Raw genomic sequence first — 57,671 nt, 5'->3', positions numbered from 1 at the left:
ACTGAGACTGTCATCGACAAGCACAATACCCTTCGGTGAAATGCCTTTAATGGCGCAAAGCGTTTCTATTTTCCACTCTGTTTGTGAAAGGGGAACTGAATTCGGTCTGAGAATTACCGGTCTTTCAGGAAAACCCAAACGCTGAGTAAGATCTCGTTGGGTCGCAGCCAGGGTGCGTTCCGTACCGGGCTTTGCAGTGACAAATCCCAGCAGTTCTCCCCCGTTCAGGAGTGTCTTAACAGTCTTAGGATGATACAGATTTGCTTTCTCGTTGACGAATTGTCGTTCACGCACCCGTTTCATAATCTCTTCCCATTCATCGGCCGACATGCCGAACACGCGTGCATACTCTGCTGTGCCGCCTGCTGCTTTAATTTCTTCAAGAGTCGGCAAAGTTCCCTGAAAACCTGCAAGTTTCGCTCCCCGTGAGACAAACATTACATGTCGTCCGACGGTATCAACGACCGTTTCATCAATATCTGAAACGATACCGAATCCGGCATCCATTTTCTGGAAATGCTGTTGCATCTCATAAAGTGCCTGTGCGTTTTGTCTTTCAATTGTATCAATTTGTGTTTCTATCATAAGTTAATCTGCAAAATAATCAGGTGTTGAGTGTTTTGCCTGAACGTGATCGTGTGCATGATGATTGCCGTTTTGTGTATTGGTCGGTTTTCGGATTACCTCCAACCCTGCCTTTTCCAAAGCGGTAAGTTTTTTGCGACTGTCAGTAAGGAGTGTTACGCGTGAAAATCCCAGTGTCATAAGCATCTGTCCGACGCTCTCGTATGTCCGGATATCGTAATTAGGTCCAAGTAGTTCTGTTGCTGCTTTTATCGTATCCATCGGCGGCTTTCCGGCATTGTAGCCGACATCAATCCCTCGTTTACCGCCTTCAGTAGCCATTTTTGCTGCCATGCCGTATCCCCTTCCATCCTGCGAAGGGATGTGAATAATCAGTCCGTCAGTATTCTGTGCTTCAATAAGTGCATCGTGCAGTTGGGCTCGGCAATCACATCCTCCGTCATGATAGCACTGTCCGATATCACATCCTGAGTCAACACGGATCGTCATCGGACCTTTTCTGCTGATATCTTCAAGCGGTGTAGCGGATATTACTTCGTAGTATTTCCAGGGATCTCCCCCGTTTACATGCACCGGATAAACAAAAACGTCTCCGAAAGATGCATTTACCTGTCGTACTTTCCCCATAGTGAGATCACCCGTCGACATAGCAGGTACGAAAACCTCCTGCTCTAAATGATAAATATCACAATTGTCGGCAACCAATCGGGATCCGAATATTCCCGCTGCTTTTTGAGCCCGTTCTAACAATAAATGAGGTTCAGCAAGTGTTGCTGGTGTAGAAATCACGGGATATGCAATATTTCCGGCAATACTCGGTCTTATGATAGTACGCGGTCTCCCGTCTCCGGCTTCTGTAAGCACTCTATTCAATTCCGCGACCTGAGGAGAGTCAACATCACCTAACTTAAGTTTAATATCACTTGCCACGTTCAGTTCGAAATCTGACCCCTGCATCTCACCAATGCTTCCGTTTATTTGAATTGCATGAAAACTTGTGTGGCTATCATTGTCAGAAACAATAATAGGAGTCAACCATGCATCTTCAATGCCATGGTGACGAAGATCAAGAGGACCTCCGCGAAAAACAGTCACACCCTTCTCCTGATAGGCAATCATTCCTTCAAGAGCCTGTTGATAGTTTGCTGAAACTTCAACGGGTTGATGACCATGTTCTGCGTGATGCATATTAATTCTATTTGAAATATGCTAATATAGTATTATTCATACTATTTACTATAAATTAGGAAATATTATACCATTTTTTGAAAAAATAAGCAATATTTATATAAATTTTCTCCATTTTACCTAAATTTTCATATAATATAAGAAAAATATGCACAACAAGCTAATTCTCGGAATTGCCGGAGGAACGGGTTCCGGAAAGACCACAATCGCCGAAAAAATCTACGAACATTTCAAAACTCGAGCGGTATATATTCCCCATGACCGGTACTACAAAGATCAGTCAGCTAAATCAATGGAAGAGCGTGTCAAAACAAACTATGATCATCCTGATGCACTGGAAACCGAACTCTTTATATCTCATCTTCAGGATCTACAAAAAGGAAATACTATTGAAGTGCCTGAGTACGATTTTACCCAACATACCAGAAAAACAGATATAACAACACCTGTCTCTCCTGCTCCGCTTATTCTTATTGAGGGTATTCTTATTTTTGATAATCCCCTCCTCCGTGACCTTATAAACCTGAAAATTTACGTAGACGTACCGGCGGATATCCGGATTTTGCGTCGCGCCAAGAGGGATATTGAAGAACGCGGGCGTACGCTTGATTCCGTCTATGCTCAATATATCGCAACTGCCCGTCCGATGCACGAAAAATTCGTGGAGCCAACCAAGGAATTTGCGGATATCATCATCCCGCGTGGCGGAAAAAACGAAAAAGCAGTATCAACCCTGATCCACACGCTTGAAAAGCGATTATCAGTTTAGAGCTGTCATTTCGAGCGAAGTCGAGAAATCCCTTTTGATCATGAGGGATCCCTCCACTAACGGTCGGGATGACAATGTTATTTATTCAAAACCTACTATGTCACAACAGGCACCACAATGGAACTTTCAGCACCTTCTCATCGAAGAAATTAAGAAAAACGGCGGCTGGGTAAACTCTCATGCTCATATCGATCGGGCTTTTACCATCACCCCTGAAAGTCTTGATATTTATCGAAAACATACGCTTGAAGAAAAATGGGATCTGGTTGATGTGGTCAAAAACGCATCAGAAGAAGAATATTACCGACGAATTTCGATGGCTCTTGAACTGATGATCAGTCAGGGAGTGACAGCTGTCGGATCATTTATTGATATTGATCCCGTCGCGGAAGACCGTGCGGCAAAAGCGGCAGTCCGCGCAAAAGAACAGTACAAAGACCAGATTTCAGTCGTTCTTATCAATCAGGTTTTAAAAGGAGTGATCGAACCGGAGGCAAGAAAATGGTTTGACCGCGCTATGGAATACGTTGATATCGTGGGCGGATTGCCCAAACGGGACGAACGTGATCACGGAAAAGGCTCTGAACATATGGATATCCTTCTTGAAACGGCAAAAAAGCACGGCAAAATGGTTCATGTACATGTCGATCAGTTCAACACTCAGTCGGACAAAGAAACCGAACTGTTAGCTGAAAAAACGATCGAACACGGAATGCAGGGAAAGGTTGTTGCCGTGCACTCTATATCCCTTGCTGCCCATCCGAAGGAGTATCGTAAAAACGTATATGCAAAGTTGAGAGAAGCACAGGTCATGATGATCGGCTGTCCTACAGCCTGGATTGATGCTCCGCGTCATGAAGATCTTCAGCCTTTTCACAACGCACTCACCCCTGTTGACGAGTTGGTAAAACACGGTATCACCGTCGCGATCGGATCTGACAATATCGCCGACTACATGCTCCCCTTCACGGACGGCGATATGTGGAGTGAACTCAAACTTATGGCAATCGGAAACCGTTTCATGGATCTTGATGAATTGGTGAAAATTGCCACAGTAAACGGAAGAAAAGTATTGGGATTGGAATAACCGGAATATACACAGAAAGAGATTATCTTCAGGTTTGATTTATACATATTGTATGTGTATAATATCCACTCATTATTCTTTTCTCTTTTTCTATGGCTGAACATCTACGACCGAATGAACAGGTAAGAGCAGAAGGTCAAGGCCTTACGGAAACATTAATTGAATTCAGTTATGTGTATGCACAAATTCTTGATGATCCGGCAGGAGGTATATATCTGCCCGCACATGCACAGGAAATCATTCGGACTGCCGATCAGGCAACCGAAATATTTTCCCGTCCGGACAGCTTATTTACACTTCGTGATCGAAAGGTGGCACAAAAAGATGAGCGATTTGCACAAAAAAATCTAGAAATGGTTGAAATGGGTATGGATCCCGGTGTGTACTGTGAATTCAAAGCACCGTCAGGAGAACGGATCGAAATGAATGCCTACGGAGGTTATCGCGCAATCTCATCACGAGATATTACCGATGTATCGCAGCGGTTCGGAGATGTCGGACCGGTCAGACGCACGCATGATGCTCTCGCAAAGCCTACAAATCTCGGTCTTGGTATTCGAACTGATGATAGTAATATGCTTCAGTTGTGGATGGAACTATCACCGTATGGGAGAGATGTCATGACTCTTACAGCATGTACTAGCAGTCGGAACGGATCTGTTATTCTTCAGTTACCTGAGCACATCATGATCGCCGATCGTAATCTGATGCAATATGTATTCAAGCAGCACGGAGATCTGAGAGCCCGTATCGGAAGACTCATTGATATGAAAAATGTCCTGAAGTAGTCTGAATACTTGATCAAACCAAAAAATACCCAAGATTCATACAAATAGTAGCATAGTTGTTTTTTGAATACTGAATCAATACTTCATCGGATTTACTAAACTTATAATCTCTTTCCTTTTTCTTCTCTTTTTATATATTGCAAAGGCTTTGATCGGGATTAACTAGAAATTCCAATTCGACAAATTCCGGTTTGTCGACTGCATTTTCCGGAAGTGTTGAAACCTGCAGAATGTCAGCCAAGGGCGGAATAAGTCCAGGATTTTCTATCTCACCGCCTTCACCGGTTACTCCCCACATATTGTCATCATATGAATACGGCTTTGCCGCTGTTTGTTTCACCGGAATATTGTGTTTTTGCGTATTCCAGCTCTTCGTCACGTCCCATCCCCCATTCACGGACAGGAGCAATGATTTTCACATCGGGATTCAGTGCTAATGCAACTCCTTCAATACGTACCTGATCATTCCCCTTTCCGGTACATCCGTGAGCTATCGTGTCAGCTCCTTCTGCCGCTGCGATTTTTACTGCCCATTTTGCAAGAAGAGGACGTCCGATCGGTGTTGAGAGATGGTAATCTCCCTGATAGGAGGCATTTGCCTTGATGCCTTTTGCGATATATTCATTGGCAAATTCATCTTTTGCATCAATAACCAAGGCTTTCACTGCACCCAGTTTCAGGGCTTTTTCCTGATTTCCTCAAGATCATCTGCCTGTTGACCGATATCAATAGTAAGAGCCACAACTTCGGCATTATATTCTTCCTGAATCCATTTGAGCATCACTGATGTGTCAAGTCCGCCTGAATACAGAAGAACAACTTTCTTGACTTCTCCCTTACGGCCCTCATACGACGAGACTTTTACATAGTCTTGTTTTTTTGCATAAATAAAAATTAAATTATAAATGAGGTAAAATGTGCAAATTTATAAGAAAAAGCGTTGTTTCAGTTAAAAATATACACTTATGTCATAAAAAAATCAATGTATTCCAAAAATAATTATCGACTATGAGAAAAATCCGCACACTTTTTACACTGTATAATATGACCATATGACAGAACTTGAAAATACTCCCCTTCAGCCTTCACGAACAGAAACTGAATCCGTTCAGGACTTACCGCCTTTTGTGATCCCTGATACTATTCAACACTCCATAGAATCCGGAGTGAACAACTCTCTTCGATTTTTTGTAAATCCACAAACATTAGAGCCAATATCTCCGCAGCCGCAATCATTCCTACTGCTTGAAAGATCAGGTCCGATAGCATTTCAGACACTTAATTCAGCACTCCAAAGACTTCATGTTCCGACGGGAACAGAATTTAGAACCGTTATTGACCGCAGATTTCATAATCGATTTCATACAGATCACCCTAAAGCTGCATTAGACATTTTTGATATAAAAGGAAATCCCCAATTCCCCCATCACGAGCATATTACTCAATATGCAGTATGGTTAAAACATGATAAGCAGGCTCTTGAAACAGTAGATTTTCTGGCTGAACGATTAAAAAACAGTTCGGGCAATCTGGCCGTCGTGGATGATACTCTCCAGCTAGGCACGACACTCGGTGTGACTACACCCCTATTACTGAAATCAGCACTGGAACAAATCGGAAGACCAGATATCACGTTACGAACGAATGCAGGTAAACATATGCAATCAGTTCTTGATTCGCTTTCCCCAACTACAGAGAGAATACCATCTGAACCGATGACAGTTACATTACTATCCCTTGTGAAAGATCCGAATTGGATTAGCGATATTGCGGTGGCCAGCTTTAAAGATGATGTCCCAACATTACATTTTGGAGCTCCTGCCGTTTCTGATATTGTTTTAGGAGAATATATTGCAGAATTGATGAAAGGTTCTGTAAAAAAGAGCGGTGTAAACGCTCAACCACTCACCGAATGGAGTGACTTAATACAGCTTGGTGAGCGAATTGCCAAGGAAAAGGAAACTTCCGGCTCAGGCTCTGAAAATCCGGCGGTCTTTCTTGAAAAAAAATACGGAAGAGAAAATTGTATGCGTATTGCTGCTTTGCTTTCTGAACGTATGAGAGACATCGGTTCACGAATGCAGCTTGGATATCAAAGAAAAAAGTGATCACTCTTCCGAACCACTTTTTATACCTGCTATAGGCTGAAGGAACTGCTGATCAACATGTTTCATAAGCCCGCTTCCTTCCATAAGATCTAATGACCTGTCAATAGAATGATAAGCGGTATCTATCTCCGTTACCGGCCAGCGGAGACCGCTCGGGGTCATAATATGCAATTGCTTCGGATCAATTCTGCCGTCCTGTTCTTTTTCGTGGTATTGTTCCCGTATTTCATCTATAGTTCTTCGGATTGCCGATCTGCTGACAGCCCGTCCTGTGCCGTGTGATGTTCCTCCGATTTCTTCCGCTTTTTTCCCTGTGTTATATACGACCATTATCCCGTTTAATGAACTGGGTAAAACCTGACGTTCCCCTTCCTTTTTGACTGCTACAACACCTTTATATACACGGGCAATTCCGGTTTTTTCATTCATTTCAACCGTATTGTGAACCGTATCAAATGATTCTCCCTCTCCGTACACTTTCCCGATTACATGCATAATTCTGTTTCTGGTATCTCTTCCTGATTCAATCGTGCGTTTATACTCTGCATCATACTGTTCCGGATGATCAACCAGTGCTGAAAGTTTCTTTTGTGCATCACCATAGGAACCCGTATGTACCAGTACCTGCATATTTCCCGTGTCAATATCTTTTGCAAAGTTAATGAAATGATTTCCTCTGAAGCATTGAAGAAGCCCTTCACGTCCTAAGCGTTCATAAAGTTCATCGAGAGCTTTCTGATTTTTCACAAATTCCTCTTCTTTAAGCGGTAATGTACTCATCTGCATACCACATCCGATATCGGCACCCCGGATAAACTTTCTCCATTCGGGAACTTTTGCCATATCAAAATCAGCCATCACGCCCGTCGGGACAATAAGTCCGGTTTCCGTTGGAGAGATATCAGGAAAAAGAACCATACGTTCTGCAGGAATAGGCTGTATCCATTTTCTGATTCCCAACGCTTCAACCTGCCAGCTGTTATACCCGCTGAGATTGATTACTGTCCTCCCCTGCCAATCCTGCTCGTTTTGGAAAAGAAGTGTTTCTGCGACTCGTGATGATTCTGTTGATTCTGTCATAAATGAATGTGTTTCTAAACCTTATTATTATAGTATATTTCCATCTTCATGAAGATGGCCAGATACCATAGCAAAAGTTCTCTAAGAGGGCCGGCGGTTGCCGGCCCTCTCAGGCTAGTTACTCAGACTTACGTTACCACGGAGTGTACAGGACCGCGACCTGGATCGTCAGTCCGTACTTGACCTTCGTCCCCTCCCACTTGGCCAGGCCCTCTCCAATGGTCAGGGATTCACTCTCGGGCTTTTTGTGGTGCCCGATTGTCCGGGTCATCCGCCATGCAGCTCCCCATTCAACTGCATTGCGGTTGTAGTAGTACTGCGATTGACCAAGTCTGGAGAGGCCTTGCCCCGGTCCGACCTGGACGGGAACTTTGAAAGCGATGTAATTGACGAAGGACGACGAGATATACACACCGCCGACCGTCGCCATCATGGTGTCCTGGTCGACACCCGCCCAAAGTTCGATCGAGCCGTTGCTTTGGCCGTCACCCTTGGTGCGAATCTCCGAAGCACTCACGGCAGACATGATCCCGGGCGACTCGTAATGCCGGATACCGAAGTACCAGTTGGCCTCCGGTCCGGACAGAGCAAAGCCGGGATCAACAGTGCGCTGGAGCACTGAGTCGTATGCCAGTTGCCACGATGCGAACTCCGTGCGGTTCTCGCCGCTACTTGCGTAGTAGGCAAAGTACCGCATACCGTCGGAAAAGACGGCTTCCATCACTGCCGTGGCGCCCGCGGGATTCACCTCCACCACGCTCATCTCACGGACGAACCGGAGCTGAGCGGGATCATAGGAATCCACCCTGGGGTACCACGTCGCGACGGTGAAGCCGTTATCGCCGACGATGGGGTTGGCAGACCGGGCACCGACGATGTGGGTGTCGACATTACTCGTCTCGTAGTACTGTTGAGCCGTGTATTCGACAACACCGCCGAAGCCGCTGACGTAGGTATCAGGCTGATAGAACGCCTGATATACACCGTAGACGGCGTATCCGCCGGCTGCCGCCAGGAGAACGATGGCCACCGGATCATCAACGATCCCGACGATTGTGACGTCGTCCGCGAACATTCCCAGCGACACAACTGCGAGGCTTCCTGCCATCACTTTGGCATCGCTGTACCAGATGACCTGCGCGTCGTCGTTCCCCTGAATGGGGTATGTGACGCCGACTGGGTTCATCGGTATCGGAGTCGGTGTCGCGGTGGGCGTGGCCGCCACTTCTGCCGCTGCTGCTGCATTCCATCCGCTTTGCACTGCGGCCAGATAATTCTTCTTGCCGTAGAGTGCGAGCGCTTGCCCGAACGGAAGCAGTTCTACCTGGCCGTTCCTGATGACCAATCCCCATTTAGGCATCTTTTCCCGGTAAGGTTCACTGGGTGTTGCCGTGGGAATGGGTGTCGCGGTATTCGTAGGCGGAACGCGCGTGGGGGTAAAGGTCGGCCATGGCGTGCTGGTCGGCGGGATCGGGGTACTTGTGGGCGGGATAGGGGTGAACGTCGGAACAGGCGTCGATGTCGGCGGGATGCGCGTTGACGTTGCTGTGGGCGGGACGGTCGTTGGCGTTGCCGTAGGCGGATTCGCCTGATAGCAACGAATAACAGAAATCCAACCAACCCAGATGGTGTCGTTCGAACCCCCTTGGGCCAACAATCGGCCCGTCTGAGGGTACGACAAAGAACCACTCCGCTGCCACTGCAAAGTCTGCCACGTACCGTTCGGATAAGCTTCCGCGATCGTTTGTTGCCCTGCAGGCAGTTGAATGCGGATCATGCGATCGGCACCACTACCGGCAGAGGCCACACGGGCTTCCACCCACATCCGAGACGTCGTCCCGCCGCCGGCTTCCGTGGTCTCCGCGACCTGAATCAAACCGAGAGGGGGGTCCAGGGGCGAACCTGCAACGCCGTTGTTGTAGTAGGCGTTGCTCTGTGCGTGCCAGGTGAAGTTCTGGTTGACCGCACCACCGCCCGTCGGAGAGACACCGGTATAGTAGCAATTCTCGCTACCGGTTTCAGCGGCATTCACCACTTGCTGGCCGACGATCGGAATCTCACCCATACCCTGCGGAACGGGATTGATTTCCTGAATCGTATCCTGTGCGCTAACCTGATTGAAGCCAGCCGGCGGCAGAAACCCCATTGCAATTGCAACGATGAGAGTGATGGAAAGGATCCGCCATCCCACATCAAACTTCTGTCTTGACTTGTTCATGACATACCCCCTCCTTGAGGGTATTGTTCTTAGTTCTTGACGATAGACAGTTCTTTCAGAGACGAATCATAGGGTTCGCCTATCCCCGGGAATTTCATTACCCAAATTCCCAAACGGTCCGGATACCTCTTCCCTACCGGAGGGGTACTGCTATTCAGTTATTATTCTGTTGTTTGTTCCTTTCTCAAGAGCTGTGTGAATGATCAGTCACGATGACAGTTCATTTTGCAGTCTCCTCTTGAAAAGCTGCAAGCAGGAAACAGATTGTTCCCTATTTGCAGCCTTCCAAAAGATATGAGAAAAAACACATGGATGCTGAACCAAGGTTCAGTAAACATGATTTTGTAAGTCTGAGTTGTTAAGGTGCGAGTATCCATTGTGTTTGCAAGCTTTTGCATTCACGGATATTCACTCTTTCTGAAAAAGGAAAACATAAACAGCTTTTGCTTATGCATTCATTTACAGGAACGCTTTATAATTTGATTTTTTCTAAAAAAAACCCTCCATTTTCTGAGGATCTTACCAAATCAAGACACCTCCCGCTCACGCAAGCACATCCGGGAGACGGAAAACGTATTTGTTTTCACATATATACATATCTAATGCGTAAGTATACCCCAAAACTATCCTATAGTCAATCTGTTGTGAGATTTGCATACATGATCGTGACATCCTACAATTCGGCTTCAGCTTAGGCTGAGACCTGAGAGATCTGAGAGTGTTTCCGTGCTATACACGTTCGTCTGTGAGCTACGACTTTGTTGCCTTAAGTAGACTGAATTTATGAAGTATAATATAATTCCAAACGAGTGAAAATATGCCGGAGTGGTGGAATGGCACCCACCGAAATATGGCGCGATGTTGGAATGGCAGACAAGTCAGTCTCAAAAACTGATGAGGGCAACCTCGTGAGGGTTCGACTCCCTCTCGCGCCACATATTTTAGGCGGGTCAAAAACCTGTAGGCCTCGGCCTGTGTGGGTTCGACTCCCACCTCCGGCACCACTTTTACCTTCAAATGATACATATCTGATTCGCATCAATTTACTTGTTCTTCATAAACCTCTGATATACTGAAATTACATGGAATTTGTCATACTATTTGCGGTAATAGCAGGCATTGTGTTCTTTGTTTTTTCCTCTGCATACTCCTCCATCCCCTTTTTACCTACTCACAGTCGCGATTTGACAACTGTCATTAAAAAACTCAACCTGAAGAAGGATCAGGTTATCATTGATCTCGGCGCAGGAAGCGGAACGGTCATTTTTGCCGCCGCGACCGAAGCGCATAAAAAGGGACTTAACACAGAGTTTATTGCTATAGATATCAACTTTCTTTTGGTAATTTTTATGTGGATGAGGTCCTGGTTTCATCCTCACCGCAATCATATTACTGTATTGCAAGGCGATCTTTTCAAAATGGATTATGAGCGGATGATTGAGCCGTATCAAAATATTTTGTTCTATATGTATGTCTCTCCCTGGGTCACTGATACTCTTGCAGAACTAATTCAGGAGACCAAGAAGCCAGTTTCTCTCCTCTCCTATCGGTATCCCGTAAAAAAAATGAAGCCTATTGAAACAGCAGGCGGCGAACACAAACTATACTCCTACGAAATCAATTATTAAACAGCCTGGATTTTTTACCGTATGGTGATTACAATGACATATGCTTCATTCTATTGCTCAATTTGACCAGCAAATTACTTCCTTTATTTCTTCCCTTTTCCCTCACAATGCTTTTTTTGATTTCTTTTTTTCTTTTCTGTCACTTCAGGGATTGACAATTGTCATCTGGATCCTTCTGTTCGCTTTTTTTACCTACAGAGAACGATTCGACAATACTCATAAAGAATTTATTATTGCATTTCTCGTGAGTTTTCTGACAACCGGCTTTTTGGTCAATATTGTCATTAAAAACATTGTCATGAGGGACCGTCCGTGGGTTGCGAACCAAATTCCTGATGCGCTTTGTCCCGAAGATTTCAGTTTTCCGTCCGGTCACGCTTCGGGTGCTTTTGCGGGAGCAATAATATTTGCACACTTTGATCCTAAGCGGAGATGGCTTTATTATGGGATTGCAAGCCTTATCTCTCTCTCCCGTGTCTACCTGCACTGTCATTATTTCATCGATATCACCATTGGGGCACTGATAGGCTTTATTATTGGCTGGGCAACACTAAGACTACTTTCTCATAGAAAGATAATATAGGATGTTGTAATAATGTGTACGTGCATCAGTATCAAGTTTGACACCGGGTTTGGATTACGGTATTCTGAGTGTATGGATACTGATCAACCCACTCAACCTGCCTCTGAAGTTCCCTCAACAACAACACAATCAATGCCCCCGACACCACCGCAGAATCCTCCGGTTACAGAACCGCCTTACAGCGCTCCTCTCCAATCAACACCCGCACACCCTGGTGGAGCAAAAAGACCGACGGTAATTATTGCCGTAGCGGTCATACTTGTGATTCTTGCAACCGTGGGAGGGATTATCTGGATGAGCATGGCAGCAAAAAGAGAACTGCAGCAACAGGTACAGGCACAGGTGAAAGAAATGACTGCTTTGGAAAAATCATATAAATCAGTACGTACTATCCTCGATGAAAAAACTCCGAGTCCCGAGGCTGAGACCACCAATCTCCTGAAAACCAACCCGACCCGAATAAGCGATGTCAATGCCAACGTTTTGGGTGCTGAAGAGGATCTGAATATCGCACTGAACCGAAGGCTGGGAGATCAATACAAACAAAGCCGTACTTCCCTCAGGAATATAACATCCATCAATACAAAAATTGCTACTGTGTATCAGGGAAATCCCCTCGTCAAACCGTTTCTGCCGGACGCAACTTCTCTTATTTCCGATACTAAAGACTTTGCGGAAGAATCAGACGCTCTGCTTTCGTACCTGAATCAAATCAATAACCTGGAAGTCTCTTCTAAAACTCTCGGATATCAAATCGGCCTGGCACTTCAGGAATCAATTCTCAGAAATGCAGATCCAGATTCGGTTGCCAATTTCAAAAGCAAAGTCAACGAGCTTGATGACATTTATGAAGATTACAAAGCCATAGACACTTCAGGATTGCCTGAAGACTTACGGGTAAGTCATGACGAGACCCTTGCTACATTCAGCGAAGACGTATCGATTTTTTCTGAACTGGTTACCGCTCTTGAAAGACGGGATGCTGCTATGCTTCAGCAGGCAATACAATCTCTTATTATTCAAAGTGAAAGTGAATCGGCTGCAGCCGAAATTGAAGTCAGAAGTTTCTGGAATGAACATGAGACCATCACAAAAGCTACAACAATACGTGAACAATGGCAGCAGTTTGGTGAAGATAAGCTCGGAATTGCCTTTTGACAAATTCTGAATGTGAAGATTTGTCCCGGGTCTCAAGTAGCTACCTCAAAGGTTCTGATCTCTGCAATAATCGGTCTGACCGTGTCTTCTGTAATACTCTGGGGGGTAAAACTCAATTTCTCAAACAGTTGAGCCTGAATCCGGTGAAGATATTCCGACATCTCTACAAAAAAATCATGTCGGCTTATTCCCGGCTTATTGAGCTTGAACCGCTTATTTCCATCACGAAGACGCGATTCAAGAGTGGTCACACCCTGGGGTTCTACACGCATATCTGAATAGGCCGCGATTTTCCAGCCGTAATCTGAGCTTTCGGCATTTCGTTTTGCATTGGAAAATCCTATTGCATCAATGAGATCCAGTATCCGTTCCCTTTCAGGCATATCTCCCAGCACTTCTTTTGCAATTTCAATAGTTGCAATATGTTCATCTGTCCCGTATTTGTCTATAAAGTCATCCTTCACCTGCTGCCAATACTCCACTCCCTCCGGCTCGAAAAACTCCGGAAAAAGTTCCATATTGAACTTGATGATGTTCCCCATGTCATGCAGCAAACAGGCCATGACAATCTCCTTTTTCTGTTTGTTGACCGCTTTTATATTGTCCGAAAGGTACGAGGCAATGGCGGCGACACGATACTGATGGAGCTGCAATGCCGGCGTGATGCGATATCGTTGATACACTTCCTGGATTGTCATACTGTCCATTGTATCACGCCTGATATGATATGCCTTTGCATAACATCAATAATCAGTTATACTAAATATGTTTATCAATTTCCCCGACGTATGTACATACTCTATTTATCTTCAAATCAATCTAAAGAAGTAAATGATTTTATAACTTCTACTTTGAAAAAAATGAAACATACCGTATCAAACGGTATGTTCACACCTGATTCCAAGGACAAATCCTCAAAACTGGCAAAAATTACCCGTGAGATCAAAAAATCAGACGCTTTAGTAGTGGAGGCAAGTTCCACGAATTTTGACCTGGGACGGCTGATGACTCTTGCCATTTTCCAGCATAAACCGCTTCTTATCCTGCAGGAAAAAGGGAAAGAACAGGACGTAGATCTGGGAGCCAACAGACTGGTTAACAATAAAACGTATACACTCAAAAAAATCACCGATCTTGAGAAAAAACTGGAGGATTTCATGAAGGCAGTTAAAAAGCAGCGTTTGACGTACCGTTTCAATCTTATGCTGAGTCGTGATATCAACTCCTATCTTATGGATCAGGCACAGGAAAAAGGAATCAGTAAGGCAGATTACATCCGAAGCTTGATCATCCAGGACATGAATGAGTAATCAGAGCTCCATACTCTTTTCGACTGAATAGAAGCGTACACGATCACCGCGGAACATCAGATCAATCTCCCCTGTTGAACCGTTTCGATGCTTTGCGACGCTTACTTTTACCATTCTCTGACTTGAGTCAAGTAAATCATCCCCCTCATCTTCGGCATAAATAAACATGACAACGTCAGCATCCTGTTCGATTGCTCCGGATTCGCGAAGATCAGCAAGCATCGGCTTTTTATCACCTCTCTGCTCTACCGCACGCGACAGCTGAGACAGCGACAGTACCGGTATCTGGAGTTCACGGGCAAGATTTTTCAGACCCTGTGAAATATAAGACACTTCCTGGACGCGGGATTCAAATTTTTTTCCGCCGTTTGCAAGCTGCAGGTAGTCGACTACCAGAAGATCCAAACCTTTCTCGGCTTTTAGCTTTCGGGCTTTTGTACGCATCTCCAATATAGATAAACCCGGAGTATCGTCAATAAAGATTTGTGCTTCGGAAAGCTCCCCCATTGCATTCACCAGTTTTTTGGTATCATCTTCCGTAAGTTTTCCCGTTTTCAGCCGCCATGCATCAATATCTGCCTGCCCAACCAACAGACGATCCACCAGTTCTTCTTTACTCATTTCCAGTGAGAAAAATCCTACCGGCTTTTTTTCTTTCAACGCGGCATGCAGGGCAATATTAAGAGCAAATGTCGTTTTTCCCACACCGGGTCGGGCAGCCAGGATGACCAGATTTGATTTATGCAAACCCGCAAGTTTATTGTCCAATGCAGTAAATCCCGTCGGAATTCCGCTGTTGGTTTTACCGGTTTTCATGAATTCCTCCAGCTTGGCAAAACTCTCACTTAAAATCTCTTTCATGGGGATAAAGTCACGGTGCTGGTACTCCTGTGCAAGTGAAAAAATTGAGGCTTCAACGTTGTCAATAAGCTCCTGAATGTCCCCTTTATTTTCAAATGCATTTTCTACAGATCGGGAGGCTACTTCAATCAGTTTCCGTTTTGTATACATTGCTTTAACAATATGAGCATATTGTTCAACATATGCGGATGTTGGTACTGAATTTAAAAGCTCTGTCAGGTATTTTGCACCTCCAGCATCTTTCAGTGTGCCGTTTGTCGTAAGCCTGTTTTTGAGTGTGACAACATCAATCGGCTGCTGCTTTTCAAACAGATCAAGCATTCCCTGATATATCAGTTGGTGTTCACGGCTGTAAAAATGCTCCGGCCTCAAATATTCTGCGATGAGAGATACGGCTGAGGAGTCAATAAGCACTGCACCCAGTGCCGATTTCTCCGCTTCGCTGTCTGAAGGCGGTGTTTTATAAAAGCTGGATTGATTGGCCATTGATATTCGAGAGATTAAATTATGCCGAAAAAAATTAACAATAATATTCTGTCATTCCGAGCAACGTCGAGGAATCCCTTTTACTTCCATTCTTGTCCCAGATCAACCCAAGCCGGATTTTGTTTACTTATAAGGAACTCCTTTTTTGATCTTCGCCATTTTTTGAGCTGTTTCTCCCGCTCTATGGCATCTGTCACTTCCTGATATTGCTCATAATACACCAATTTGTGACATGAATATTTCTGTGAAAACCCTTCTATTATGTTATGTTTGTGTTCATATACCCGGCGTTCAAGATCATTTGTCATACCAATATACAGGGTTCCGGACCCACTCGCCATGATGTAGACGTAATAATTCTTCATATTGAAGGGATCCCTCCACTAACGGTCGGGATGACTAAAATAACCGATTAAATACTCAACACAACTACCTGAGTACTTTCGGGGTTTAATTGGTCTTTTTTTACGGTTATTTTATCTATCGGTTGCACATCTTCCGCTCCGATTGCTTTGAGAAACGTGGCAAGATCCTGAAGATTTGCGAATGTCTCCTGATTCAATCCCGGATGATTGTAGTGCATCGGGATCACCATGGAAGGCTCAATCTGGTTTATGACTTTGACTGCATCTTCGGCATTTATCGTGAAAAATCCACCGACGGGAACCATAAGTATATCAACGGCCCCTATCTGCTCGGTAATTTCATCATTTAGAAGATGACCGAGATCTCCACAATGAAGAAGTGAAATCTCATTATCTTCGAATTTGTACATCACGTTTGCACCGCGTTCGGTGCCTTCTTTTGCGTCATGAAAGGTACTGAAACCGGTGATACGCACCTCATTTTTTTCATATTCTCCCGGCCAGGTGAGTACCAAAGGTTCCCCTTTTATGCCTTCAATATAATTGTGGTCTCTGTGATCATGCGAAACAGTCACGATATCTGCCTCAGTTTTGGGGAATTTCATACCGGTGCTTTCCGCGCTATAAGGATCAGTCACGATTTTTGCCTGTTTGGTTTTTATGAAGAAAGATGAGTGTCCAAGATATTTGATGTCCATAGTAGTAAAGAGGATATCAAAAAGCCGTGTTTTATTCAACTGTATTCTCAAAAAAAAGACGGTCCTTGATGGACCGTCTGGCTTTGAGTAAGGGGTTATTTCTTGCTTCCGCCGCCCAGCGCCTTGACAGGAATACGTTTCCGTTTGGCTTCCTCTGCTACTTTGGCGCTCACTCGAATAACACCGTCTTCTACGTGTGCTTCCATAGTTTGCGGATCGATAGTGCGTGGAAGGGTGGTTGAGTAATCAAACGATGAAACTCGATCCTGTCGGTATACCACAGTTTTCTTTTCTTTCTCTTCCTGAGATTCTTCATATCTGGCATGTATATGAAGTACCCCGTTTTCATACTCGACATCAACATTCTCTGCTGGGACACCAGGAACAGCAGCTTTTACGACCACTGTATCATCTTCCTCATATATATCAAGCCCTTCTGTCATAGCTGGTTGCGGCCAATCTTCATCCCACTCTGAAAAGACCGGTCGAAACATCATACGGGCAAGCGGTGAAGATAGTTTCAGATTTGCCATATGTTTTTCACCTCCTTTTATTAGAAACTGTTAACGAATGAATAGCGAGTTTACTGTTTCTAACATCCGCCGAAGCGAATATTTCGTTTTTGAGGCTGAAGAACTCAAAACGTATATAGCGAAGGCGGAAGTCCCGCTATTTCGAACTTATATTAGCAGTTTAGCAGATAGTCTGCCAGCTTGTCAAGAAGAATTTGGTAAGAATCAATATGTTTGTCGTGTTTCTATTCAGGCCGGCACATCCTATCGATGAATTGTTCTCGTTGTCTCTCTGGAAGGCTTTGAATCATTTTTTCAATTACCTGCACGATTGTCTTATCATAGATATAATCAATCGTTGAGTCCGTGGTTTTATCAATAGTCTGATCCGCGGCTTTTGTAGCTTCATCCTGCACTTCGTTTTTTACTGTATTGAGAGCAGTAAAAACACCTTCGTTCTCTACTTCCTTGGTGAGTGCCCTAATTTTTTCATTTCCCACGATCTGATCTTTCATACCAAGCACTGCTTCAAGAGTTTTTGAGCCTGTTTCTTCAGTCGGTTCCGGTGCTTTTCGTGAATAAATATGCAGAAATAAAGCACCGAGAGAGACCATCCCAATGAGGAAAAATACTTTCAGATATAGGCTGAAAGGTGTTTTTTCCTTTTCAAGAAGTTTCTCCAGATCTTCGTCTGTGTAGTCCATACCTTAACTATATCAAATCAGCGTGCCGGTATGGTAAAATTGTGACTTAAGTCAGTACAATGCCCGAATGGTTCAGTGGTAGAACGCCCCGCCAGCTGGCGGGGAGGTCATAGATTGCCGACGTGGCTCAGTGGTAGAGCATCTTCTTGGTAAGAAGAAGGTCGTGGGTTCGATTCCCATCGTCGGCTCCTGGAGATTCCCCCTTCGGGCTCAGCGTATCTTCTCCATCACATGAAAAGCTACAATAGCCGCCGAAACGATGACATTCAATGATTTATTGATTCCCCACATGGGAATTTCAACAGTATGATCACATGCTGCCAATGTCTCTGCCGTCACTCCGAATGTTTCATTCCCGACTATAAGCGCAACAGGTGCCGCATATTTCACCTCTGTATATACTTTTGAGTTATCGGACTGCTCCACTGCGAGTATTTGAACACCTTTTTTGTCATCCCGAGCAACGTCGAGGGATCCCTCCGCTCTGGTCGGGATGACTGGATACTTAGCTCTTAGTTCTTCAATAGCTTCAATCGCCGATTCCTTATACTCCCAAGGAACAATTTTATACGTCCCAACTGAAGCTTTCTCAATCTTATGATGCGGTGGAGTTTCCATTTCTCCGCACAAATAAAGCTTTGTTACAGCCAATCCGTCGGCAAGCCGAAATAAACCGCCGATATTGTACGTATCGTATACATTTTCGACAATAAGATAGATAGGGTTCCTTTTCAGGTCAATCCGAAACGCGTCTGCTTCCGTCTCAGGAATATCACGAAGCTGTTTTGAATTCAGTTTTACCATACTTCCTATTATATCAATACCTTTTTCTTACACCCTTATCACATTCTTGCTACACAGGTTTATTATCATAAAATTATGATGTAAGTTATTTATTGTTCTTAATTTATTTTTAATATATTGGTATAATAAGCTAAAACAGTAACATTATCCTATAGTTGACAAATTAAACATCCTATAATATAATATCACCATTGATAATTATTTTTATGTTACGGGTCGTATAAAGGCTTTCAGCCATTGGCTGACTGACGATCCGAACAGACATTTTATCACTATGAAATATATTTATATCGCAATCGCATTTTTGCTTATCACTGCTCCTGCTGTATCTGCAGGCAACGGTCAGTATGGTCAATACGGCCAATACGGCGGCGGTGCTCCTGAGCGCAGTATCATGGTTGATAAAATGGTCGCAACAGGTCAGAAAACCAAAGGCGGTCAACAGACATTTGTCGACAACCTTTTACCTTCTGATCCCCGATTTGCACCGAATACTCAGGTTACGTTTCAGATTAAGGTGAAAAATACTTCAGATGTAACGCTTAAAAATGTGACCGTTCGGGACATTCTGCCTACATTTGTAGATGCAGTCGAAGGTCCCGGAGAGTATGATGCCAATTCAAAAACAATTTCGTGGACTTATTCTGAACTGAAAAGCGGAGAGGAAAAAATTGAGCGTGTTATCGCTCAGATAAAACCTCAAAATCAGCTTCCTGCTGACAAAGGTCTTATGTGTATGACCAATAAGGCTGTCGTAACTGCTGATAACGCAACTGACGAAGATACGTCACAGTTCTGTGTAGAAAAACAGGTTGTCACGTCTGAAGGAACTGCGCCGACAGCAACACCTGAAGCCGGAGCTCCCCTTCTGATAATCGGAGCCCTCAACCTTCTGGGACTTGCCGGAGGTATCGCTCTGAGAAAAAGAGTATAAAAAAGACTAATACTCCTGTTTTTGAACATTAGTTACGTATAGTCGTATCTCCTTTGCTCTTTCCTCTGATACAATAACCCTGTATGAAAGAATATACTCAACCTATTGCAATAGGTGATTTACTCAGAAATCGCCGAACAGAAAAGCCTTAACGTTCAAAAGAGCGTTTACAAGTCGATTTTCTTGGAAATAACCCTGTCATCATTGAGGCTACAGAGGCATTGAAGCGCAATCCTGCAGCTACTCTCCAACGCATGCAACAGCTAGCAGAAACGCTCATCCGCTATCCCCATCTACCGCTGAAAACTACTATTAACCTGGGCGGAGACGAGGCAACCCATCTTGATTTTGAAGATATCCATGCTCATTTCATGGACAAGGTTCTTTTAGCCGGCAAGTATCACCCAGATGACCTTCAAGAACTCATTGCCGAAGCAGATTCTTTTGCCATACGGTATTTCCAGGAATCCGGAATATCTCCCCTTTCTATTCGTCGTGCAACAGAACTGAGTCTTCCCATGACACGCTCAGTCTATGAAGATGATCGATTGATTACTCCAATCCTCAATCAGGTAACGGCACAAAAGCTTTTCGGGATGATTGAAGAACACCCGGTATCAGCTCCATCTCCCTATGAGTATGATGCGTGATCTCAATATTGTCAGGAATCCTGACAGTTCACAATATATCCTTTTTTAACTGTCATTTGGCTCTCATTTCCTCTTTTATGAATAACAACAAGGATGTGGGATATACAGGCAGATACATGCTTCCCTTAGATAGCTCTCTCATGCACCGTATGTGAATAAGTTACGAAAGATATGGCACTCATAGGGAACTAACATCTATGAGTAAATGGGGAGGAGATCAGCTTCGAGTAATTAGGAGTTATGACTGGCAGTACAATAGAGATCTTATGAAAAAGATACGATCTCTATCAGACTACAATCAGTCAGATGTAGCACAAATCAGAAACGATGTTCTGACATTTGCAGAGAAGTACGGGATACAAGCTGCAGTTGATGCATATGGGATATCACGAAGGACATTGTTTCGATGGAGGAAGAGACGGCGAGATTCAGAAGGGCAGTTGGATAGCCTGATACCAGAGACAACCAAGCCAAAGACACCCCGACGTATGGAGACTCACCCGAAGGTCATATCCTTTATCAAAGAGATTCGAGAACAATACTTTTGTTTGGGAAAGGAGAAGATCAAGCCCTTACTTGATGAGTATTGCCTACAGGAAGGAATTTCAACTATATCTGAGTCAACCATTGGAAAAGTGATCAAAAGACACAACCTGCAGCGCAAGACCTACCGGATCTATCACAATCCAGCAAGTGGCTTTGCAAAACGGAAAGTAAAGTACCGACAGAAGGTCAAGCGGTCTCCCAAGGTGGAAGATACCGGATACATTGAGATTGATACCATCACGAAGTTTGTACACGGAATCAAGCTGTATGTCTTCAATGCAGTGGACATCAAACTCAAATTCCAGTTCTCCTACGGATACTCAAAACTCAACAGCCGAAACGGTGCTGATTTTATGAGAAGACTGGAACTAGTATACCCAATACAAGATGGTATAAAAACCATACAAACAGATAACGGCCTCGAGTATCTGGGAAACTTCCATGACTATCTGGAAGAAAACAATATCCCACACCTCTTTATCTACCCCAGATGTCCCAAGATCAATGCCTTTATTGAGCGAGCAAACAGAACACTCCAGGAAGAATTTATGAACCCCTACATCTATACCAAGTGGACCGGTATCGGATCATTCAATCGTCACCTTATTGAATACCTCGTCTGGTACAATACAAAGCGAGTTCACAAAAGCCTGAACAATATTTCACCTATGGATTACCTATTATCTATTTTACCTAAAGAGTGCCATATGTATGGAACTCATACAATATATTGATATTTAGAGCCTCATGTGGTATAATACCTTCAATTATAAGTCCTTATATAAGTATGATTGATATACTACGTCCTCCTCAACGTCTGATGAATCGCAATGTAGCGATGAGAATTGCGGGTCTTGCACTTCTGGCTGTTGTAAGTAGTGCCTGTGCCAAGCCGAATCTAAACGATCTCATTAAGACCGGCGATGAGGCTGGAAAACCAACAGATACAACTTCAGGTGAAGATCTGCTCAATCCTGATGCAAAATGCTTGTTCTTGCAAGCCACATTCCCTCAGACAACCGAAGGAGTTCAAGCTCTTGGAGCAGTTCTCGCTGGTGTACCCAGCACAAGAATTCGGCCGCAAATAACGTCATGTGATCATAAATCGGCGTATGCCGGCTTTGTCGTCACAGGCCCCAATGAAGGTGATGCTGGAACATTTACGCTTCACGTTCCTGAAGGAGGAGCGGTAGATTCCTATGCTGAGTCCTGCGGTGCAGAATATTCCTCTGGTGACCCTGTTCTTGTCAATGACATGCCCAAGGACTGTGATGACACCTATCGAGCAACCGAAGGATCGGTAACTGCACTAAGTGCTACCTACTGGCAGATTGATGATAAACAATGGCCACAACAGCTTGATACAAGTTGTATAGCACCTGAAGATATGGCGCAGGTTCTTGGAGCAGAAAATCAAGGATGGGCCGACCAACAATATGGTGGTTTACGAGTAAAAACCACGCAACAGACACGCCTTCCAGAAGGTTGGGAAGCTCTTGGTGAAGAAGGAGCATCAATTCGAGGAGATGCACCGGATCGAGATATGGAAGCAGGTACCGTGTGGTCAATCTATCCGCCGTTTACAGATGACTGTCGTTCTAAACTTGGTTTTGAATAATAACTGATAATTTAGTAAGACACACAAAGAGGCGCTGTACTCTTGTACAGCGCCTCTCTTCACAATTTCTGTTATAGGTTCTTCTTTCTTTTGAATCCCAGGCTGTACTGCACTTATTCGTCACCTGCTTTATTTTATAGGATACTATTCTCCCCCTGAATAAGTTACGAAAGATATGGCACTCATAGGGAACTAACATCTATGAGTAAATGGGGAGGAGATCAGCTTCGAGTAATTAGGAGTTATGACTGGCAGTACAATAGAGATCTTATGAAAAAGATACGATCTCTATCAGACTACAATCAGTCAGATGTAGCACAAATCAGAAACGATGTTCTGACATTTGCAGAGAAGTACGGGATACAAGCTGCAGTTGATGCATATGGGATATCACGAAGGACATTGTTTCGATGGAGGAAGAGACGGCGAGATTCAGAAGGGCAGTTGGATAGCCTGATACCAGAGACAACCAAGCCAAAGACACCCCGACGTATGGAGACTCACCCGAAGGTCATATCCTTTATCAAAGAGATTCGAGAACAATACTTTTGTTTGGGAAAGGAGAAGATCAAGCCCTTACTTGATGAGTATTGCCTACAGGAAGGAATTTCAACTATATCTGAGTCAACCATTGGAAAAGTGATCAAAAGACACAACCTGCAGCGCAAGACCTACCGGATCTATCACAATCCAGCAAGTGGCTTTGCAAAACGGAAAGTAAAGTACCGACAGAAGGTCAAGCGGTCTCCCAAGGTGGAAGATACCGGATACATTGAGATTGATACCATCACGAAGTTTGTACACGGAATCAAGCTGTATGTCTTCAATGCAGTGGACATCAAACTCAAATTCCAGTTCTCCTACGGATACTCAAAACTCAACAGCCGAAACGGTGCTGATTTTATGAGAAGACTGGAACTAGTATACCCAATACAAGATGGTATAAAAACCATACAAACAGATAACGGCCTCGAGTATCTGGGAAACTTCCATGACTATCTGGAAGAAAACAATATCCCACACCTCTTTATCTACCCCAGATGTCCCAAGATCAATGCCTTTATTGAGCGAGCAAACAGAACACTCCAGGAAGAATTTATGAACCCCTACATCTATACCAAGTGGACCGGTATCGGATCATTCAATCGTCACCTTATTGAATACCTCGTCTGGTACAATACAAAGCGAGTTCACAAAAGCCTGAACAATATTTCACCTATGGATTACCTATTATCTATTTTACCTAAAGAGTGCCATATGTATGGAACTCATACAACCCCTTGACAAACACACATTTATAATTTATACTATAGGATACGTTTTAGACGATATTTCTTTGGGTTTTTCCCTTTGTAAAAGTCGATAAAAACGGCACATTTACAATAAGACATACCGGGAAGTATTCCCCGTTTCTCAACCATTTGCTGCCAATTATGGGATTGATATATTTGATCCCAGGATTGGCAGTATCTGTCTTTGGGAAGCAGGAATCTCCCGAAGACATTTCATATAAGAATCTATCGTTCTTGACCATATAGCAAAGAGAGGAAATCTATCATGAACAAGCTACATCTGGCAGTTGTTTCACTCGTTCTGGCGGCCATCGTGGCCAGCGTTCTCGCTTTCGCGCCCGTTCAGGCGCAAAGCACCGTGACTTGTCTGGACACCGACAGCCTCGTTCAGGACTTGGGGACTTACAGTTCCCGGGTCAAGTTCGACCTGTTCGATGACCAACACACCGACCCCGCCGGCTGGCGCGTGATTTACGACGGCAACAACCCGATTTCTTGGGTAGTGCCGCAGGATTACGTCGTTCAATACGGCGACCCTATGCAGTCTCTGACCGGTAATGGGGAAACTGAAGTAATGTTTTTTGCGGCTAGTATCTGGATGCCATGGCAATGCCGCACAGGCGGCGCCACGAGCACCCCGATGCCCAGCCCGAGCGCTACCCCGTCCCCCACCGCTGAACCGAGCGAGACCCCGATTCCGCAGCCCGGGCAATATGCCCCGGTCAAGGATTGGGCTGAGTACCTCGGCTGGAACTACCATGGCCTGGTCGACCCTCCCATGGGTTACCAGGTGGAAGTTTTAGAACCTAGTACTTTGCCCAACGGCTACAAGGCCGTCGGCGACGGGATCGTGATCGAGCGCACGGACAGCAATCGTACCATGCCTCCGGGCTGGTACACCGTTTACGGATTCATGAACGAGTTCTTGCCTCTGGTCGTGCGGTAGTAGACGGTTCCTCTAGCGCAGTTTATCGCGCTAGAGGAACCTCACTATCAAAAAATGTCTAAAGGACCCGGTATGTCTTTATTCACTTTAAAACGTTTACTCCAGACGATTTCTCACAAATCGTTTAGAATAAGCGCTTCACAAAGTGCTTTAATTATTATTATTTTTTCAAATATATGGAAAAAATACTAGGATCAATCGGATTGATTGCTATTTCAGTAGCAATCGTTGTCATCGCTTTCCTTTCATTGGGAAGAGTCGATCAGTGGCTGAAAAACATGGCTATTGCAGACTGTGCAGAACTCGGAACCTTTACCACAGTCAATCAAGGTGCATCCGGTGACGGCCAAACCTTCACCACGACCAGTACTGAACCGATACGAACTGTCTATAAGACATGTATCGAAGACAAGGGGTACTCAACCGATATGAAGTAATGTAAGAAACAGCACTTCAGAGTAAGAAAAAGGTTGAATATTTGACTGTTATAAAGTATACTATAGGATATGATTAAACTCAGCATTGTCATTCCCGTTTACAACGAGGAAGAACGACTGGAAAAGACTTTTACAGCCTTGAAACAAGGCGTCGTATCTGATGTATTTCAGATCAGTGAAGTCATTTTCGTCGATGACGGAAGCCGTGACAATACGAAAAAATTGATCAATACCTGGATTAAGCAGAATACATCAAAAAAGACTGCTTATAGGCTGATCTCTTATGGTGAAAATCGCGGTAAAGGATATGCCGTAAAGGCCGGAATGCTTGATGCACAAGGTGATTATATCCTTTTTATGGATGCTGATATGTCTACACCGCTCCCTGAGCTTTTGAAAATGCAGCCCGTGATGCTGGAAAAGAAAGATGTCATCATCGGAACACGCAAAAACGGTCACTCAACAGTGATCAAACATCAGCCGTTGTATCGTGAGCTCTTGGGTAAAGCATTTACGTTGCTTTCCAATATTATCACCAATACATGGGTGACTGACTTTACCTGCGGATTTAAGGTTTTCTCACACAAAGCAGCTCAACAGGTTTTCAGTCGTGCCCGAATCGAACGGTGGGGATACGATGCTGAAATCCTCTTTATTGCTAAAAACCTCGGTATGAGTATGAAAGAGGTTCCGGTGGTTTGGGCAAATGATGATCGGTCAAAAGTAAACCTGATGAAAGCATTGCCGCAGACTCTTGGAGAGCTGTATACAATCCGCGCAAATGCCATAAAAGGTCTGTATAACTTTAAAAAAGGATCACTTCTCTCGAATTTTAAACCGGCATTACAATGGTTGTCGACTTTCATCTAAAGTGGATTTACCTCTGCAAATTGGGCATACTAAAGGTATGAAAGACACAATTCTCGTAGTTACGAGCTACCCTGAAAAAGGGACCATTCATGGCGAGGGAACGGTCGGAATTGCTTCTTATACGAAAAACACCCTTCTTCATGTTCTAAAGACAAATCCTCTGCATTCTTTCAGTATTATGGCTGAGGTTCTTTCTGAAAAAGAAATATATGAAGAAGACGGCATGAATATCCAAAGAATATGGAAACGCAATAGCCTGACCAGTCTTTTTAGACTTTTTCAGGAAATGATGAAACCATATCAGCAAATTATTATCCCTTTTGAGGTATATATGTTCGGAAATGCCTTTTTTGCTGGTATATTTCTATCATTTTTAGCATTTATGAAACTGCTGGGAAAAAAGATCACGATCATCGTACATCAAGTACCGGAGGGTATTGATGATGTCGAAACTCATACGTTGAGAGCCCGTTTATTTCCGTTTCTTAAGCACGTTCTTTATAATCTCATCACATTTTCAGCAAGAACAGTTGTAATCTTTGAAGAAACGTTTAAAAAACGACTAGGAAATAAAAAAAATATTGTCGTTATCCCACATGCTGTTGAGCCTGTCAACCAACTTCCTCAAATAGAAGCAAAGAAGAAACTGGATATTCCTGACAAAACGCCATTAGTCCTCTACTTCGGATTTCTTTCACCTTATAAAGGCGTTGACCAACTTATTGAAGCATGGGAGCAAACATCCCCTTATATACTCATATTAGCAGGCGGAGGTAATCCAAACCATATGACCAATCCTGAATACCAAAAGTACATTCAAGGTTTGCATTCGGAAGCAGAAAAGAAAGATATTCAAATCACAGGATTCGTCTTGGAAGAAGACCTAAATGTGTATTTTTCCGCCGCAGATATCATTATCCTTCCTTATCGTACCTTTTTCTCATCATCAGGTCCGCTGTCTCTGGCTTTTGCGTACGAAAAACCCGTGCTGCTCTCCCCTGCTTTATCAGAGTATTTTTCATCTGAAGATTTTGCTCAAACACTTAAAGAAAATGCTCTTCAAAAAAATGAACTTATATCCAAAATTGAGAAAGAACCGTTAGCAAAGCATCTTGAGCAGGTTTTGAGAAATTACAACCGGTATCAGACCTTTTCTCGGGAATTAAAACAAAAACGCTCGTGGAATACGATCGGCAAAAAATATGCCGATCTTCTGACAGAACAAGCATAAATCGTTAGAATATATCAATATGAATAGATTACAAACGCTTATGAAGAAGATACAGTCAAACATATTTTTATTCATTCTCCTTGGTGTACTGGGATTTTTGTTTTTTCGCAATTACACCCCGGAGACCTGGCTTACCGGCTGGGACAATCTCCATCCTGAGTTTAACTTTGGTTTAAATATTAAACGAGCATTCTACAGTGTCTGGCAGGAATATCAGGGTTTGGGGCTTTTAGCCGGCATGGCACATGCGGCAGATTTATTCCGGGAAATCTTTTTATGGCTCATTTCTTTGGCCATTCCGCAAAGTTTCAACCGATACTTTTTCCATTTTCTCATGATTGCTTCAGGAGCAATCGGTACATATTTTTTTTTGAGAGATATCGTTTTTGAGAAAAAAACAGAGTTGAGATACCGTGCGGGATCATTTCTGGGAGCTCTTTTTTATGTATTCAATCTCGGATCAATTCAGTATTTCTATGTACCGTTTGAACCTTACAGTATGCTCTGGGGTATGCTTCCCTGGACATTGTATACCTTGTTTAACTACCTGAAAAAGAACTCAAAGAAGCACCTCCTCTGGTTTGCTTTGGTAAATATTCTGGCAACCGGACAAGCGTATGTCCAGACAATTTTTTTGATATATGCCATGGTTGTGGGACTTATTCTCACAGTATACCTTGTATCCAGACGGAGCAAAAAAGCTTTTATAACCTCACTTCTTGCCGTCGGCATTATTTTTATCACAAACGCTTTTTGGATTCTTCCCCAGGCATATTTTGTCACGCAGGATATAAACGTCACCCAGAATGCGATGCAAAACCGTATGGCAACTGAGAAGTTTTATCAGATGAATAAAGGCCGCGGAAACATTGAGGACTATATGGTGCTCAAGGAATTTTATTATGATTTTCTCGATACTGAACAGGGACAGACCGTATATATGATGCATGTGTGGCGGGACCATATTGAAAATCCCTTTATCCTTTCAATCGGATACCTGTTTTTTGCAATTATCATCATAGGGCTTTTACAGAAGTCACCGATGCAAAAATACACTCTTGCGCTCTTTTTGTTCAGTACGTTTATTTTCTTGTCCAATACTCCCGGTATTGAGCAACTCAACAGTGTACTGAGAAACCTCCCCCTGGTAAACCAGATCTTCCGAAATCCGTTTACTAAAGTGATCGTGCCGACTTCATTTGTTTTTGCTATTGCCTTTAGTATGGGTGCCGTTTTTCTTATGCAGTTTCTGAAAAAAATACGATTCAATGAAGTGGTATCAATGCTTATGCTGACAGTTCTCATCGGAATATTTGCCTATCCGTCATTTCAAGGAGAGTACATTTCCCCCCGTATGAAAGTATCAATACCGCAAGGATATTTTGATCTTTTTACTTATCTGGGTGAACAAAATAAAAACCGACGCATCATGAACTTGCCGCAGGGAAGTTACTGGGGATGGTATGAGTATGACTGGGGTCTGCGCGGATCGGGCTTTTTGTGGTATGGGATCGAACAGCCAATCATGGACCGTGCTTTTGACGTCTGGAGTGACGAGCTTGAGGGATATTATTGGCAGCTTTCTGATGCTCTACGCAAAGAAGACATGGATGAATTCAATACTATTATTGACAAGTACCGTATTTCTTATGTCCTGTATGATGAAAGCCTTGTCCAGTCTGATCCGTTTAATCCGACAAAACTGGCGTACAAGCAAAAAGATCTTCTTACCGGAAATGACAAACTTACATTGGTAAAACAATTCGGAACCGTTTACCTGTACGAGACGGTAATTCCCGGTCAGTCTGAAAACTTTGTGTCGACATCAACTGATATCCCGAATATTCTGTATCCTGAGCACTACTCTACCCAAGATCTGGCTTATCAGAAAAACGGAATATACCAAACAAATAATTCAAAACCTTATCAGGCCGTCTACCCTTTCGGTTCCTTATTTACCAATAGATTTGCCGATGACTCACCGTTTGTGATTGAAGAAAACCCCTCTTCATACCTGATCACAACCGAAATTAAACCGGGCAGATACAATCTGTACAGTCCGATGTTTACAGGCAGCAATCAATTACTTCCGGTCAAAGTGTACGCCAAACGAACGATAGATACCGTCACTGTATCGATTCAGACTGATCTGCCGACTATCTGGCTTGAGCGCGAAAAGATAGATACAAAGCTATTTCAAAAACAGTACGAATTTGCGATACCCGAAGGACAAGAGATTATTGCTAGTATCAATGATAAAGAGACATTTGAGATTGCGAATGATCCGACAGAAATGGTATTTATCGGTGATGCACTGCTCCATAGTGATAATCTGGAAAATACACTCAGGATTTATTCCGTCTCACAGGGAACAACGCTTCCGCTTGCTGTCAAAAATTTTGCTCCTTCGCATATTTGCGGTCCGATTCGTGGCGATATTGTAAATACAGCAGATATTGTTAATGATTCAATAACACTCTCCGCTCAAAATACATCCATCTGTCAGGTGTATTCCCAATCACTCAAATATGACACTCCCGCGCTCGTGAATATCCGGTTTGAGTATAAATCAGAGACCGATGAGTTTCCTACATTCTGCTTCTACAGTGAAGATACTAAGGCATGCAAAAATCATAAAGATAATATGAAGTACGGGTTTTCTGATTCTGAGTATCAGACCTACAGCGATTTCTTTGAATTTTATCCAAATGATGCCGATACAATATATCCTCAACTTGTCCTGGAAGCCCTCCGGGATGAAGATCGCGATCAGGTAAAGAAAATATCATATAAAAATATACGGATTATTTCATATCCGCTTCTGCAGGAAACATCAGTATCTTTTGCTCAGGAACTGACTGAAACGGCACAAAAATCTCTTATCAGAGTGAAAACACCGATCCGCATGACTGTAGAGATAAATAAAAGCTCAGGATATTATGCCTATGAAGATCTCCTTGACCGGAATCTCTATAAAAAAACACCGTTTAATTATGATTCGTTTTTGGACGGACCATATGATCTTGAAGCTGATGAAACAAACTCCGGTACCAGCATCACATTGACATCGCGTCGGGCTTCATCTTATCTGCTACTTCAGGGACCAGATTTACCCCTTCAGTACGGATATGTTGTGTCTGTTGAAAACGAAACCGAAACAGGTCAGCCGCTTACTCTGAATATTTTTTCAAATAAGGGCATCAGGAACTATACCTATACTCATTTCACGAATACAGCTCTGAGTGAGAAAGCTTTTTATATATTGCCGCCAGCTTATCCGTTTGATACCGGTATCAGCGTGTTGATGGGCACAACATCCTATACTGATGATCCCAGTACCAATACCGTTTCTGACTTTGACATCTACCCGATCCCGTATCGATACCTCAGCGGGATTTACCTTACGAATGCCGATTCTCCTGTCACACAAGGAGAAATAATGACTGCTGATAAGGTTGAGAAAACACATTATTATCGATACAAAGTGTCTGTGCCCGAAAAAGTTCAGCATATACAGCTTTTTCAGTCGTATCATCCTGGCTGGATTGCTTACAAGACGTGTCCCGAACAGGGAATTCTCTGTCGTTTACAAAACACAATGCCGGTACTTTTCGGAGAGAAACTCCAGCATACAAAAATTAACGGATGGGCAAACGGCTGGGATGTCGGTTCAGACAATAATTCAGTAGTAACAATCATTTTCTGGCCGCAGTATTTGGAATACATCGGATTTGCAGTATTGTTTGCCGTATTTCCGATTATGATCTTGGTCTGGCAACGCAGATTGAAAAAGTCAGTGTCGAATGAAGTATAAATTTCAGTGTATAATAGATCCATGCCTACCCTCTCACACCTTCAGATACGAAATCCTAAAGAAGATGAAACCGGTCCTGAGGCTGCGACACAAATATTCTCATCTCTACTTTCCGGACAGAATAGTTTGTTTCGCAGACTTTTTACGGAGGTAGACAACTACTCTTTTGAAATCTTTCTCACCGGTCAATCAATTTATTATTATGTAACGGTTCCGACTACCAGAGAATCGTTGGTGCAGAGCCTCATTCAGGCATCGTATCCGTCATCTGCCATCAATCGTACCAGTGATCCGATGGATATTGTTTTAAAAAATCCTTATGCTGCCGCAGGTAATATCACACAACAACTGTCATATACGCTTCCGATCAAAACATATGCAGAATTTTCAGAGATTGATCCCCTGGCGTCGATCATCGGACTTTTGTCAAAACAGGGTCCGTGGTATCGGCTGGCAATTCAGATACTCGTCACGACATCATCTTTCTCCTGGCAGGGTGATACTCTTGCCTCCCGTGTCAAGGAAGTCAAAGATCCCGTAACTGGGGAAATCAAAGAACAAAAATCCGATGAAAATGCCTCATATATGACGAAAAAGGTTTCGTATCAGGGAGGTCGTGCGGCAATACGCATACTTGCAACATCAAAGGAACAGTCACAGGATCCTAAAATTTTACTTCAGAATGTAGCCGGCACATACGGGAGTTTTGCACTTGGTGAAGGCAATAAACTGGGGTTGAAGATTCAAAAATTCGGAAAAGAAAAATTCATTCAACGGATGAAAGAACGGCGGTTTACCTGGCTTGAACACCGAAAACAGATTTTCAATGCTCAGGAGCTGGCAACTCTCTGGCATCCTCCGGGAGCATCTCTCAAAGGCATCAAAAATATTGCCTGGGGGAAAACTCTTGCCGGAGAACCTCCGGAAAATTTACCGACAACTGATAATATTGCTGAGGAAGAAAAAAAAGACATAAACTTTTTCGGTAAAGCCGAATACAAAAATAAGGACTCCATTTTCGGAATAAAGACAGTCGACCGCCGCAAACACGTATACATTATCGGGAAAACCGGTGCCGGTAAATCAACATTGATCGCCAATATGGCAATTGATGACATAAGACGCGACCGCGGAATCGGTATCATTGATCCGCACGGAGATTTATCAGAAACCATCCTTGAGTATATTCCGAAACGCCGTATCAATGATGTTGTGTATCTTGAACCGTTTGATACCGAACGCCCGTTTTCGTTGAATGTCCTTGAAGTCAAAAATAAAACCCATCGTGATCTTGTGGCATCAGGTATCGTTTCGATTTTCTATAAAATTTACGGAGACTCCTGGGCCCCCGATTGGAATATATTTTGAGAAACACTATTTTGACTCTTTTGGAGATACCGAATTCAACCTTGGCAGATGCATTGCCGCTTCTGGCCGATCCGAAATTCAGAAACAAAAATTTGAAATATGTGCAGGATCCGGTACTTCATGAATTCTGGACACGAGAGTTTGATAAGATGACTGATAAACTCCGGGTCGAAGCGATTTCCCCGATTCAGAACAAGATCGGACAGTTTGTGTCCTCGAAAATGATCCGCAATATCATCGGTCATCCGAAATCTACCATCGATCTTGAAGAGATCATGAACTCAGGAAAAATCCTGATCCTCAACCTCTCTCAAGGAAAACTCGGTGAGGACAATGCCGCGCTTCTCGGAGCAATGATCATCACCCAGCTGCAGCTTGCCGCTATGAATCGTTCATTTCAGAAGGAAGCCGAACGCCGTGATTTTTTCATGTATGTAGATGAGTTCCAGAATTTTGCGACATCATCATTTATCAAAATCTTGTCCGAAGCCCGAAAGTACCGGCTTGCTCTGACCTTGGCCAATCAGTATATTGAGCAGATTGATGAGAAAGTGATGACAGCCATATTCGGAAACGTAGGAACGCTTATTTCATTCGTAGTCGGTGCCAGAGATGCGGAGTTTTTGACAAAAGAATTCTCAGGAATTTATACCGGAAATGATTTGGTCGGTCTTGGAAAATACCAAACCGTTTTGAAGATGTCTATTGATGAGATGACCTCTGCCCCGTTCCCTGCAAAGACATTGCCGCCGCCTGCATTGAAGAATTCAAATACGGAAAAGATAATTCGATTGTCAAAAGAACGATACGGAAGGAAGCTTGTCGCCGCTTCCCTCAACGAAAGCAAATCAGATGCTCCGGAGAAAAAGGAAAAAAACGAAGAGACAAAAAATAAAGAGTAATGTTTACTTTCGGAACATACCTCTCAGTTTTGCAGCAAGAACGGATACAACCGCCATACCGGCCATTCCCATCAGACTCCCTTTATTTTCTTCAATAATTCGTGAAACTGCTTCTTCCATCTTTTTGGGTGCATTTTTGATCATCATATATACACCGATGAAGACAGAAATGGCAACAATCAGAAATATGATCCACAAGGACATACTGATGACGGCAAGAAGGTAAAACCAGCTTTGAAGATCCATAAGAACGATGTTCTAATTAGTAATAATTATTTCTTTGGCGTTTTCTTAGTTGCATCTTTTGCCACTTTCTTGGCATCTTTCTCCGATTCAGAAGAGACATATTCCCAGCGGTCCATGAGATATTCCTGGAGCTGAACCAGCCGTTCCTTGGTTGCTTCTTTCTCCTCTTTCAATCTATCCATAACATCACGAACCACATCGGCATATTTCTCCTGATCGATTTCATTTGCGGATTTTTTGACCTTATCGAGCTGCTTATTCATCTCGTCCTGAGCTCTCATATAAAGTCTTTTCCCTTCTGCGGATGCAGACCCGAATATTTCTTTTGCAATTTCCTCAGGCGATTTTCCTTCATACCGTTCCTTCCATTCAGCAAGTTTCTTTTTCGCCATTTCGCGGTTTTCTTTCCCGGTTTTCGGCGAAAGGAAGAAGGCAGCTGCGCCTCCTAATAATGCACCAAGTAATAGTCCTGCACCGAATTTTGATTTTCCCATAGTTATATAAATAAATAGTAATAATTAGTTTCCTATCTTAACTATAGCATATTTCTTACGTGAGCGTGTTAGAGAACCGTAAGTAATGCGATAACTCTTTAATATGCATTGTTACAATGGTATAATAACTCATATGGCTAAGAAAACACTGAAAATTTATTTTACTGCATCAATAGCTGCCAAAGACCAGTATATTGACAACTATCGAAAAATTGTCGAATATATTGAGAAAAAAGGTCATAGTATTATTGCCGATCATATTCTTCATGTATCGGAAAGTGAAGTCAACCATGCATCCCGTGAAGATCGATTGAAGTTCCATAATCAGCTTGAAAAATGGATTCATTCAAGTGATGCACTGATTGCTGATACCTCATTCCCGAGTATCAGTGTCGGATATGAAATTTCTCTGGCGCTTCGTGTCGGCAAACCAGTCCTTGTACTTTACAGCGAAGGAGAACCTCCCAGCTTACTCGCCCATCATTCCGACGAGAAACTGCTCTGCGAGAAATATACTCTGCAGACACTTCCCGGAATTTTAGAGGATTTTATCCACTATATTGATTCAAAAGCCGATCTGCGTTTCACGTTTTTTATCACACCCAAGATCGCCTCATATCTTGATACGATAGCAAAGAAAGAAAAACTCCCTAAATCAGTCTATCTTCGCAAGCTTATCGAAGAAGATATGGAAGAAAAACTCTAATTTGACGCTTTAGAGATAGATATTCTTCTCTTTTTTTGTGTTCTTTTATTGTCGAAATCCTACATCACAGATGCATATTGGAATTTATTTTTACCGTCTCTATAATTGACCTGCAGCCCTAAAATCTGATAAGGGCTATTTTTTGTTCCAAAAAATTTATAAATTTCACTAAGGATATGAAAAAAATCACCATGGCACTTTTGCCATACATCCTGAGTCTCGGTGTGTTTTTGATCGTACCTCTTGTCGCATTTGCTTCCGGAGCACCGGTTGAAGAAGGCGCAGCTGAGGCCCCGATCTCACTTACCTTTCTCTTTCTGGCTATCCTGCTTATTGCAGCGAAGTTCGGAGGTATTATTGAACGTTACGGACAGCCTTCTGTTGTAGGAGAGCTTCTTGCAGGTATCGCCCTCTCCATCGCAGGGTATTTCGGTTTTCATCTTATTGAAGAGATCCGACATAATATCTCAATGGAATTCTTCGCCGAACTCGGCGCAGTTCTTCTCTTGTTTCAAATCGGACTGGAATCTAATATCGGTCAGATGAAAAAAGTGGGAACCCGTGCACTCATGGTTGCTGTTATCGGAGTTATTGCTCCTTTTGCAATGGGAACCTTTGTCGTAGGTCCTATGCTGTTCCCCGGACTTGAACAGGTTACGTATCTCTTTATCGGTGCAGCCATGGTTGCTACATCAGTCGGTATCACAGCCTCTGTCTATCAGAGTGTCGGTGTCCTGAAGATGAAAGCCAGCCAGACTGTCCTCGGCGCAGCGGTTATTGATGACGTTCTTGGACTTCTCGTTCTTGCCGTTGTCTCAGCAATCGCCTCAGGAGGAGATGTCACACCTGCCTTCATTATGGAACTCACATTGAAGGCCGTGGTATTCCTCGGTGCTGCTGTTGCTCTTGGTGACGTTCTTGCCAAAACACTGTCGAAAGTGTTCTCAATGGTCAATACCGGAACAGGTATGAAGCTTGCACTCGCACTCACATTTGCATTGGTCTATGCCTATCTGGCATCTCTAGTCGGACTTGCCCCGATCGTCGGTGCATTTGCCGCAGGTCTTGTACTCGATCAGGTTCATTTCAATTCGTTCAATCTTCCCGAAATTGCTTATGATCTGAAAAAACTGCGCGGATTTGATAAAGCAGAAAAAGAAAAAATTGATCATCTGATTCACAAACATCAGCATGCTCATGTTGAAGAACTTATCAAGAACATCGGAATGCTTATTATCCCGATATTCTTCGTTTTCACAGGACTTATGGTAGATGCAGGATCATTGCTTAATCCGGCCGTGTATATTACCGGTGTGGCTCTGACAATTGTTGCCATCGTCGGTAAACTGGTAGCAGGTATTGCAGCAGAAGGTAATCGTTTGCAGAAACTCTTTGTCGGTGTCTCTATGATTCCGCGGGGTGAGGTCGGTTTGATCTTTGCCGCTACCGGAAAAGCACTTGGTGCTATTCCTGACAGTGTGTTCTCAACTATTATCCTGGTAATTATTCTCTCAACACTGATTCCGCCGGCATTCATCAATAAGCTGGCTTTGAAGCTGAAAGCTGAAGAGAAATAATCTTTACTGTAAAGAAATCTAAATCCCCCGCCATCGTACGGGGGATTTTTTTGGCCATGAAAAACCCCGCGATCTGCTTTTTGGAGCAGACTTGGCGGGGTATTCATATTCAGTTGTCAGAAGGATGTATGGTCCCTCCTCCACTCTCCCACGCCATTGTGGAAGGGGAAGAGTCCGGCCCGACACCATTGTCGGACCACATCCTGAGGTGTAACTCATTCTGCCGGAACGAATTCAACCGTCGGAACTTCTGGTTCCTTCTTGAGAGCTGCAAGCTTGTGGCCGAGCATGCTCACGAAGCTTGGCGGAATGATGGTCGAGATGATGATCACCAGGATGATCGTCGAGAAAATATCGCTGGGAATGACACCCAGAGACTTTCCGACGGCCGCAAAGATCAAACCGACCTCACCACGAGGGATCATTGAGACTCCCACATACAGCTTCTCTAGAGTGCTTCCCTCAGCAGCCACACCGGCTACCAGCTTGCCCACGATCGCCGCCACCGAAAGTACGGCAGCGGTAATGTAGACCGACGGATTGAGCAGGCTTGCCGCATCCACCATGAGTCCGATGAACACGAAGAAGACGGGCACGATGAGGTACCCGATACTCTTGACGAGCTCTTCGACGTGGGCATGGTCATGGTGATGGATCAGCGCTTCGACTTTGGCCTGGGCCTTGGGATCTGCAAACTGCAGTTCCTTCAGTTCGCGCACGATTTGCGGTTCGTTGAACCGGTCAAAGTGTACTTTGTCCAGGATCAGGCCTGCAGCAAATGCGCCGACGATCGGGGCAAGCCCCACAACGGACGCGAGATAGGCAAAAACCAACGCCAGCGATAGAGCCATAGCGAGCTTCATGCCGTGGCCTGTGCTGATTGAAGAGAATGCCTTGGACAAGCCGGTTGCGAGAAAGTCGCCGAGCAGTACCGCGATTGCCAGAAACCCAACTGCCTTCAGCACCAAAGTGCTGATGAACATGGGGGTCACTTCTCCCCCGCTTGCCATCGCCGAGACGACCGCCAGGACCAGCAGGCCCAGGACGTCATCGATGACGGCCGCACCGAGCACCGTTTGGCTGGACTTCATCTTCAGAGTTCCGACGCTTTGGTAAACCGCGGCGGTAATACCGACCGAAGTCGCCACCAAGGCAGACCCGATGAACAGGTACGTAATGCTTTCCTGTCCCGGGAACAGCCATGGACCAACAACGAACGCGCCGAGACCGAAAGGAACAAAGAAAAATTATAGGACAAATTATATAAATCTCGGAATTACGGAACAATACAGTACTGTGCTGTAGGTATTTTTGGAGATTGCTTTTCTGTTGCAATAATAATTACCTTAATTAATTTCCAATTTATTTCAGAATCTGATATAATGTTAAGCTTATGAAAAATAATATTATAGGTTTTTTTAAGGCGATAAAACAACGCTTCTTCTCTATCACTAGAAAACCCAGTAAAAAAATAATGAAGTTTGCTTCTGTGCACCCTTTTGCGACACTTTTTGCACTGCTGGGGCTTTTGCTTATTCTTATCGTGGTGGGAAACATGTTCCGTCAGCCCGAAGAAACAGAAAAACAGGAAGAACAGGAAGCAAAATCTGTCCAGGTATATCGCATCGGCGAACCGCCGAAAATGACCGTGCAGGCACAGGTCGAAAAATCAGGTGTGGTTACGATCACTGCACTTTCTCCGGGTGTAGTGCAGAATATTTATTATGCTCCGGGAGACTATGTCGCACAGGGATCGACTCTCCTTACGACATCTACCAATTATCAGGGAGGAAACGCCGCATATCTGCAAAGCAGGATAGCTGCGAGACAGCTTCAGAATATCAATGAAACGTACGATACACAAAAAGAAATTATTGCAAAACAGAAGGAAATTGCAAATAAAACCGATCAGAATGCAGATGAACTGAGGAATATTTCTCAGAAATCCATTGAAGAAACAAAAGGAATGATCGACGTCAATGACAGCGCGCTCAAAATGGTCGAAACAATCATCGCTGATCTGGAAACGGGCGGCGCAACCGACACGCAGATTTTGCCTTACATTCAGCAGAAATCGCAAATTCTGTCTGCTCTAAACCAGCTCCGATCGGGTTTAAGAAATACCGAATACAGCATAGCCGGTGATAAACCGCAGGCTGAACTTTCCAATTTGCAAAAGGATATTACAATCAAACAGCTTGAAATTCAGGAAAAAGCACTGGACCTGAACCGCGATGTCACAAAACTGCAGCTCCAGGTATCCCAAGTACAGGCTGCGATGATGTATCCGTCTTCTCCCTTTAATGCGACAGTACAGCGCGTACTGGTCAAAATCGGAGAGGCCGTCAATCCGGGGACACCACTGATGATTCTGTCTCAGGAGATTGAAGAAGATCCGATCGTCGCGATCGCTTATGTCCCCCGCGAGATTGCTCTAAAAACAACGTATGCTGAACCGAGTGTCCTTACGATCGGAACAATCAGCTATGAGACATACCCGTCATACATTTCCCGGGATGCCGTACAGGGAAATTTGTACGGGATATTTTTCCCTATTCCTGATTCGTATCACCAGTACGTGACCGATGACGGATATATAAATGTCACTATCCCGATCGGATACTATGATACATCTGCCTCTGTCCCCTACATTCCTATTGACAGCGTATACCAGACACAGGAAAGCTCTCATGTCTTTGTAATTGAAAACGGCAAAGCTGTAGCTCGTGATCTCACTCTCGGCTCTGTGATAGGGCGTTTCGTCGAAGTCGAACAGGGATTGGAATCAGGAGATGTCATCATCCTCGACCGGAATGTCGTAGGCGGAGACAAGGTTGTTGAGAAATAGTTTATAAATCACCCAAATACTGTCATCTCGAGCGCAAGTCGAGAGATCTCTTTCGATCATATAAAAGGGATTCCTCCACTTCGGTCGGAATGACAAAGTAAAATCAAAACTCTAACATCTGAATTTATATATCAAACATGGCCTCATATCTAGACAGAATACAATTCGACCCCAGACTTAAAAACACTATTCACGGAAAATTTATCACCAACTTCCGACTCGTGTTTCTCCTTATATTGAGTATTTTTGTTATCGGCATCATCAATTATTTTGAGATCCCGAGACGCCTCAATCCGGAAGTGGAAATTCCTATTGTGACCGTCACTACAATCCTTCCCGGTGCAACACCCGAAGACATGGAGGCACTTATCACCATTCCCATTGAAGATAAGCTGAAAGCAGTGCAGGATGTCGATACTATCACTTCAACCTCACTTGACAACGCATCCACGATTGTACTTCAGTTTCTCTCAACGGTAGATCCTGATGAAGCGCGTGACGAGGTACAACAGGCAGTTGATACCGTGACCGATCTTCCCGAAGATGCACAGGATCCCCGCGTCGCAGTGCTTGATTTTGAAAACCAACCGATATGGACATTTGCATTGACGTCTGATGATTTGCCTTCACTGATGTCATTATCGGAAAATCTGAAAAAAGATTTGGAGGATCTTCCTGAAGTGTCACAAGTTCAGGTATCCGGATTTGAAGAACAGGAAATTCAGGTAGTTGTCGACCCGGTGAAAGCACAGGAATTCGGTATCTCCCCTCTCGTCTTGTCTCAGGCCATTAGTGGAACGGCTAATTCCTATCCTGCAGGTTCAATCAATGCGAACGGTTCCGTCTTTTCTCTTACTATTGATCCGGGAATCACAACCATTGATGACATCAGGTCTATCCGTATCACAACTGCGGATCGTATCGTCACCCTGGAAGAGATAGCACAGGTGAAAGAAATATCTGCTCCCGATCAAAATAAAACATATTATGCTGATCAGAATATTGCTTCCCGCCGGGCAGTACAATTTTTCGTATATAAAGCTGATGCTTCAAATATCGACACGGCTGCTGAAGCTGCAGTCCAAAGAGTGGATACACAGCTTGAGCCCTATAAAAATACTGTGAAGCTGCTCACTATCAGCAACTACGGAGATCTTATAGACGAACAGTTTACTGATCTTCTTCATGAATTTTCCACAACTGTTTTACTGATTTTCACGGTGCTGCTGGTGTTTCTCGGACTCAGACAGGCGGTTATCGCATCATTTACCGTTCCCCTTACCTTTTTGTCTGCAATTGCAGTTGCCAACGGTTTGGGGCTTTCTCTCAACTTTCTAACGTTGTTTTCCTTTCTGATTGCCCTTGGTCTTCTGATCGATGACACGATTGTCATCGTCACGGCTATGACCCGATACTACGCTTCTGGAAAATTTACACCTTCAGAAACGGGACTTCTGGTGTGGAGAGATTTCTTTATTCCTATCTGGTCCACAACGGCAACGACTATCTGGTCATTTATCCCGCTCCTTCTGGCAACGGGTATCATCGGAGAGTTTATAAAACCGATCCCGCTTATCATAACAGCAACAATGATTTCCTCGACATCAATTGCAGTACTTATCACCATTCCATTAATGATCGTATTCCTGAAACTGGTTCTTCCGTATCGTGTCCGGGTACTGGTTCAGATTCTGGGTGTAATCATTTTTATCGCTGTCCTGACACTTATTTCACCGAAGAATGCACTGCTTATACCGATTCTCCTCGTTGCGGGACTTGCAGCGTGGATGCTGTATGCAAAGCGTGAAATCTATATAGACACAATAAGAGATTATTATCACAAAAATCAATCTTTGCAAAAATTTAGCCAGTACGGAAGCCGCATTGTCAGTGAAGGCATCATCAATCTCGAAGCTGTCAGTTACCAGTATCGGAACATGCTTAACAGGATTTTGGCGAAAAAATCAAACCGAAGGAATGTCATCGTATTTCTCGTTGTGTTTGCTCTGGTCTCATATCTGCTTGTCCCGCTCGGTTTGGTCAAAAATGAATTCTTCCCGAAAACCGATGAAAATACCATCTATCTTTCGGTAGCACTTCCTCCCAGTACGGATATCCAAACAACAACAGCAGAAGCTGTCGCGCTGACACAGGAAGTACGAAAAATACCTGAGGTTGATTATGTTATCACCGAAACAGGATATGGTTTTACGGCAACATTTGACCGCAGTACCGATCCTGCCAATTTTTTGATCACATTTGCCCTTCCTGACCCGGAAGAGCGGGAAAAAACATCCATTGAGATCGCTCAGGAACTGCGGGAACGATTTGCAGATTACTCACGGGGAAGACTCAGCGTGATTGAGCTTTCAGGCGGCCCGCCTGCCGGAGCCGACATCCAGATCAGTTTGCTTGGTGCTGACTACGGAGTTTTGACCCGTTACACTCAGGAAATTATGAACTACCTGGAAGAACGACCGGGAGTGACGAATGTCGATACATCGTACAAGTCCGGTACCAGTAAAATCGTATTTGTCCCCGATCAGAATAAACTGGCCGATGCGGGAATCTCGAGAGAAACACTGGCTTTGTGGCTTCGCACCTATGCATCAGGATTCACCCTTGATACCATCAGATTTGATGAAGAAACCGATATTACATTGCGCCTCTCGCAGGCACAGGTGACTCCTGAAGAACTCGGTTCGCTTTATATCCAGTCTCCTCAGGGGAATGTCCCTCTTTTATCCCTCGGTGAGCTAAAATTGAGTACGAATCCGACGAATATTTCTCATGAGGACACTTTGAGAACCATTACCGTCTCTGGCTCTGTTGAGGTAGGATACAACATACAGGAAATTAACTCTGATCTCGTAGCCTATGCAGAATCGCTGAAACTCCCGAACGGATACCGCTGGCAAACAGGAGGGATCAATGAGGAGAATCAGAAATCAGTGAATTCAATTTTGCAGGCTATGGCATTATCCTTTCTTTTGATTTTAGTTACAATGATTATTGAATTTGGCTCATACCGGCAGTCAGCAATTGTTATGATGACGATTCCACTTGCCATTTCTGGGGTATTTTATGTTTTCGCATTGACCGGTACTCCCCTTTCTTTCCCTGCTCTTATCGGAATTCTCGCTCTATTCGGAATTGTAGTGACTAATGCCATCGTTGTTATTGATAAAATCAACAGTAATATGAATGAAGGGATACCGGTGAAGGAATCAATTCTGGACGCATCGGCAAGCCGACTCGAACCGGTGCTGCTGACATCGCTGACTACCATATTCGGACTTCTGCCGATCACCTTGTCTGACCCGCTCTGGAGAGGTTTAGGAGGTGCGATTATCGCCGGATTATTCTTTTCGGGAGTTATCAAACTGTTTTTTATCCCGGTGATCTACTATTCCTGGTACGGCACGGGTAATAAAGAAAAGTAAAACTACAGGTCTAAGCAACAACACATAACCTGCTTTTACCTGATATGTAGCTTGGACCGCTGGTTTGACAGAATTCCAAAAAATGCAGCGACTTCTTACTGTGAGATTGCCGGAGTTACTGTATTTGTCGGTGTGGGAATCTGTTCATCTGTATTCTGATAAGTAAAGACTCGGGTAAGTGTTTTGTTTTGATTGGAAACCAAACTTCTCACGCGAAGTTCAAGAGTTTTTTTACCCGAACTCATATTATAGATAACGATATCATTGTCTGAATAATCACTCCACTGACCGTTATTGATGCGATAACTCCAAACTACCGAACAGTAATCTCCCTGGTCATATCTGATGTCAATATCTAAAGGATTTCCGCTCACGGTGCTGTTTTCTTGCGGCGACAGAATATCTATCGGTCCGATATCCTTGATGCACTCCCCTTTTGATTCCGGGGTCGGAGTCGGAGTCCCGTCTTCATTTTCAGGTGCGGTTGTCGGCTCATTATCATTATCCCGTATGATGGTAATGATTGTTGGCGTGGTGTCTTTCGGCTGTTCGGCTACAGGATCAGAGGTATCAGGTCCGTTTCTTTTTTCCTGAATATTGATGTAATTCATATAAATCACAGAAAGAAGAACCGGAATAGAAAGGGTTGCAGTTATAACTTCAATATATTTCTTTTTATCCGGCAAATTCCGAAATGAATCCAGGAATTTCGCAAAAGGGTTTTCCATAGAAGGATATTGTACCCGTTTTAGCGCCAGATATCAACTTTTACCGGTTTTCATGCCGAAATGAGAAGTGACTTATGACAACGCGCAAATCCAATAAATGATACCGACATCCGTAAAAAATCTTACATACTTTTTTTTATCTTTACTTTCATTTGTACGCTCCATATACTTTATGATAGAAAGTTATGAAAACACAAGCCGGTTTTACCCTGGTAGAAACCATTGTTGTACTCACCATCGTAGGCGTATTGATGACCTTCGGAGTTGTAGCATATTCTGCATCGCAGCGTAATGCACGGGACACCATCCGCATCACTGATGCTCAAAAAGTAAAACGGGCACTGGATGCATTTTATATCGATCACGGTTTTTATCCGAACCCCGGTGGCGCCTGGCGCGGAGAGTGCAACCATCCCTGGGGAACTCCGAATCTCGCACCGAACGATGTCATCCCCGGCCTTGTACCCGACTATCTGGACGAATTTCCTCATGATCCGCAAATGAACCGCGTTTTTTCAGGGACCACTACTCCCTGTTATCTCTACCGATCAAACGGAACTGATTTTGCCTTCCTCATCCATCAGAAAGATATCGGAGGCGATGACAACTACGGAAAGGAAAACTCACTTCTTGACACTCACCGGGACGGAGGATCCAATACCTGTAGATTGGACGGCTCAGCATTCTGGTCATGGAAAGTGGCTTCTTCAGGCGGCAGGTGCTGGTAAATACGTAGACTTTTGAGTACTTTCAAGCTAGAATATATCTATGAAAACTCAAAAGAAAACAGACAAACCGTTACTTCAGTTATTTGTGACCGGCTTCATCATGGGAACGGCAGATTTGATCCCGGGAGTTTCCGGAGGAACAGTAGCGTTTGTGGCGGGAATTTATGATGAATTGCTTGCGAGTATTAAGAAAGTGAGCGGTGAAGTACTTAGATTAGGGCTTCAGTTCAAAATAAAAGAAGCTGTCGCAGCGGTACCCTACCGTTTTCTTTTCCCCCTTCTTGCCGGTATCTTTACTGCAATTCTTTCACTTGCCAATCTCCTTGGTTACCTTCTTGACACATACCCGTCATTTGTTTGGGCTTTCTTTTTCGGATTGGTCATCGCGTCCACATGGATTGTGGCTAAGCGGGTCTCAGCCTGGAGTATGCCGAACATGATCTCATTTATAACCTTTCTGATTGTGGGGTATACAGTAGTCGGTGCGGTACCGGTAGAGACTCCTTCCAATCTACCCATGTATTTCTTAAGCGGTATGATTGCAATCTGTGCCATGATTCTTCCCGGTATTTCAGGTTCTTTTATCCTTCTTATCATGGGGAAATATGCTCAGGTGCTCGGAGCTGTTCGCGAGATGAATATCGGTGTCCTTATATCAGTAGCACTCGGTGCGGTAGTCGGTCTGTCAATTTTCTCCCGTTTTCTTTCCTGGCTTTTTGCAAAACATCATGATATTTCAGTCGCCGCTTTGTCAGGATTTATGCTGGGTTCTGTCCGAAAGCTTTGGCCATGGCAGGAAGTTATCGAGACACGAATAAACAGTCACGGTGAAGTTGTGCCGCTTGCAACGAGAAACATACTTCCGCAGGCAATTGACGCTACCGTCCTTGGTATTATTGCTCTTATAGCAATCGGAGTTGCTATCGTCATGTACATCGACAGACTGGATCTGGTCAAAGAAGAACACGTCGGATAAAATCAGATTTGATTCCCCTGTTCCATTTGCTGCAATTGTCTCAGTTCTCTCTGTGTCTCTTCATCAAACATATTGTAGAAATCCTCGGGCGATTCTTCCCCATATTCAGCATCTTGTTCGATATTGAACTCTTGTGTGTTATTTTCCTCAAAGGCTTCCTGTAACAGCTCGGTAGGATCTATCTTCCCTATTGCCTGGACTGCTGCCGTGATAACAAGTCCGGCAATCACCCATCCGATTGCACTTACAATCCATATCCAGGTCATAGAGACGGGTTTAGACTCGTCATACAAAGCACGGGCATGTCTGTAAACCTGAAATGTAAATGCCAAACCGAACCAGTTTACGAAGAAATTGACCACAAAACGTACCAGACCGGCTAAAGCGGCAACTTCTTCCGAAATACTGCTCAGTGCAGCGAGCGCTATCATGACAGCCATTACCAGCAAAAAATACAAAACAAATCGGCCGACTATTGCACCGAACTGCTGTTGTACAATCCCGACACTCATTTTGATAGCCTCCATCCCTTTCTTATTCTCAAGAACGACCGTGTAAAGGGTAAATGCAAGAAAAATACTCACAATAATCGCCGGTATGATAAGAAGGAATATGCTTCCGAACGTAATAAAAAATTCTATTAATCCGACAATGAATAATGGTAATACGTATATCCATCCCTTTTTAAGAAGAGAAAATGCTGAGGCAGATTCATCTTTTTCAGAAAGCGCCAGAATAAGTCCTGCCTGAGCCATAAGACTGATGATCGTAACTGCAACTATCAGCGCTACAAACAAAATTCCGCCCGCTGTCCAAACGGCCGGATTTGTCATCAGTGAGGCTGCTGCATTTTGGACGTTTTGGATCCCTCCGAATATACCGAAAAAAACAATGAGACCAATCAGTGCGGCAATGATATAGGTTATGATAATGCCGATAAACGTGTAGGTTGAAATAAGAAGTATTTTCAGTACTTTCTTCGTCAGGAGATGCCATGACTCCTCCAGAAGTTGCTTTATAGGCGGCATTGCCTGTACATTTGTTAATGAAGCTTTCGCCTCGGTTGGGTTTGGGTTTTTGGTTTCGTCCATACTATAAATATAGTATAGCAAACTATCCCGAATTTACACAAGACCGGATCAAAGCTGATCCAGATCGCTCTCAATTTGCTGTAAATCCTGATCAATATCAGGAATCTCTATCTGCTGAAGATCTGCTTCCTCCTCATTCACAGGCGTTACGGTCGGGCTTACTTCGACAGTCGGTGAGACTTGAACGGGTGACGGCGAAATCTGTGTTTCGGCCGGTGCGGCTGCCATCTGCTTGTAGAAAAACAATCCTACCAAGCTGAGCAGAATAAGAAGAAGCAGTCCGACTAGAATATAAACCAGTTTGCTTGACTTTGTCTCGGTGTAGCCTACATCCGGATAAACCGGTTGAGGTACCGGTTCGGCTGAAGTGTCTGCCGTAGTATCAACGGGTGGCTGCCCATCAGCAGGAGATTCTGGAGTGGCTGCGGGTGTTTCAGCCGGTGCGGCTGGTTCTGCATCAACGGGTATTGTTTCCGTCGAAGGTTCCGGTGTTTTTATCGTTTCCTGTGTTTCAGGTTTTTGCTGTTCTTCCTTTTTATTTTGATTATCCATGATTTAGTCAAAAATAGTAATTAGCCGCCTAATTCGTCAGACTCTTCAGACTCGCTTGTTTCCGGCTCTTCAGTACTCTGTTCGTGTGCTTGTCCCAAAGCTCGTGCGGCATCAACTGTCTTTTGCCGTGCTTCCCTCACGGTTTCAACGGTGGCTTTAATATCTGTTCTGAATTGCGTAACTACTTTCTGTACGTCATCTTTCACATTGCTTTCATCACTGAGTTCTATGATGTACTCTTTCCCCGCCTGCTCTGCCACTGCTTCCTGAGATGTCTCGACTGCAGCTCTTGCTACGGTTATCGCATCATCTACTGCCTGGGTGTCTCCTTCCAACTCCCCTGCTTTTTCCTCAATTCTGTCAATAATTTCTGAAATTCTGTCCAAATGCTCAGCTAATTTTCCGGTAATCCTTTCATTCATTTCAGCCATATGAGCATCAATCCGTTCGACTATTTGTTGCTTTTTTTCATCGGTTATCTTTTGAGTTTCAGTTTGAATTCTTCACGGTCTTTCGCAAACTCTTCTTTTGCTTCCTCTCGCTTCATCATGATTTCTTCCTGTGCTTCCTTCCTTTTTTGTATCGCTTCTTCTTTCATCTCTTTCGCTTTCTCCATCGCTTCAGTACGTTTCTTCTCACGGCTCGGAGTTACAGTCGCTTCCACGGTTTCTTCAACTGTTTCTTCTGCTTCCTGAGCCATTGAGGCTACAGGAAAAGCTAATAATAATGTAAAGGTTAGTATTGCTAGGTAAAACTTTCTCATATTATGAGGATAGTATAAATAACGGGTTATGTCAAACTTGTCTTATGCCAATCCTGCACGTAAGAAAAAGAAAACTACTAGTCACGGGATCTAAACTTATGTATTATGATGATATGGCTGCTGTCGAAAATCTCCATACCGTCAACAAACTGATAGAAAAAGGAAATTACAAAGAGATCAAGTATCTTCTTCTGAAGATGGACTTTCATAAAATAGCCGAGATAATCAATCATTTGCATGATCAGAAACGATATATCTTTTCTCTTCTCCCTCCTGAAATTCAGTCAGAAGTCATTTTGCACCTCTCTGACCAGTCAAAAAGTGTGATCATTCCGAAACTTTCAGTCTATGAATGTGCCCGATTTCTCCATTTCAACGACGAGGATGACGCGACAGATATTATTCAATATCTCCCCGGTTCCAAACGTCAAAAAGTACTTTTGAAGATCAAAGAACCGAAACGTAAAAAAATTGAAAAACTTCTTACATTCGGTAAAGAGACTGCGGGCGGACTTATGGATTTGGATTATATTATTGTCAAAGAAACCTTTACATTCAAAGACATAGCCGACAAAGTACAGGAACATATCACGCGTGAAAACAAGGTGCCGTTTATCATTCTGACAGCAGAAGACGGAAAAGTTCTCGGTTTTATCCCCCACAAAAATCTGATTTTTAGTTCTCCGAATATCCCTATCAGTAAAATCGTACAAAAGCTCCCTCTGATAAGCCACAAAGAAGATCAGGAAAAAATTCTGCACAAGGTTGATCACCTCAAAAGCGATGCAATCGGTGTTGTAGATGCGAAAGGAGCAATTCTGGGCATTGTTCATTTGCGGGATCTCCTTCGTGTAGCTCAGGCTGAAGCTACGGAGGATGTATATAAATTTGCCGGAGTTCAGCATGAAGAGACTCCGGGAGATCCGATCAAACTAAAAGTTTTTATGCGCTATAAATGGCTTATCATCAATCTTGTTACGGCTTTTCTGGCGGCATCTGTGGTCGGACTGTTTCAGGATACTATCTCCAAAATGGCCCTCCTTGCGGTTTTTATGCCGATTGTCGCCGGTGAAGGAGGAAACGCCGCAACGCAGGCACTTGCCGTTGTTGTAAGAGGAATTGCGATGAATGACATAGATTGGCGTGAAGCAAAAGGAATCATTTTTAAGGAAGCTATGGCCGGTCTTTTTAACGGGGTAATTGTAGGTTTGATTGCCGGAATAGTAGCTGTTTTCTTTCACGGCACACCTATGCTTGGGGTTGTTTTGGGTATAGCAATGATTGCCAATCTTTTTATCGCTGGATTTTTCGGGGCACTTGTTCCTTTTATTCTGAAATCCATGAAAATTGATCCTGCAATTGCCAGCACCGTTTTCGTCACGACAGCTACCGATATCATCGGTTTTTTTGTGTTTTTAGGACTTGGCACTATTCTTCTGCTGTAGACTCATCTTCTTCGTCTACAATTTCGATACGATAAATCCCTCTCTCGTATTCTATGATCGGCCGGATATACATATGATCAAAAATATAATTTTTCATAGAAACATATGATATAAAAACTCTTCCAATGCACCATAAGAGAAGCGTAAAAAGATAGTGAGAATGCAAGCCATGGAGTATTTACTTGTCAGGGGATCTTATATGTCCGCCTTTTCCTGATACTGCATATTTCCGAACAAATCAGTATAGTTATGTTGTTCCATATGGGTAAATGCTGCCGCAAACAATGTGTTACAGGCACGTATGACTGAAGAATTGTCAGCAGTTTCTGTCACTGTCCTAAGTGGGGTAAACAGATCTTCCGCATCATTACCCTGATACTGTTCCAAGATAAATTTATTCATAATCAGATCCTGCACCTGCTGAGCTTTTTCTGCCCGATCCATATCATCGGGAGCACCGCCTTCAATATTTTTTTCTAGATAGCCGTCACACACCATAGAATACTCCTCCATCAATTCAGCATATGCGATCAAACGTTCAAGCGGTTCATCAAGAGGTTTCACTATATTGTATTTTTTTGCGATCGGTGACCGCCGATAGTCTTTGAGAGAATAAACAATTCCCTGAAGCCAGCCTTCGATCAGTTCGTTCGCTTCCTCCGGTGAAGCTCGGGAAGTAAGCCATTCATCATCCAGTTTCGACACAGGAAACTCATACTGATTTCTGTGCCATACATCAATGTCATATGTCCGTCCGTCCATTTCATATGAAGTCTGGTGAACGGGTGTAGTTATTTGGATCGGCTTTGCTAATTCACGTGACATCCGTCGAATATACCGAAGACGTTCTATTTGCATAAATACATTATATTTATTGAATTGTAAGAATATGGAAATAAAAAATACCGGAAATCAGAGATTGAATAAGAAATTGAAGGATGCAGGCGGAGAAAAAATTTCTCCGCCTGCTGTAACTGTACTACTGAGTACTTAGAGACTCTTGAGATAATCCTGAAACTCGACCACATATTCTTCACCTATCTTTGCTAGAAGACGGTCGAATCGTTGTGGATCATTTTTCTGGATTTCTTTGACCAGCTCTTGTTCTTCCGGTAGGACATAACGCAAAACAAACGCCAATTTCACTTCATCGGCTTTTGCTTTGTCGCCATCTACTGCCATCATGACCGTTTCGTTGATCATCATAGCCGCAAAATCCCAGAGGTCCATTATCATTCTCCTTAGTTCGTTGAATAATCAGTACAGCTATACATATTATACTATAGGTACAATAATGGTTTCATCTAATGACCTTCCTTGTCCCCTGCTATAATATCCCCTATGAATCTATCTATCGGTATTGTAGGACTTCCGAATATCGGAAAGTCGACACTCTTCAATGCTCTCTTGAAAAAAACCGTCGCTGATGCGGCGAATTATCCTTTTTGTACCATCGAACCGAATGTCGGTGTTGTCGAGGTACCGGATGAGCGTCTGCCGAAGATTGCCGAAATCGTAAACACTCAAAAAATTGTACCGGCAGTCGTCGAATTTTATGACATAGCCGGACTTGTTGCCGGGGCTTCACAAGGAGAAGGTCTGGGAAATAAATTTTTGTCCCATATCCGTGAAGTAGCGGCTATTGCGCACGTAGTCCGTCTTTTTGAAGATGACAACGTACTCCATGTCGCAAACACCGTCGATCCTCTTCGTGACATTTCAACGATAGAAACCGAACTTGTCCTTGCAGATCTTGCAACTCTTGAAAAGCAGAAAGATCTGTCAGTCGCAGCCCGTGCCAAAGCCACAAAAGAAGAAGGACATAGAGCAGATGCCGTTATCAAACTCAAAAACCATCTCAACGCCGGAAATCCTGCACGAACCCTCAGACTAACGGATGACGAAACAGAAGCTGCAAAAGACCTTCATCTTCTGACTATGAAGCCGGTAATTTATGTTTTTAATGTCTCGGAGGGGCAGTTGATGGACAAAGAAACGATTGAAGAGAAAATACGTGTCATTCTGAACGAAGTGAAGAATCCAGCAATGTCAACGAATGGATCCTTCGCGCATGCTCAGGATGACAAACATCTTCCAGCCAATGCTCTCTATCTTAATGCCAAGCTCGAAAATGAAGTCCTGGCTTTAGACGAATCAGATCAGAAAGAATATCTGAATCAGTACGGACTCAAAGAAACGGGTCTCAATCGTCTTATCAAGAAGGCATATGAAACACTCGGACTTATCTCATTCCTCACAGGAGGTGAACTTGAAGCACGTGCGTGGACTATCCCTGCCGGGACTCTTGCACCGCAAGCTGCAGCAGCAATTCATACGGATTTTGAAAAGAAGTTTATTAAAGCCGATATTGTACCCTTCCAAACCTTTGTTGAAATCGGCGGATGGACAAAAGCCCGTGAGGCAGGAAAAGTGCAGATCGTCGGTCGTGATCATGAAATGAAAGACGGCGATGTCGTGGAGTTCAAAATCGGGGCATAATACAGAAAAAGCGAAGATACCATTTTTTTTGCGACTTGGGAGATGCGCAGGCACGAGCACGCCCACAGAGCACTAAAAAAAGGGTATCGAGCTAGGATTTATTACTGAGAGTCCGGACTTTTACATAAATCACCCACCAGCGGATTGAAGAAAAGAGTGCCCAGACAAAGCCCGCAAAGCCGTCCTGAAAACCCTTATGACGGATGTAAATGCTCAAAAATGTGCCTAACGGCTTCATTACGAAATAACACAACCCACAAAGTTCCTGTTTTTTCTTGACGAGTTCTTTCGCATCCAACGTTGTATAACGATTCCAACGACTTAAGTATCGTTCAAATGTCGGATCTGCGTAGTGCAGTATATCTTTATGAAGTGTTCCGACTTTTCCCTTTATATCCACATTTTCATGGACATTTTTACAGGGAAAATGTGCTTTCCCTTTTTTATACAATCTGATTGTAGAGTCGGGATATATACCTCCTTTTTCCAGAAATTTTGTCAAAAACCAGTTTCTCCGTGGAATCCAATACCCGTCATACTCCTCTGTTGTTTTCCCCTCAATGATACGGATAATCTCATCTTTAAGTTCTGGGCTCACGGCCTCATCAGCATCGAGCTGTAAAATCCAATCTCCTGTGGCCTTCTCAATCGCCTTTTGCTTATTGATATGGAACATTGCCGGATTGTCTTCATTGTAAATAGTTACTTTAGAGCCGTATGATTTGGCAATTTCTAACGTTTTATCCTCGGAACCGCCGTCCACAATAATAACTTCTTCAACAATATCATACACTGAATCAAGCGGGTAACGGATAAACTCCTCTTCATTGAAAGTTGCGATACAAAGGGATAATTTTGCCATACTGATAGTATACTCTAAATCGACTATTTTGCTAAAGGATTTGAGTTCAGTCTGTTATAATATGAACATGATTTTACCGCTTGTGAAGGTGCCAAACAAAGTTTTGAGCACTCCCGCAAAACCCGTAAAACAATTTGATGAACGACTGAAAAAGCTCATAAAAGATATGGCAGAAACTCTTATTGCCGCAAAAGATCCCGAAGGAGTCGGACTTGCGGCACCTCAGGTCGGAGTGGGACTTTCGCTTTTTGTGACTCGCCCTGACAAACGGGCAAAAGTACGTGAGTATATCAATCCTAAACTTCTGAAAATAGTTGATATCCCCGTGGAAAAGAAAGACGGCAAAACGACTCTCGAAGGCTGTCTTTCGGTAGACCGGATCTGGTCTCCTATTGAAAGGCCTCAAAAGGTACTGCTTACATACCAGACACTTGACGGAGAAAAACGTGAAGAATGGTTTGAAGGCTTTAAAGCGGTCATTATGCAGCATGAAGTGGATCACCTAAACGGCATACTCTTTACGGCACGCGCTATGGAACAGCAATCTCCTTTATATGAAGAACGGAACGGAGAACTTCACGAAATGAAAGTATAAATTTAGGCAGCTGCCTCAACAGGCACTACATTTGCCGGGACATTTTTCATCTGGACAAACGGTTTTTTTCCGTCCATGATGTCTTTTTTCACTCTCTTGAGGCATTTCATGCAGAGTTTGACACGGACTTCTTTTCCCTGATCAAGAATAGTGACAGGCTGAAGATTCGGTCGGAACAATCGCTGTGTCTTTTGGGCACGCTTTTTCCATCGACCTCCCGCCACACCTCGGTGGTGCGTATGAGATCTGCCGTACATAATTCCTTTTCCACAGTGATAACATTCCATATAGTTTAAAAGAGATTTTTAAGTCAAGATTTTTTATGATATCATAAAGGGTTGCAGAATGCAATATACTTTATTTGATTTAGGAAAAAACGAATATGCTTACTTTATTGCTCACTAACCCGATACTCTTCCTGTTAAGCGCCGTATCACTGGTAATTGCCATTACCATTCATGAGTTTGCCCATGCAAAAATGGCCGATCATCTGGGGGATCCCACTCCCCGTCTGCAGGGACGCGTGACTCTCAACCCGGCCGCACATCTTGATTTATACGGTACTATTTTTTTGTTACTGGTAGGATTCGGCTGGGGTAAGCCTGTCCAATTCGATCCTTTCAATCTTGACAACGCAAGAAAGGATGCCGCTTTGATCTCTATTGTGGGTCCCGTATCAAATTTTGTATTAGCTATAGCAAGTTCCGTTATCCTCTATCTGTTCACATTTTTTGGTTTAGAGATTCCCTTTATTATAGGATCACTCCTTATTGTCTTCATCCAGATGAATATTCTTCTTGGGGTATTCAATTTACTTCCCGTTCACCCACTTGACGGATTTAAAATCGTTGAAGGACTGCTTAATGAACAGCAGGCACGGGAATGGCATCAGCTTGAGAGATACGGTTTCTTATTTTTGATTGTCCTTATTTTACCTATCGGAGGACAATCCATGCTTCATACGATACTTGATCCTGTGATGAGCTTTATTAACCAACTCCTGATCCCGCTTTCATAATCTTAAGGTGTAGGTGTCGGCGTCGGTGGATAATCACAGACAGCTGAAGCTTCAACCCATTCTGTCGTTATTCCGTTTGCATCCTCTGCTCTTACCTGACAATAAACCGTCGAACCCTGTGGTGGTTTACTGTTCAGTTCGACACTGTTTGAAGTCATATTTGTGATTGCGTTATTGTAATACCAGGTTGGGATCTGCTCAGAATTCGTTGAAGTAAAACTTTTGCTGCTGCACTGAAACACGTAGCGATCATACGCTTTTCGGCAATCAGGATCCTTTGTGGCAAATGAATCCCATGTCCATGACAGGCAGGTTTTACCCGGCTCAACCTGAAGGTATTTTATCGCACAGTTTGAAGTCGAGATTGTCTTGGCGACAGTAGGTGTGGGTGTAGAAGCGGAATTGCCGGTATACTCACTCGTACCGGGTGTCCCCTGCAGAGATATACATTTGAAATAATCAGCCGAGCTACACCCTTTTCCGAGCTTTGCTTTAATTTCATTACAGTCGGTTACGGTACAGTTACTTGTGCTTATCCCCGCTTCTTCCGTAGCTTCTTCTTCACGGGCAATACGGGTTGAAATCCCTTTTATCGCCTCAGCGACGTCTTCGCCGTCTTTATTCTTGGTCGTAAATGTCCAGGGCACGCCGGAGTTATCATATGTCGTACCGTTTATCCGTATTTGATAATAATAAGTTGTTGATTGAGATAACAACGTCAGGCTCACCTCATGCTCCTTGGATGATCCGACTTCCGGAGCATAGGAATTGAGTGCTGTCGGTGTCGTTCCGTATTCCACAACACCCTGCGTTTTTTTATCGGTATGCCACGTGATAACTGCGGATGATTTGGTGATTTCCGAGGCGATAACATCAACCGGTTTATCGCTTCCCACACCGGATACAAACCCCTGGATCGCCAGAATAACAAACAACAGAACCGGAAGCCCCACAAGAGTTGTGAGTGCTACAAATATAACAGTCAGTTTTCGTTTTGATCCGCCTAAGTGTGGACGTTGAAGCGAAGCCATGTATACATAATACCATTGAAGGGTATGCTGCGTAAATAGATTATATGAAAACTCAGACTATTTTCATAATCAGACGAAGACCGAGACCCGCAACAAGAAGTACTCCGCCCAAAGCCGTATATCGCATCATATCGCCATAAACTCCGCTTGCAGGAAGTGATGTCGGCTTGGTTGTGGCAGCAGTGCCGTCGCCGCCTACCGTTACAGCGTGTGCGGTGAGTGTGCTACAGTCGATTATATTTGATGCATTGATGTCATTCTGATTGATCTTCGAAGTCTCAGTCTGTGTCAGATCGCAGGTAAACTTAAGCTCCGTGGTCCCTTCTGCCTCTCCTTTAAATACCAGCGTAGCGACAGTGCCTGTACCCGTCTTGTATTCACCCTGATTGGCAATAACTCCTGAAATGTACAGTTTATCGGTCGTAGGAATATTACTTACGAGCGGGAAATAGTCACCTCCCGTGACTGACTGCAATGATACAATACTGCTGTCATACGTGATATAAATATCCGTTCCTGCTACCTGTTTGGTACCGGCATCAATAGTGACGTCTACCGAAAAGGTCTCCCCTTCTTCAATCTCAGAACTTGCAGGGTCGAATTCGAGTGAAGCCGCCTCCACATGAACCACCCCGACAACTGCCAGAGTGATAAAACTGAATGCAACCAATATCGACTGTTTTAGAACCTGATTCATTATGGATTTAACGGGTTGTAATAAAAACGGAACCTACCTGCGGCTCAATGATGACAACATCTTTATCTACCAACTGTGTACGTTCCTGGCCTTTGGTTGTGAGTACGGTAACAACACCTTCTCCTGTCGTTTTCGGCTCCAGAACGACTTTTACCAGCGGTGTATCATTGAATAGTGTCGGATCCTGTGACTGAAGATTTTTGATTCCGGTCACTGCACGATACATCCCGCGGTCAAACGCCTGTATCTGGAACGAAGGCAATTCCGAAGTAATGCTCACTACTTCATACTGTGACGGATCGATACCAATCAGCAGATCATAGCCTGTGATATCCTTACCTCCTGAAAATGCGTTCACTGTCAATTCCACTTCCTGCCCTACAGTCGCTTCCTGTTCAGGTGCTTTTACTTCTACCCACGGTTGTGATCTGTCGGTAATTTCCGAAGCAAAAAGCTCAAGAGTCTCTTTATTTGTAGTAGGTTCCGTTTTCGGAGAGACCAAATGCAAAGCCTCTTTCATGCGGGCTTTCAACCCGTCATTAGTAAGTACGATATATCCTCCGAAAGCGATTAAAAGGACAGTAATCGTGATAAATATCATACGATAATTGTGCTGCGGATGTGCCGGTTCTGAAATCATTTGAGCCGAATCAACTGGCCCGTAGGATTGGTTTTCGTCCATAGTTTTATACTAACTGATAATTCGCAAATTTTATAGTCCTATCTGCGATCACAACTCTTCGTCGTACTTGAACCCGAGTGCTGCCATAACCAAAGAATAATCCTGAGTATCAATAATGCCGTCAAGATTCAAATCTCCCCGTGACAGTGCCGTAGGGCTTGTGTTGCCGAAATTCTGACGGATAAAAATAATATCGGCAGAGTCGACAACCTGATTTTGCGTCGGAATATCTCCCGCCAATACCACGATCTGACTGAAATCAAGATTATTTCCTCCTTCTTTTAGTTCAATATCTCCCCCGCTTTCACACTTGTAAGTTCCGGGGACATTTTCACGCGGAGCTGCCTGACAAATTTTTCTTGAAAGATGCTTGGGTCCTTTGATCAAAACGGCATATTTTTGGGCTATCGGCACGTCTTCAATCTTCATTACACCGTTCCAAAGACCGCTTCCGTCAGCCTTAAACTCGACGATCTGATCGTTTTTGTACCCTTGAGAACCCTCAATATCGATACGTACATTCAAGCGGTCAAATGCGGCGTTCGGTTGTTTGACCACTCCCTGAAAGCGAACTTTCATGTTAAGTTGCACATCTGCTTTCTCACCTGAGAAGTTACCTGTTGTGGGAGTCGGTGTGGGAACATCATCACTGGTCGGTGTGGGTGAAGGTTCAGACGCAGCAGTTATCGTCACCGTGTGTGCCTGCAAGGCTTCACAGACTAAGACATTGGTAGCGTCGATGTCATTTTTAATGATACGGGATGTATCCGTTTTTGACGGGTCACAATCGACTGTGATAGACGCATTTCCTGTCTCAATTGCTTTGAAGGTAATTGTTGCAATGGTACCTGATCCGGTTTTACTCTCTCCCTGAGTTGCAACTGTTGCAGAAATGTAAATTCTGCCGGTCGCCGGTACATTACTGACGAGAGGAAAATACGAACCTGCTGTTACTTGATCAATAGTCAGAAGATTTGCATTATATGTGAGATAAATGTCTGCCCCGGCAACCTGCTCTGATCCGGGATCGATAGTAAGGTTAATATTAAATGTCTCATTCTTTTTCACCGAAGTACTGGACGGTTCAAATACAAACCTCGGACCAGATATTGTACCGGTCGGTGTCGGATCATCAGGTGCAACAGTCGCA

At 43.7% G+C, this 57,671-nt stretch carries 57 protein-coding genes, 2 tRNA genes and 1 pseudogene (2 of these 60 only partly in view); 32 read left to right on the top strand and 28 right to left on the bottom strand.

The genetic code is table 11. From position 1 onward, the window contains the following. Together IPM65_04215 and IPM65_04210 are read right to left on the bottom strand one after the other, a co-directional pair. Positions 1-585: the 5' portion of a hypothetical protein gene (locus IPM65_04215; GenBank protein ID QQS43337.1), read on the bottom strand. It extends 207 nt beyond the left edge of the window; the window shows 585 of its 792 coding nt (coding positions 1-585); the start codon lies at positions 583-585; its stop codon lies off the left edge, out of view. Positions 586-588: 3 nt separating this feature from the next. Continuing rightward, positions 589-1,773 (bottom strand): hypothetical protein, encoded by a 1,185-nt coding sequence (locus IPM65_04210; GenBank protein QQS43336.1) that lies wholly within the window; start codon positions 1,771-1,773, stop codon positions 589-591. A gap of 148 nt (positions 1,774-1,921) precedes the next feature. Between IPM65_04210 and udk the strand changes: the two genes are divergently transcribed. The 3 genes from udk (at position 1,922) to IPM65_04195 (ending at position 4,417) form a co-directional block, all read left to right on the top strand. Continuing rightward, positions 1,922-2,542, top strand: a complete 621-nt coding sequence (gene udk, locus IPM65_04205; GenBank protein ID QQS43335.1) for a uridine kinase — start codon at positions 1,922-1,924, stop codon at positions 2,540-2,542. A gap of 97 nt (positions 2,543-2,639) precedes the next feature. Beyond that, positions 2,640-3,629 carry an amidohydrolase family protein gene (locus IPM65_04200; GenBank protein QQS44717.1) on the top strand — a complete coding sequence of 330 codons (990 nt, stop codon included), beginning with the start codon at positions 2,640-2,642 and terminating at the stop codon, positions 3,627-3,629. 92 nt (positions 3,630-3,721) lie between these two features. Next, positions 3,722-4,417, top strand: a complete 696-nt coding sequence (locus tag IPM65_04195; GenBank protein ID QQS43334.1) for a hypothetical protein — start codon at positions 3,722-3,724, stop codon at positions 4,415-4,417. A 130-nt stretch (positions 4,418-4,547) separates the two neighbouring features. Here the strand turns inward: IPM65_04195 and IPM65_04190 are convergent. Beyond that, positions 4,548-5,198, bottom strand: a pseudogene (locus IPM65_04190) (argininosuccinate synthase). 271 nt (positions 5,199-5,469) lie between these two features. On the opposite strand from IPM65_04190, the gene IPM65_04185 reads away from it, so the two are divergent. Further along, positions 5,470-6,525: a hypothetical protein gene (locus tag IPM65_04185; protein ID QQS43333.1), complete on the top strand. Its 1,056-nt coding sequence runs from the start codon at positions 5,470-5,472 to the stop codon at positions 6,523-6,525. Here the strand turns inward: IPM65_04185 and IPM65_04180 are convergent, their stop codons facing one another. Together IPM65_04180 and IPM65_04175 are read right to left on the bottom strand one after the other, a co-directional pair. Next, positions 6,526-7,605, bottom strand: coding sequence for an RtcB family protein (locus IPM65_04180; GenBank protein QQS43332.1), 1,080 nt, complete (start codon positions 7,603-7,605; stop codon positions 6,526-6,528). A gap of 133 nt (positions 7,606-7,738) precedes the next feature. After that, positions 7,739-9,823 (bottom strand): hypothetical protein, encoded by a 2,085-nt coding sequence (locus tag IPM65_04175; GenBank protein ID QQS43331.1) that lies wholly within the window; start codon positions 9,821-9,823, stop codon positions 7,739-7,741. An 852-nt stretch (positions 9,824-10,675) separates the two neighbouring features. On the opposite strand from IPM65_04175, the gene IPM65_04170 reads away from it, so the two are divergent. From IPM65_04170 to IPM65_04155, 4 genes are all read left to right on the top strand, one after another. Further along, a tRNA-Leu gene (locus tag IPM65_04170) sits at positions 10,676-10,758 on the top strand. 147 nt (positions 10,759-10,905) lie between these two features. Further along, positions 10,906-11,451, top strand: a complete 546-nt coding sequence (locus IPM65_04165) for a hypothetical protein (protein ID QQS43330.1) — start codon at positions 10,906-10,908, stop codon at positions 11,449-11,451. A gap of 40 nt (positions 11,452-11,491) precedes the next feature. After that, positions 11,492-12,034, top strand: coding sequence for a phosphatase PAP2 family protein (locus IPM65_04160; GenBank protein ID QQS43329.1), 543 nt, complete (start codon positions 11,492-11,494; stop codon positions 12,032-12,034). A 72-nt stretch (positions 12,035-12,106) separates the two neighbouring features. Then, complete coding sequence (locus IPM65_04155; protein QQS43328.1) at positions 12,107-13,192, top strand: hypothetical protein; 1,086 nt, start codon at positions 12,107-12,109, stop codon at positions 13,190-13,192. 32 nt (positions 13,193-13,224) lie between these two features. Here the strand turns inward: IPM65_04155 and IPM65_04150 are convergent, their stop codons facing one another. Continuing rightward, positions 13,225-13,890: an HD domain-containing protein gene (locus IPM65_04150; GenBank protein ID QQS43327.1), complete on the bottom strand. Its 666-nt coding sequence runs from the start codon at positions 13,888-13,890 to the stop codon at positions 13,225-13,227. A gap of 162 nt (positions 13,891-14,052) precedes the next feature. Here IPM65_04150 and IPM65_04145 point away from each other — a divergent pair, with 162 nt between their 5' ends. Further along, entirely contained in the window at positions 14,053-14,502 is a 450-nt protein-coding gene (locus IPM65_04145; GenBank protein QQS43326.1) for a hypothetical protein, read from the top strand. On the opposite strand, the gene dnaB is transcribed toward IPM65_04145, so the two are convergent. The 5 genes from dnaB to IPM65_04120 all read right to left on the bottom strand — a co-directional run bounded on the left by dnaB (position 14,503) and on the right by IPM65_04120 (position 18,128). Continuing rightward, positions 14,503-15,849, bottom strand: coding sequence for a replicative DNA helicase (gene dnaB / locus IPM65_04140; GenBank protein QQS43325.1), 1,347 nt, complete (start codon positions 15,847-15,849; stop codon positions 14,503-14,505). An 80-nt stretch (positions 15,850-15,929) separates the two neighbouring features. Then, complete coding sequence (locus IPM65_04135) at positions 15,930-16,214, bottom strand: GIY-YIG nuclease family protein (protein ID QQS43324.1); 285 nt, start codon at positions 16,212-16,214, stop codon at positions 15,930-15,932. Between the two features lie 47 nt (positions 16,215-16,261). Next, complete coding sequence (locus IPM65_04130; GenBank protein QQS43323.1) at positions 16,262-16,912, bottom strand: MBL fold metallo-hydrolase; 651 nt, start codon at positions 16,910-16,912, stop codon at positions 16,262-16,264. A 95-nt stretch (positions 16,913-17,007) separates the two neighbouring features. After that, positions 17,008-17,445, bottom strand: a complete 438-nt coding sequence (locus IPM65_04125; GenBank protein QQS43322.1) for an Hsp20/alpha crystallin family protein — start codon at positions 17,443-17,445, stop codon at positions 17,008-17,010. 224 nt (positions 17,446-17,669) lie between these two features. Beyond that, entirely contained in the window at positions 17,670-18,128 is a 459-nt protein-coding gene (locus tag IPM65_04120; GenBank protein ID QQS43321.1) for a hypothetical protein, read from the bottom strand. A gap of 116 nt (positions 18,129-18,244) precedes the next feature. Between IPM65_04120 and IPM65_04115 the strand changes: the two genes are divergently transcribed. After that, positions 18,245-18,316: transfer RNA gene (locus IPM65_04115), tRNA-Thr, on the top strand. A gap of 22 nt (positions 18,317-18,338) precedes the next feature. Here the strand turns inward: IPM65_04115 and IPM65_04110 are convergent. After that, positions 18,339-18,932 carry a hypothetical protein gene (locus tag IPM65_04110; protein QQS43320.1) on the bottom strand — a complete coding sequence of 198 codons (594 nt, stop codon included), beginning with the start codon at positions 18,930-18,932 and terminating at the stop codon, positions 18,339-18,341. 274 nt (positions 18,933-19,206) lie between these two features. On the opposite strand from IPM65_04110, the gene IPM65_04105 reads away from it, so the two are divergent. The 12 genes from IPM65_04105 (at position 19,207) to IPM65_04050 (ending at position 33,540) form a co-directional block, all read left to right on the top strand. After that, a complete protein-coding gene (locus IPM65_04105; GenBank protein QQS43319.1) occupies positions 19,207-19,866 on the top strand; it encodes a DUF11 domain-containing protein in 660 nt (219 codons plus the stop codon). 254 nt (positions 19,867-20,120) lie between these two features. Further along, a complete protein-coding gene (locus IPM65_04100) occupies positions 20,121-20,516 on the top strand; it encodes a hypothetical protein (GenBank protein ID QQS43318.1) in 396 nt (131 codons plus the stop codon). 197 nt (positions 20,517-20,713) lie between these two features. Then, positions 20,714-21,796 carry a transposase gene (locus IPM65_04095; protein ID QQS43317.1) on the top strand — a complete coding sequence of 361 codons (1,083 nt, stop codon included), beginning with the start codon at positions 20,714-20,716 and terminating at the stop codon, positions 21,794-21,796. A gap of 53 nt (positions 21,797-21,849) precedes the next feature. After that, on the top strand, positions 21,850-22,680 hold the full coding sequence (locus IPM65_04090; protein ID QQS43316.1) for a hypothetical protein: 831 nt from the start codon (positions 21,850-21,852) through the stop codon (positions 22,678-22,680). Positions 22,681-22,881: 201 nt separating this feature from the next. Beyond that, positions 22,882-23,964, top strand: a complete 1,083-nt coding sequence (locus tag IPM65_04085) for a transposase (GenBank protein ID QQS43315.1) — start codon at positions 22,882-22,884, stop codon at positions 23,962-23,964. A 273-nt stretch (positions 23,965-24,237) separates the two neighbouring features. Then, positions 24,238-24,918 (top strand): hypothetical protein, encoded by a 681-nt coding sequence (locus tag IPM65_04080; protein QQS43314.1) that lies wholly within the window; start codon positions 24,238-24,240, stop codon positions 24,916-24,918. A 176-nt stretch (positions 24,919-25,094) separates the two neighbouring features. Then, a complete protein-coding gene (locus tag IPM65_04075) occupies positions 25,095-25,355 on the top strand; it encodes a hypothetical protein (GenBank protein QQS43313.1) in 261 nt (86 codons plus the stop codon). 69 nt (positions 25,356-25,424) lie between these two features. Further along, a complete protein-coding gene (locus tag IPM65_04070; protein ID QQS43312.1) occupies positions 25,425-26,225 on the top strand; it encodes a glycosyltransferase family 2 protein in 801 nt (266 codons plus the stop codon). 37 nt (positions 26,226-26,262) lie between these two features. Continuing rightward, positions 26,263-27,456 carry a glycosyltransferase gene (locus IPM65_04065; GenBank protein QQS43311.1) on the top strand — a complete coding sequence of 398 codons (1,194 nt, stop codon included), beginning with the start codon at positions 26,263-26,265 and terminating at the stop codon, positions 27,454-27,456. A 19-nt stretch (positions 27,457-27,475) separates the two neighbouring features. Then, complete coding sequence (locus tag IPM65_04060) at positions 27,476-31,270, top strand: hypothetical protein (protein QQS43310.1); 3,795 nt, start codon at positions 27,476-27,478, stop codon at positions 31,268-31,270. Positions 31,271-31,291: 21 nt separating this feature from the next. Next, positions 31,292-32,638 carry a hypothetical protein gene (locus IPM65_04055; GenBank protein ID QQS43309.1) on the top strand — a complete coding sequence of 449 codons (1,347 nt, stop codon included), beginning with the start codon at positions 31,292-31,294 and terminating at the stop codon, positions 32,636-32,638. Continuing rightward, positions 32,635-33,540: a TraM recognition domain-containing protein gene (locus IPM65_04050; protein QQS43308.1), complete on the top strand. Its 906-nt coding sequence runs from the start codon at positions 32,635-32,637 to the stop codon at positions 33,538-33,540. Before IPM65_04055 ends, IPM65_04050 begins: the two co-directional genes overlap by 4 nt. A gap of 3 nt (positions 33,541-33,543) precedes the next feature. Here the strand turns inward: IPM65_04050 and IPM65_04045 are convergent, their stop codons facing one another. Together IPM65_04045 and IPM65_04040 are read right to left on the bottom strand one after the other, a co-directional pair. After that, positions 33,544-33,786: a hypothetical protein gene (locus IPM65_04045; GenBank protein QQS43307.1), complete on the bottom strand. Its 243-nt coding sequence runs from the start codon at positions 33,784-33,786 to the stop codon at positions 33,544-33,546. Positions 33,787-33,812: 26 nt separating this feature from the next. After that, on the bottom strand, positions 33,813-34,280 hold the full coding sequence (locus IPM65_04040; GenBank protein QQS43306.1) for a YtxH domain-containing protein: 468 nt from the start codon (positions 34,278-34,280) through the stop codon (positions 33,813-33,815). 133 nt (positions 34,281-34,413) lie between these two features. Here IPM65_04040 and IPM65_04035 point away from each other — a divergent pair, with 133 nt between their 5' ends. Beyond that, positions 34,414-34,986, top strand: coding sequence for a hypothetical protein (locus tag IPM65_04035; GenBank protein ID QQS43305.1), 573 nt, complete (start codon positions 34,414-34,416; stop codon positions 34,984-34,986). A 191-nt stretch (positions 34,987-35,177) separates the two neighbouring features. After that, entirely contained in the window at positions 35,178-36,563 is a 1,386-nt protein-coding gene (locus IPM65_04030; protein ID QQS44716.1) for a cation:proton antiporter, read from the top strand. Positions 36,564-36,778: 215 nt separating this feature from the next. Here IPM65_04030 and IPM65_04025 read toward each other — a convergent pair whose 3' ends face one another. Further along, a complete protein-coding gene (locus IPM65_04025) occupies positions 36,779-37,714 on the bottom strand; it encodes a cation:proton antiporter (GenBank protein QQS43304.1) in 936 nt (311 codons plus the stop codon). Between the two features lie 242 nt (positions 37,715-37,956). On the opposite strand from IPM65_04025, the gene IPM65_04020 reads away from it, so the two are divergent. Both IPM65_04020 and IPM65_04015 read left to right on the top strand, forming a co-directional pair. Then, entirely contained in the window at positions 37,957-39,411 is a 1,455-nt protein-coding gene (locus IPM65_04020; protein ID QQS43303.1) for a hypothetical protein, read from the top strand. A 137-nt stretch (positions 39,412-39,548) separates the two neighbouring features. Further along, positions 39,549-42,854 (top strand): efflux RND transporter permease subunit, encoded by a 3,306-nt coding sequence (locus IPM65_04015; GenBank protein QQS43302.1) that lies wholly within the window; start codon positions 39,549-39,551, stop codon positions 42,852-42,854. 95 nt (positions 42,855-42,949) lie between these two features. Here the strand turns inward: IPM65_04015 and IPM65_04010 are convergent, their stop codons facing one another. After that, positions 42,950-43,582 carry a hypothetical protein gene (locus IPM65_04010; GenBank protein ID QQS43301.1) on the bottom strand — a complete coding sequence of 211 codons (633 nt, stop codon included), beginning with the start codon at positions 43,580-43,582 and terminating at the stop codon, positions 42,950-42,952. 185 nt (positions 43,583-43,767) lie between these two features. On the opposite strand from IPM65_04010, the gene IPM65_04005 reads away from it, so the two are divergent. Then, positions 43,768-44,310 carry a type II secretion system protein gene (locus IPM65_04005; protein QQS43300.1) on the top strand — a complete coding sequence of 181 codons (543 nt, stop codon included), beginning with the start codon at positions 43,768-43,770 and terminating at the stop codon, positions 44,308-44,310. A 40-nt stretch (positions 44,311-44,350) separates the two neighbouring features. Next, positions 44,351-45,286: a DUF368 domain-containing protein gene (locus IPM65_04000; protein ID QQS43299.1), complete on the top strand. Its 936-nt coding sequence runs from the start codon at positions 44,351-44,353 to the stop codon at positions 45,284-45,286. Between the two features lie 2 nt (positions 45,287-45,288). Here the strand turns inward: IPM65_04000 and IPM65_03995 are convergent, their stop codons facing one another. From IPM65_03995 to IPM65_03980, 4 genes are read right to left on the bottom strand one after another with little or no spacing between them, the layout of a single operon-like run. Next, positions 45,289-46,377: a hypothetical protein gene (locus IPM65_03995; GenBank protein QQS43298.1), complete on the bottom strand. Its 1,089-nt coding sequence runs from the start codon at positions 46,375-46,377 to the stop codon at positions 45,289-45,291. 48 nt (positions 46,378-46,425) lie between these two features. After that, the gene (locus IPM65_03990) at positions 46,426-46,929 is read right to left on the bottom strand and encodes a hypothetical protein (GenBank protein QQS43297.1); all 504 of its coding nucleotides are present in this window, start codon (positions 46,927-46,929) and stop codon (positions 46,426-46,428) included. 20 nt (positions 46,930-46,949) lie between these two features. Continuing rightward, the gene (locus IPM65_03985) at positions 46,950-47,360 is read right to left on the bottom strand and encodes a hypothetical protein (GenBank protein QQS43296.1); all 411 of its coding nucleotides are present in this window, start codon (positions 47,358-47,360) and stop codon (positions 46,950-46,952) included. A gap of 44 nt (positions 47,361-47,404) precedes the next feature. Next, positions 47,405-47,692: a hypothetical protein gene (locus IPM65_03980; GenBank protein ID QQS43295.1), complete on the bottom strand. Its 288-nt coding sequence runs from the start codon at positions 47,690-47,692 to the stop codon at positions 47,405-47,407. A gap of 44 nt (positions 47,693-47,736) precedes the next feature. Between IPM65_03980 and mgtE the strand changes: the two genes are divergently transcribed. After that, positions 47,737-49,137, top strand: coding sequence for a magnesium transporter (mgtE, locus tag IPM65_03975; GenBank protein ID QQS43294.1), 1,401 nt, complete (start codon positions 47,737-47,739; stop codon positions 49,135-49,137). A 195-nt stretch (positions 49,138-49,332) separates the two neighbouring features. On the opposite strand, the gene IPM65_03970 is transcribed toward mgtE, so the two are convergent. Both IPM65_03970 and IPM65_03965 read right to left on the bottom strand, forming a co-directional pair. Further along, positions 49,333-49,995, bottom strand: a complete 663-nt coding sequence (locus IPM65_03970; protein QQS43293.1) for a hypothetical protein — start codon at positions 49,993-49,995, stop codon at positions 49,333-49,335. Between the two features lie 132 nt (positions 49,996-50,127). After that, complete coding sequence (locus IPM65_03965; GenBank protein ID QQS43292.1) at positions 50,128-50,373, bottom strand: hypothetical protein; 246 nt, start codon at positions 50,371-50,373, stop codon at positions 50,128-50,130. 105 nt (positions 50,374-50,478) lie between these two features. Here IPM65_03965 and ychF point away from each other — a divergent pair, with 105 nt between their 5' ends. Beyond that, positions 50,479-51,636: a redox-regulated ATPase YchF gene (gene ychF / locus IPM65_03960; GenBank protein ID QQS43291.1), complete on the top strand. Its 1,158-nt coding sequence runs from the start codon at positions 50,479-50,481 to the stop codon at positions 51,634-51,636. 91 nt (positions 51,637-51,727) lie between these two features. On the opposite strand, the gene IPM65_03955 is transcribed toward ychF, so the two are convergent. Next, positions 51,728-52,498 carry a glycosyltransferase family 2 protein gene (locus tag IPM65_03955; protein QQS43290.1) on the bottom strand — a complete coding sequence of 257 codons (771 nt, stop codon included), beginning with the start codon at positions 52,496-52,498 and terminating at the stop codon, positions 51,728-51,730. A gap of 67 nt (positions 52,499-52,565) precedes the next feature. Here IPM65_03955 and def point away from each other — a divergent pair, with 67 nt between their 5' ends. Beyond that, positions 52,566-53,093 (top strand): peptide deformylase, encoded by a 528-nt coding sequence (gene def, locus IPM65_03950; protein QQS43289.1) that lies wholly within the window; start codon positions 52,566-52,568, stop codon positions 53,091-53,093. A 2-nt stretch (positions 53,094-53,095) separates the two neighbouring features. On the opposite strand, the gene IPM65_03945 is transcribed toward def, so the two are convergent. Further along, positions 53,096-53,380 (bottom strand): hypothetical protein, encoded by a 285-nt coding sequence (locus IPM65_03945; GenBank protein QQS43288.1) that lies wholly within the window; start codon positions 53,378-53,380, stop codon positions 53,096-53,098. A 95-nt stretch (positions 53,381-53,475) separates the two neighbouring features. On the opposite strand from IPM65_03945, the gene IPM65_03940 reads away from it, so the two are divergent. Next, the gene (locus tag IPM65_03940; GenBank protein ID QQS43287.1) at positions 53,476-54,111 is read left to right on the top strand and encodes a site-2 protease family protein; all 636 of its coding nucleotides are present in this window, start codon (positions 53,476-53,478) and stop codon (positions 54,109-54,111) included. 2 nt (positions 54,112-54,113) lie between these two features. On the opposite strand, the gene IPM65_03935 is transcribed toward IPM65_03940, so the two are convergent. The 4 genes in view from IPM65_03935 to IPM65_03920 are tightly spaced (at most 52 nt apart) and all read right to left on the bottom strand, a layout consistent with a single transcriptional unit that may run on beyond the window. After that, positions 54,114-55,142 (bottom strand): fibronectin type III domain-containing protein, encoded by a 1,029-nt coding sequence (locus IPM65_03935; protein ID QQS43286.1) that lies wholly within the window; start codon positions 55,140-55,142, stop codon positions 54,114-54,116. Positions 55,143-55,194: 52 nt separating this feature from the next. Next, positions 55,195-55,839, bottom strand: coding sequence for a hypothetical protein (locus tag IPM65_03930; protein ID QQS43285.1), 645 nt, complete (start codon positions 55,837-55,839; stop codon positions 55,195-55,197). 7 nt (positions 55,840-55,846) lie between these two features. Continuing rightward, the gene (locus IPM65_03925; GenBank protein ID QQS43284.1) at positions 55,847-56,521 is read right to left on the bottom strand and encodes a hypothetical protein; all 675 of its coding nucleotides are present in this window, start codon (positions 56,519-56,521) and stop codon (positions 55,847-55,849) included. A 48-nt stretch (positions 56,522-56,569) separates the two neighbouring features. Further along, positions 56,570-57,671, bottom strand: the 3' portion of a protein-coding gene (locus IPM65_03920) for a hypothetical protein (protein QQS43283.1). The gene runs 659 nt beyond the window's last position; only the last 1,102 of its 1,761 coding nucleotides appear in the window; the start codon falls outside the window, past its right edge — the gene reads right to left on this strand; its stop codon occupies positions 56,570-56,572.

This window comes from Candidatus Roizmanbacteria bacterium (assembly GCA_016700135.1).
Lineage (GTDB): Bacteria > Patescibacteriota > Microgenomatia > UBA1406 > GWC2-37-13 > UBA1450.
Note: the sequence above shows the minus strand (reverse complement) of the source record. Positions and strands in the feature narration are given on the sequence as shown.

Bases quoted from the DNA above. Each gene is read 5' to 3' on its own strand.
- IPM65_04210 (QQS43336.1), bottom strand. From the start codon at position 1,773: ATGCATCACGCAGAACATGGTCATCAACCCGTTGAAGTTTCAGCAAAC.
- udk (QQS43335.1), top strand. From the start codon at position 1,922: ATGCACAACAAGCTAATTCTCGGAATTGCCGGAGGAACGGGTTCCGGA.
- IPM65_04200 (QQS44717.1), top strand. From the start codon at position 2,640: ATGTCACAACAGGCACCACAATGGAACTTTCAGCACCTTCTCATCGAA.
- IPM65_04195 (QQS43334.1), top strand. From the start codon at position 3,722: ATGGCTGAACATCTACGACCGAATGAACAGGTAAGAGCAGAAGGTCAA.
- IPM65_04185 (QQS43333.1), top strand. From the start codon at position 5,470: ATGACAGAACTTGAAAATACTCCCCTTCAGCCTTCACGAACAGAAACT.
- IPM65_04180 (QQS43332.1), bottom strand. From the start codon at position 7,605: ATGACAGAATCAACAGAATCATCACGAGTCGCAGAAACACTTCTTTTC.
- IPM65_04175 (QQS43331.1), bottom strand. From the start codon at position 9,823: ATGAACAAGTCAAGACAGAAGTTTGATGTGGGATGGCGGATCCTTTCC.
- IPM65_04165 (QQS43330.1), top strand. From the start codon at position 10,906: ATGGAATTTGTCATACTATTTGCGGTAATAGCAGGCATTGTGTTCTTT.
- IPM65_04160 (QQS43329.1), top strand. From the start codon at position 11,492: ATGCTTCATTCTATTGCTCAATTTGACCAGCAAATTACTTCCTTTATT.
- IPM65_04155 (QQS43328.1), top strand. From the start codon at position 12,107: ATGGATACTGATCAACCCACTCAACCTGCCTCTGAAGTTCCCTCAACA.
- IPM65_04150 (QQS43327.1), bottom strand. From the start codon at position 13,890: ATGACAATCCAGGAAGTGTATCAACGATATCGCATCACGCCGGCATTG.
- IPM65_04145 (QQS43326.1), top strand. From the start codon at position 14,053: ATGAAACATACCGTATCAAACGGTATGTTCACACCTGATTCCAAGGAC.
- dnaB (QQS43325.1), bottom strand. From the start codon at position 15,849: ATGGCCAATCAATCCAGCTTTTATAAAACACCGCCTTCAGACAGCGAA.
- IPM65_04135 (QQS43324.1), bottom strand. From the start codon at position 16,214: ATGAAGAATTATTACGTCTACATCATGGCGAGTGGGTCCGGAACCCTG.
- IPM65_04130 (QQS43323.1), bottom strand. From the start codon at position 16,912: ATGGACATCAAATATCTTGGACACTCATCTTTCTTCATAAAAACCAAA.
- IPM65_04125 (QQS43322.1), bottom strand. From the start codon at position 17,445: ATGGCAAATCTGAAACTATCTTCACCGCTTGCCCGTATGATGTTTCGA.
- IPM65_04120 (QQS43321.1), bottom strand. From the start codon at position 18,128: ATGGACTACACAGACGAAGATCTGGAGAAACTTCTTGAAAAGGAAAAA.
- IPM65_04110 (QQS43320.1), bottom strand. From the start codon at position 18,932: ATGGTAAAACTGAATTCAAAACAGCTTCGTGATATTCCTGAGACGGAA.
- IPM65_04105 (QQS43319.1), top strand. From the start codon at position 19,207: ATGAAATATATTTATATCGCAATCGCATTTTTGCTTATCACTGCTCCT.
- IPM65_04100 (QQS43318.1), top strand. From the start codon at position 20,121: ATGCAACAGCTAGCAGAAACGCTCATCCGCTATCCCCATCTACCGCTG.
- IPM65_04095 (QQS43317.1), top strand. From the start codon at position 20,714: ATGAGTAAATGGGGAGGAGATCAGCTTCGAGTAATTAGGAGTTATGAC.
- IPM65_04090 (QQS43316.1), top strand. From the start codon at position 21,850: ATGATTGATATACTACGTCCTCCTCAACGTCTGATGAATCGCAATGTA.
- IPM65_04085 (QQS43315.1), top strand. From the start codon at position 22,882: ATGAGTAAATGGGGAGGAGATCAGCTTCGAGTAATTAGGAGTTATGAC.
- IPM65_04080 (QQS43314.1), top strand. From the start codon at position 24,238: ATGAACAAGCTACATCTGGCAGTTGTTTCACTCGTTCTGGCGGCCATC.
- IPM65_04075 (QQS43313.1), top strand. From the start codon at position 25,095: ATGGAAAAAATACTAGGATCAATCGGATTGATTGCTATTTCAGTAGCA.
- IPM65_04070 (QQS43312.1), top strand. From the start codon at position 25,425: ATGATTAAACTCAGCATTGTCATTCCCGTTTACAACGAGGAAGAACGA.
- IPM65_04065 (QQS43311.1), top strand. From the start codon at position 26,263: ATGAAAGACACAATTCTCGTAGTTACGAGCTACCCTGAAAAAGGGACC.
- IPM65_04060 (QQS43310.1), top strand. From the start codon at position 27,476: ATGAATAGATTACAAACGCTTATGAAGAAGATACAGTCAAACATATTT.
- IPM65_04055 (QQS43309.1), top strand. From the start codon at position 31,292: ATGCCTACCCTCTCACACCTTCAGATACGAAATCCTAAAGAAGATGAA.
- IPM65_04045 (QQS43307.1), bottom strand. From the start codon at position 33,786: ATGGATCTTCAAAGCTGGTTTTACCTTCTTGCCGTCATCAGTATGTCC.
- IPM65_04040 (QQS43306.1), bottom strand. From the start codon at position 34,280: ATGGGAAAATCAAAATTCGGTGCAGGACTATTACTTGGTGCATTATTA.
- IPM65_04035 (QQS43305.1), top strand. From the start codon at position 34,414: ATGGCTAAGAAAACACTGAAAATTTATTTTACTGCATCAATAGCTGCC.
- IPM65_04030 (QQS44716.1), top strand. From the start codon at position 35,178: ATGGCACTTTTGCCATACATCCTGAGTCTCGGTGTGTTTTTGATCGTA.
- IPM65_04020 (QQS43303.1), top strand. From the start codon at position 37,957: ATGAAAAATAATATTATAGGTTTTTTTAAGGCGATAAAACAACGCTTC.
- IPM65_04015 (QQS43302.1), top strand. From the start codon at position 39,549: ATGGCCTCATATCTAGACAGAATACAATTCGACCCCAGACTTAAAAAC.
- IPM65_04010 (QQS43301.1), bottom strand. From the start codon at position 43,582: ATGGAAAACCCTTTTGCGAAATTCCTGGATTCATTTCGGAATTTGCCG.
- IPM65_04005 (QQS43300.1), top strand. From the start codon at position 43,768: ATGAAAACACAAGCCGGTTTTACCCTGGTAGAAACCATTGTTGTACTC.
- IPM65_04000 (QQS43299.1), top strand. From the start codon at position 44,351: ATGAAAACTCAAAAGAAAACAGACAAACCGTTACTTCAGTTATTTGTG.
- IPM65_03995 (QQS43298.1), bottom strand. From the start codon at position 46,377: ATGGACGAAACCAAAAACCCAAACCCAACCGAGGCGAAAGCTTCATTA.
- IPM65_03990 (QQS43297.1), bottom strand. From the start codon at position 46,929: ATGGATAATCAAAATAAAAAGGAAGAACAGCAAAAACCTGAAACACAG.
- IPM65_03985 (QQS43296.1), bottom strand. From the start codon at position 47,360: ATGGCTGAAATGAATGAAAGGATTACCGGAAAATTAGCTGAGCATTTG.
- IPM65_03980 (QQS43295.1), bottom strand. From the start codon at position 47,692: ATGAGAAAGTTTTACCTAGCAATACTAACCTTTACATTATTATTAGCT.
- mgtE (QQS43294.1), top strand. From the start codon at position 47,737: ATGCCAATCCTGCACGTAAGAAAAAGAAAACTACTAGTCACGGGATCT.
- IPM65_03970 (QQS43293.1), bottom strand. From the start codon at position 49,995: ATGCAAATAGAACGTCTTCGGTATATTCGACGGATGTCACGTGAATTA.
- IPM65_03965 (QQS43292.1), bottom strand. From the start codon at position 50,373: ATGATAATGGACCTCTGGGATTTTGCGGCTATGATGATCAACGAAACG.
- ychF (QQS43291.1), top strand. From the start codon at position 50,479: ATGAATCTATCTATCGGTATTGTAGGACTTCCGAATATCGGAAAGTCG.
- IPM65_03955 (QQS43290.1), bottom strand. From the start codon at position 52,498: ATGGCAAAATTATCCCTTTGTATCGCAACTTTCAATGAAGAGGAGTTT.
- def (QQS43289.1), top strand. From the start codon at position 52,566: ATGATTTTACCGCTTGTGAAGGTGCCAAACAAAGTTTTGAGCACTCCC.
- IPM65_03945 (QQS43288.1), bottom strand. From the start codon at position 53,380: ATGGAATGTTATCACTGTGGAAAAGGAATTATGTACGGCAGATCTCAT.
- IPM65_03940 (QQS43287.1), top strand. From the start codon at position 53,476: ATGCTTACTTTATTGCTCACTAACCCGATACTCTTCCTGTTAAGCGCC.
- IPM65_03935 (QQS43286.1), bottom strand. From the start codon at position 55,142: ATGGCTTCGCTTCAACGTCCACACTTAGGCGGATCAAAACGAAAACTG.
- IPM65_03930 (QQS43285.1), bottom strand. From the start codon at position 55,839: ATGAATCAGGTTCTAAAACAGTCGATATTGGTTGCATTCAGTTTTATC.
- IPM65_03925 (QQS43284.1), bottom strand. From the start codon at position 56,521: ATGGACGAAAACCAATCCTACGGGCCAGTTGATTCGGCTCAAATGATT.